Origin of the sequence: Sphingomonas sp. DC4900 (assembly GCF_049896485.1) — a bacterium.
In the GTDB taxonomy this organism is placed as follows: domain Bacteria; phylum Pseudomonadota; class Alphaproteobacteria; order Sphingomonadales; family Sphingomonadaceae; genus Sphingomonas; species Sphingomonas aquatilis.
Window position 1 is genome coordinate 1 of sequence record NZ_JAFCUK010000015.1, and the last position, 55,725, is coordinate 55,725.

Annotated in this window: 54 protein-coding genes and 1 pseudogene (1 of these 55 only partly in view); 21 read left to right on the forward strand and 34 right to left on the reverse strand. The window is 67.1% G+C overall.

Features of this window, described 5'->3' with window-relative positions:
- Window positions 1-112: 112 nt before the first annotated feature.
- Window positions 113-808: pseudogene (locus ACP690_RS14825) on the reverse strand (IS30 family transposase); the annotation flags it as partial.
- A 235-nt stretch (window positions 809-1,043) separates the two neighbouring features.
- Here ACP690_RS14825 and ACP690_RS14830 point away from each other — a divergent pair.
- The gene (locus tag ACP690_RS14830) at window positions 1,044-2,042 is read left to right on the forward strand and encodes an adenosine kinase (RefSeq protein ID WP_426261507.1); all 999 of its coding nucleotides are present in this window, start codon (window positions 1,044-1,046) and stop codon (window positions 2,040-2,042) included.
- A 143-nt stretch (window positions 2,043-2,185) separates the two neighbouring features.
- Entirely contained in the window at window positions 2,186-2,728 is a 543-nt protein-coding gene (locus ACP690_RS14835) for a pseudouridine synthase (RefSeq protein ID WP_426261506.1), read from the forward strand.
- Window positions 2,729-2,984: 256 nt separating this feature from the next.
- On the opposite strand, the gene ACP690_RS14840 is transcribed toward ACP690_RS14835, so the two are convergent.
- Entirely contained in the window at window positions 2,985-3,992 is a 1,008-nt protein-coding gene (locus tag ACP690_RS14840; protein WP_426261505.1) for a glycosyltransferase, read from the reverse strand.
- A gap of 101 nt (window positions 3,993-4,093) precedes the next feature.
- Window positions 4,094-4,426, reverse strand: coding sequence for a hypothetical protein (locus tag ACP690_RS14845; protein ID WP_426261504.1), 333 nt, complete (start codon window positions 4,424-4,426; stop codon window positions 4,094-4,096).
- A gap of 264 nt (window positions 4,427-4,690) precedes the next feature.
- On the opposite strand from ACP690_RS14845, the gene otsB reads away from it, so the two are divergent.
- The 3 genes from otsB to ACP690_RS14860 are packed head-to-tail and all read left to right on the forward strand — an operon-like array spanning window position 4,691 to window position 8,618.
- Window positions 4,691-5,437: a trehalose-phosphatase gene (gene otsB / locus ACP690_RS14850; protein ID WP_426261503.1), complete on the forward strand. Its 747-nt coding sequence runs from the start codon at window positions 4,691-4,693 to the stop codon at window positions 5,435-5,437.
- Window positions 5,434-7,215: a glycoside hydrolase family 15 protein gene (locus ACP690_RS14855; protein ID WP_426261502.1), complete on the forward strand. Its 1,782-nt coding sequence runs from the start codon at window positions 5,434-5,436 to the stop codon at window positions 7,213-7,215. The genes otsB and ACP690_RS14855 overlap by 4 nt, the downstream gene beginning before the upstream one ends.
- Window positions 7,212-8,618 (forward strand): alpha,alpha-trehalose-phosphate synthase (UDP-forming), encoded by a 1,407-nt coding sequence (locus tag ACP690_RS14860; protein ID WP_426261508.1) that lies wholly within the window; start codon window positions 7,212-7,214, stop codon window positions 8,616-8,618. The genes ACP690_RS14855 and ACP690_RS14860 overlap by 4 nt, the downstream gene beginning before the upstream one ends.
- Here the strand turns inward: ACP690_RS14860 and ACP690_RS14865 are convergent.
- The gene (locus ACP690_RS14865) at window positions 8,560-9,660 is read right to left on the reverse strand and encodes a mechanosensitive ion channel family protein (RefSeq protein ID WP_426261501.1); all 1,101 of its coding nucleotides are present in this window, start codon (window positions 9,658-9,660) and stop codon (window positions 8,560-8,562) included. The two genes, ACP690_RS14860 and ACP690_RS14865, sit on opposite strands and share 59 nt — an antisense overlap.
- A gap of 144 nt (window positions 9,661-9,804) precedes the next feature.
- Between ACP690_RS14865 and ACP690_RS14870 the strand changes: the two genes are divergently transcribed.
- The 3 genes from ACP690_RS14870 (at window position 9,805) to ACP690_RS14880 (ending at window position 13,433) form a co-directional block, all read left to right on the forward strand.
- Complete coding sequence (locus ACP690_RS14870) at window positions 9,805-11,445, forward strand: inorganic phosphate transporter (RefSeq protein WP_426261500.1); 1,641 nt, start codon at window positions 9,805-9,807, stop codon at window positions 11,443-11,445.
- Between the two features lie 96 nt (window positions 11,446-11,541).
- Entirely contained in the window at window positions 11,542-12,408 is an 867-nt protein-coding gene (locus ACP690_RS14875; protein WP_426261499.1) for a UDP-2,3-diacylglucosamine diphosphatase, read from the forward strand.
- Window positions 12,408-13,433, forward strand: coding sequence for a glycosyltransferase family 4 protein (locus ACP690_RS14880; protein ID WP_426261498.1), 1,026 nt, complete (start codon window positions 12,408-12,410; stop codon window positions 13,431-13,433). The genes ACP690_RS14875 and ACP690_RS14880 overlap by 1 nt, the downstream gene beginning before the upstream one ends.
- Before the next feature lie 109 nt (window positions 13,434-13,542).
- Here the strand turns inward: ACP690_RS14880 and ACP690_RS14885 are convergent, their stop codons facing one another.
- Genes ACP690_RS14885 through ACP690_RS14895 form a run of 3 tightly spaced genes read right to left on the reverse strand, consistent with a single transcriptional unit; the run spans window position 13,543 to window position 19,455 of the window.
- A complete protein-coding gene (locus ACP690_RS14885) occupies window positions 13,543-15,045 on the reverse strand; it encodes an efflux transporter outer membrane subunit (RefSeq protein ID WP_029720456.1) in 1,503 nt (500 codons plus the stop codon).
- A gap of 6 nt (window positions 15,046-15,051) precedes the next feature.
- Window positions 15,052-18,249, reverse strand: a complete 3,198-nt coding sequence (locus tag ACP690_RS14890; RefSeq protein WP_426261497.1) for an efflux RND transporter permease subunit — start codon at window positions 18,247-18,249, stop codon at window positions 15,052-15,054.
- 6 nt (window positions 18,250-18,255) lie between these two features.
- Entirely contained in the window at window positions 18,256-19,455 is a 1,200-nt protein-coding gene (locus tag ACP690_RS14895; protein ID WP_426261496.1) for an efflux RND transporter periplasmic adaptor subunit, read from the reverse strand.
- A gap of 100 nt (window positions 19,456-19,555) precedes the next feature.
- On the opposite strand from ACP690_RS14895, the gene ACP690_RS14900 reads away from it, so the two are divergent.
- Window positions 19,556-20,206, forward strand: a complete 651-nt coding sequence (locus ACP690_RS14900) for a TetR/AcrR family transcriptional regulator (protein WP_426261495.1) — start codon at window positions 19,556-19,558, stop codon at window positions 20,204-20,206.
- A 12-nt stretch (window positions 20,207-20,218) separates the two neighbouring features.
- Here the strand turns inward: ACP690_RS14900 and ACP690_RS14905 are convergent, their stop codons facing one another.
- Genes ACP690_RS14905 through ACP690_RS14920 form a run of 4 tightly spaced genes read right to left on the reverse strand, consistent with a single transcriptional unit; the run spans window position 20,219 to window position 23,479 of the window.
- On the reverse strand, window positions 20,219-20,842 hold the full coding sequence (locus ACP690_RS14905) for a TetR/AcrR family transcriptional regulator (protein WP_426261494.1): 624 nt from the start codon (window positions 20,840-20,842) through the stop codon (window positions 20,219-20,221).
- 55 nt (window positions 20,843-20,897) lie between these two features.
- Complete coding sequence (locus ACP690_RS14910) at window positions 20,898-22,565, reverse strand: NAD(P)/FAD-dependent oxidoreductase (RefSeq protein WP_426261493.1); 1,668 nt, start codon at window positions 22,563-22,565, stop codon at window positions 20,898-20,900.
- A 52-nt stretch (window positions 22,566-22,617) separates the two neighbouring features.
- The gene (locus ACP690_RS14915) at window positions 22,618-22,986 is read right to left on the reverse strand and encodes a nuclear transport factor 2 family protein (protein WP_426261492.1); all 369 of its coding nucleotides are present in this window, start codon (window positions 22,984-22,986) and stop codon (window positions 22,618-22,620) included.
- Between the two features lie 31 nt (window positions 22,987-23,017).
- On the reverse strand, window positions 23,018-23,479 hold the full coding sequence (locus tag ACP690_RS14920) for an NUDIX domain-containing protein (RefSeq protein ID WP_426261491.1): 462 nt from the start codon (window positions 23,477-23,479) through the stop codon (window positions 23,018-23,020).
- A gap of 91 nt (window positions 23,480-23,570) precedes the next feature.
- Here ACP690_RS14920 and dcd point away from each other — a divergent pair, with 91 nt between their 5' ends.
- On the forward strand, window positions 23,571-24,125 hold the full coding sequence (gene dcd / locus ACP690_RS14925) for a dCTP deaminase (RefSeq protein WP_017979400.1): 555 nt from the start codon (window positions 23,571-23,573) through the stop codon (window positions 24,123-24,125).
- 50 nt (window positions 24,126-24,175) lie between these two features.
- On the opposite strand, the gene ACP690_RS14930 is transcribed toward dcd, so the two are convergent.
- From ACP690_RS14930 to ACP690_RS14965, 8 genes are all read right to left on the reverse strand, one after another.
- Window positions 24,176-24,523 (reverse strand): tetratricopeptide repeat protein, encoded by a 348-nt coding sequence (locus ACP690_RS14930; protein WP_426261490.1) that lies wholly within the window; start codon window positions 24,521-24,523, stop codon window positions 24,176-24,178.
- 88 nt (window positions 24,524-24,611) lie between these two features.
- On the reverse strand, window positions 24,612-25,190 hold the full coding sequence (locus tag ACP690_RS14935; RefSeq protein ID WP_426261489.1) for a hypothetical protein: 579 nt from the start codon (window positions 25,188-25,190) through the stop codon (window positions 24,612-24,614).
- Window positions 25,187-25,390, reverse strand: a complete 204-nt coding sequence (locus tag ACP690_RS14940) for a hypothetical protein (RefSeq protein WP_017979403.1) — start codon at window positions 25,388-25,390, stop codon at window positions 25,187-25,189. Before ACP690_RS14940 ends, ACP690_RS14935 begins: the two co-directional genes overlap by 4 nt.
- Before the next feature lie 78 nt (window positions 25,391-25,468).
- Window positions 25,469-25,681 carry a cold-shock protein gene (locus tag ACP690_RS14945; protein ID WP_017979404.1) on the reverse strand — a complete coding sequence of 71 codons (213 nt, stop codon included), beginning with the start codon at window positions 25,679-25,681 and terminating at the stop codon, window positions 25,469-25,471.
- 905 nt (window positions 25,682-26,586) lie between these two features.
- Window positions 26,587-27,015 (reverse strand): ExbD/TolR family protein, encoded by a 429-nt coding sequence (locus ACP690_RS14950; protein ID WP_024310303.1) that lies wholly within the window; start codon window positions 27,013-27,015, stop codon window positions 26,587-26,589.
- Window positions 27,016-27,045: 30 nt separating this feature from the next.
- The gene (locus tag ACP690_RS14955; protein ID WP_024310304.1) at window positions 27,046-27,522 is read right to left on the reverse strand and encodes an ExbD/TolR family protein; all 477 of its coding nucleotides are present in this window, start codon (window positions 27,520-27,522) and stop codon (window positions 27,046-27,048) included.
- A 124-nt stretch (window positions 27,523-27,646) separates the two neighbouring features.
- Complete coding sequence (locus ACP690_RS14960) at window positions 27,647-28,438, reverse strand: MotA/TolQ/ExbB proton channel family protein (RefSeq protein WP_017979407.1); 792 nt, start codon at window positions 28,436-28,438, stop codon at window positions 27,647-27,649.
- 86 nt (window positions 28,439-28,524) lie between these two features.
- A complete protein-coding gene (locus tag ACP690_RS14965) occupies window positions 28,525-29,199 on the reverse strand; it encodes an energy transducer TonB (protein WP_017979408.1) in 675 nt (224 codons plus the stop codon).
- Window positions 29,200-29,500: 301 nt separating this feature from the next.
- Here ACP690_RS14965 and ACP690_RS14970 point away from each other — a divergent pair, with 301 nt between their 5' ends.
- Window positions 29,501-30,310 (forward strand): hypothetical protein, encoded by an 810-nt coding sequence (locus ACP690_RS14970; protein WP_147036371.1) that lies wholly within the window; start codon window positions 29,501-29,503, stop codon window positions 30,308-30,310.
- Window positions 30,311-30,328: 18 nt separating this feature from the next.
- On the opposite strand, the gene ACP690_RS14975 is transcribed toward ACP690_RS14970, so the two are convergent.
- A complete protein-coding gene (locus ACP690_RS14975) occupies window positions 30,329-30,700 on the reverse strand; it encodes a dihydroneopterin aldolase (protein ID WP_017979410.1) in 372 nt (123 codons plus the stop codon).
- A gap of 131 nt (window positions 30,701-30,831) precedes the next feature.
- Here ACP690_RS14975 and ACP690_RS14980 point away from each other — a divergent pair, with 131 nt between their 5' ends.
- The 4 genes from ACP690_RS14980 to ACP690_RS14995 are packed head-to-tail and all read left to right on the forward strand — an operon-like array spanning window position 30,832 to window position 33,752.
- On the forward strand, window positions 30,832-31,356 hold the full coding sequence (locus ACP690_RS14980; protein WP_426261488.1) for a GNAT family N-acetyltransferase: 525 nt from the start codon (window positions 30,832-30,834) through the stop codon (window positions 31,354-31,356).
- Between the two features lie 40 nt (window positions 31,357-31,396).
- Window positions 31,397-31,960: a DUF1285 domain-containing protein gene (locus ACP690_RS14985; protein WP_426261487.1), complete on the forward strand. Its 564-nt coding sequence runs from the start codon at window positions 31,397-31,399 to the stop codon at window positions 31,958-31,960.
- Window positions 31,957-32,547: a CoA pyrophosphatase gene (locus ACP690_RS14990; RefSeq protein ID WP_426261486.1), complete on the forward strand. Its 591-nt coding sequence runs from the start codon at window positions 31,957-31,959 to the stop codon at window positions 32,545-32,547. The genes ACP690_RS14985 and ACP690_RS14990 overlap by 4 nt, the downstream gene beginning before the upstream one ends.
- Complete coding sequence (locus tag ACP690_RS14995) at window positions 32,538-33,752, forward strand: CCA tRNA nucleotidyltransferase (protein WP_426261485.1); 1,215 nt, start codon at window positions 32,538-32,540, stop codon at window positions 33,750-33,752. Before ACP690_RS14990 ends, ACP690_RS14995 begins: the two co-directional genes overlap by 10 nt.
- Here ACP690_RS14995 and ACP690_RS15000 read toward each other — a convergent pair.
- From ACP690_RS15000 to parC, 3 genes are all read right to left on the reverse strand, one after another.
- Window positions 33,668-35,362: a putative bifunctional diguanylate cyclase/phosphodiesterase gene (locus ACP690_RS15000; RefSeq protein ID WP_426261484.1), complete on the reverse strand. Its 1,695-nt coding sequence runs from the start codon at window positions 35,360-35,362 to the stop codon at window positions 33,668-33,670. The genes ACP690_RS14995 and ACP690_RS15000 overlap by 85 nt on opposite strands.
- Window positions 35,363-35,458: 96 nt before the next feature.
- Window positions 35,459-38,578, reverse strand: a complete 3,120-nt coding sequence (locus ACP690_RS15005) for a TonB-dependent receptor domain-containing protein (protein ID WP_426261483.1) — start codon at window positions 38,576-38,578, stop codon at window positions 35,459-35,461.
- A 363-nt stretch (window positions 38,579-38,941) separates the two neighbouring features.
- Complete coding sequence (gene parC, locus ACP690_RS15010) at window positions 38,942-41,194, reverse strand: DNA topoisomerase IV subunit A (protein ID WP_043060652.1); 2,253 nt, start codon at window positions 41,192-41,194, stop codon at window positions 38,942-38,944.
- Between the two features lie 90 nt (window positions 41,195-41,284).
- On the opposite strand from parC, the gene ACP690_RS15015 reads away from it, so the two are divergent.
- Complete coding sequence (locus ACP690_RS15015; RefSeq protein WP_426261482.1) at window positions 41,285-42,130, forward strand: alpha/beta hydrolase; 846 nt, start codon at window positions 41,285-41,287, stop codon at window positions 42,128-42,130.
- Window positions 42,127-43,341, forward strand: coding sequence for a kynureninase (gene kynU, locus ACP690_RS15020; RefSeq protein WP_426261481.1), 1,215 nt, complete (start codon window positions 42,127-42,129; stop codon window positions 43,339-43,341). The genes ACP690_RS15015 and kynU overlap by 4 nt, the downstream gene beginning before the upstream one ends.
- Window positions 43,342-43,346: 5 nt before the next feature.
- Here kynU and ACP690_RS15025 read toward each other — a convergent pair whose 3' ends face one another.
- Together ACP690_RS15025 and ACP690_RS15030 are read right to left on the reverse strand one after the other, a co-directional pair.
- Window positions 43,347-45,086, reverse strand: coding sequence for a chloride channel protein (locus tag ACP690_RS15025; RefSeq protein ID WP_426261480.1), 1,740 nt, complete (start codon window positions 45,084-45,086; stop codon window positions 43,347-43,349).
- On the reverse strand, window positions 45,086-45,796 hold the full coding sequence (locus ACP690_RS15030; RefSeq protein ID WP_426261479.1) for a DUF2490 domain-containing protein: 711 nt from the start codon (window positions 45,794-45,796) through the stop codon (window positions 45,086-45,088). Before ACP690_RS15030 ends, ACP690_RS15025 begins: the two co-directional genes overlap by 1 nt.
- 101 nt (window positions 45,797-45,897) lie before the next feature.
- On the opposite strand from ACP690_RS15030, the gene ACP690_RS15035 reads away from it, so the two are divergent.
- From ACP690_RS15035 to purQ, 4 genes are all read left to right on the forward strand, one after another.
- Window positions 45,898-46,737, forward strand: coding sequence for a hypothetical protein (locus tag ACP690_RS15035; protein ID WP_426261478.1), 840 nt, complete (start codon window positions 45,898-45,900; stop codon window positions 46,735-46,737).
- A gap of 117 nt (window positions 46,738-46,854) precedes the next feature.
- On the forward strand, window positions 46,855-47,634 hold the full coding sequence (gene purC / locus ACP690_RS15040) for a phosphoribosylaminoimidazolesuccinocarboxamide synthase (protein WP_043060658.1): 780 nt from the start codon (window positions 46,855-46,857) through the stop codon (window positions 47,632-47,634).
- Window positions 47,635-47,637: 3 nt separating this feature from the next.
- Window positions 47,638-47,868, forward strand: coding sequence for a phosphoribosylformylglycinamidine synthase subunit PurS (purS, locus tag ACP690_RS15045; protein WP_426261477.1), 231 nt, complete (start codon window positions 47,638-47,640; stop codon window positions 47,866-47,868).
- Between the two features lies 1 nt (window position 47,869).
- The gene (gene purQ, locus ACP690_RS15050) at window positions 47,870-48,538 is read left to right on the forward strand and encodes a phosphoribosylformylglycinamidine synthase subunit PurQ (RefSeq protein WP_426261476.1); all 669 of its coding nucleotides are present in this window, start codon (window positions 47,870-47,872) and stop codon (window positions 48,536-48,538) included.
- 193 nt (window positions 48,539-48,731) lie between these two features.
- On the opposite strand, the gene ACP690_RS15055 is transcribed toward purQ, so the two are convergent.
- The 9 genes from ACP690_RS15055 to ACP690_RS15095 all read right to left on the reverse strand — a co-directional run.
- Entirely contained in the window at window positions 48,732-48,902 is a 171-nt protein-coding gene (locus ACP690_RS15055; RefSeq protein ID WP_017979425.1) for a metallothionein, read from the reverse strand.
- Window positions 48,903-48,906: 4 nt separating this feature from the next.
- A complete protein-coding gene (locus tag ACP690_RS15060; RefSeq protein ID WP_017979426.1) occupies window positions 48,907-49,212 on the reverse strand; it encodes an ArsR/SmtB family transcription factor in 306 nt (101 codons plus the stop codon).
- Window positions 49,213-49,263: 51 nt separating this feature from the next.
- The gene (locus tag ACP690_RS15065) at window positions 49,264-49,428 is read right to left on the reverse strand and encodes a hypothetical protein (RefSeq protein WP_426261475.1); all 165 of its coding nucleotides are present in this window, start codon (window positions 49,426-49,428) and stop codon (window positions 49,264-49,266) included.
- A gap of 97 nt (window positions 49,429-49,525) precedes the next feature.
- Entirely contained in the window at window positions 49,526-49,993 is a 468-nt protein-coding gene (locus ACP690_RS15070; protein ID WP_426261474.1) for a DUF6176 family protein, read from the reverse strand.
- Window positions 49,994-50,003: 10 nt separating this feature from the next.
- Window positions 50,004-51,986: a TonB-dependent receptor gene (locus ACP690_RS15075; RefSeq protein ID WP_426261473.1), complete on the reverse strand. Its 1,983-nt coding sequence runs from the start codon at window positions 51,984-51,986 to the stop codon at window positions 50,004-50,006.
- Window positions 51,983-52,750 carry an ABC transporter ATP-binding protein gene (locus tag ACP690_RS15080; RefSeq protein ID WP_426261472.1) on the reverse strand — a complete coding sequence of 256 codons (768 nt, stop codon included), beginning with the start codon at window positions 52,748-52,750 and terminating at the stop codon, window positions 51,983-51,985. Before ACP690_RS15080 ends, ACP690_RS15075 begins: the two co-directional genes overlap by 4 nt.
- Complete coding sequence (locus tag ACP690_RS15085) at window positions 52,750-53,775, reverse strand: FecCD family ABC transporter permease (RefSeq protein ID WP_426261471.1); 1,026 nt, start codon at window positions 53,773-53,775, stop codon at window positions 52,750-52,752. Before ACP690_RS15085 ends, ACP690_RS15080 begins: the two co-directional genes overlap by 1 nt.
- Window positions 53,765-54,955, reverse strand: coding sequence for an ABC transporter substrate-binding protein (locus ACP690_RS15090; protein WP_426261470.1), 1,191 nt, complete (start codon window positions 54,953-54,955; stop codon window positions 53,765-53,767). Before ACP690_RS15090 ends, ACP690_RS15085 begins: the two co-directional genes overlap by 11 nt.
- A protein-coding gene (locus ACP690_RS15095) for a TonB-dependent receptor (protein ID WP_426261469.1) crosses the window boundary here: on the reverse strand, window positions 54,955-55,725 show its end. Its footprint extends 1,419 nt past the window's final position; 771 of the gene's 2,190 nt are visible here — the last part of the coding sequence; its start codon lies off the right edge, out of view — the gene reads right to left on this strand; its stop codon occupies window positions 54,955-54,957. The genes ACP690_RS15090 and ACP690_RS15095 overlap by 1 nt, the downstream gene beginning before the upstream one ends.

A 55,725-nucleotide genomic window follows, 5' to 3' on the forward strand; every position in this document is an offset into this window, starting at 1 on the left:
GCGATCCCGTTGACGGTGGGAGCCATCTGGCTCAGATTGCATGCCGCGCCGACGGTTGTCGGCGCATGGATATCTGCTGGCCAAAACCCGCCGCTGCTTCCCGACATAGGACGTTGTCGAAGGTGAGGGACCTGCGAAATGCAGGCGGGACGGAGTGCAGCATGGTGACGAGCGCCCTGGCGACGGCGTCGGCCTTGAGGCTGTCCTGGCGCACCGCGATGGTGAGGCGTGAGGTACGTTCGTGTGCGACGATCACGGCGTGGCCGGGTCTGGAGAAGAGCATGGCGTCGGCTTCCCAGTGCCCGGCCTCGCAGCGGGAGGCGACCTGGCCGGGTCGCTCGTGGATCGACCGGCCGGTCGAGCGCGGCCAGCCCCCTTTGGTCCGCCAGCCGCGCTTGTACTTGGCGCGTGGCAAATAGTGGCGCCAGCGCCGGTCGTTGGTGCGTTTGAGCTGGGCGTGAACGAAGCGATAGATCGTCTCATGGCTGATGACCGGTTGCCCGACCTCGCGGCGCAGCCGGCCTGAAACCTGCTCGGGCGACCAGCCGGCGGCCAAGCGGTCGAGGATGGCTTCGCGCAACGCGTCCTCGCGCTCCAGGCGACTGCCATGCCAGCGGCGTGCGGCAGCCTGCGCCTGTGCGTAAGCGGGCCGATAGCCGACCTTCGCACCATTGCGCTTCAACTCGCGCGAGACGGTCGACGGCTCGCGATCCAGAGCTGCAGCGATCTGCCGGATCGATTGCCCGGCTTCATGAAGCCGGGCAATCGAACAGCGTTCCTCAAGCGTGAGCTGGTGGTAGGTCGACATGGCAGCACCTGTCTCAGGTGTTGCACTTCGTTTGTGAACTCAGCGGGGTCCACTCTGCGGCGAGGGGGACGGTCAGAGCCTCCAGCCACTCCCCCGCGGCCCGGTGGACCCCGGAACAAGTCCGGGGTGACGGTGGGAATGAGGCAAGCGCGCCCCACCCCACCCCGCCCCACCCGCGTTGCGCGAAACCGCGCTGCCCCCTAGGGAGCGACATCTGACTTTACCGGAGCTTCCCTTGTCCCAACCCACCTATGACGTCGTCGCGATCGGCAATGCGATCGTCGACATCCTCGCGCAGGCCGACGATGCGTTCATCGAGTCGATCGGCGTCGCCAAGGGCTCGATGCAGCTGATGTTTTCGCCCGAGGATGCCGACGCGCTCTACGATCGCATGGGTCCGGGGCGTGAGGTGTCGGGCGGGTCGGCGGCGAACACCGTCGCCGGCATCGCGGCGCTCGGCGGCCGCACCGGCTTCATCGGCCAGGTCGCCGACGATCAGCTCGGCGAAGTGTTCGCGCACGACATCCGCGCGGCGGGCGTCGCCTTCACCACCGACGTGCGCCCCGGCCAGCCGACCACGGCGCGCTGCCTGATCTTCGTGACGCCGGACGGCCAGCGCACGATGAACACCTATCTCGGTGCATCGCAGTTCCTGCCCGCCGCCGCGCTCGATCTCGGCATGATCGAAGACGCTGCGATCCTGTACCTCGAAGGCTATCTGTGGGACCCGGAAGAGCCGCGCGCCGCGATGCGCGTCGCGATCGAGGCCGCACGCAAGGCGGGTCGCAAGGTCGCCTTCACCCTGTCCGACGTCTTCTGCATCGGTCGCCACGGCGGCGACTTCCGCCAGCTCATCGCGGATGGCCTGATCGACATCCTGTTCGCCAATGAAGGCGAACTGGCCGCGCTCGCCGAAACCGAGGATTTCGAGGCCGCGGTCGCCAAGATCGCAGCGCAGGTGCCGACGCTGGTCGTGACGCGCGGTGCGCACGGCGCCTGCGCGCTGCAGAACGGCACGCGTGCCGAAGTCTCGGCGGAGCCGATCGAGCGCGTCGTCGACACGACCGGCGCGGGCGATCTGTTCGCCGCCGGCTTCCTGCACGGTCAGGCGCAGGGCAAGGGCCTGGAAGAGTCGCTGAAGCTCGGCGCGATCTGCGCCGCCGAGATTATCAGCCACTTCGGCGCGCGTCCGAACGTCGACATGAAGGCGTTGATGGCCGCCAAGCTCGGCTGATCGCGTCTTCTGGATGACGAACGGGGAGGTGCCGGCCGGCGCCTCCCTTGTCGTATGCGCGACGGACGGCCGTTCGGGCGGATCGCCATGGCCGGCATCGCCGCGCGCCGTTACATCGGGCGTGCCTCCCTGCACGAGCCGACATGAGCCGCCTGATCCTCTTCAACAAACCCTATGACGTGCTCAGCCAGTTCACCGATCGCGGCACGCCGGCGGAGCGCGTCACGCTGTCGCGCTTCATCGACGTACCCGGCGTCTATCCCGCCGGCCGGCTCGACCGCGACAGCGAAGGGCTGTTGCTGCTGACCGACGACGGCCGGCTCCAGGCGCGCATCGCCGATCCGAAGTTCAAGCTGCCCAAGACCTATCTCGTGCAGGTGGAAGGCGTGCCGGACGCCGCTGCCCTTGCCGCGCTGCGCGCCGGCGTGATGCTGAAGGATGGCCCCACCCGCCCCGCCGAGGTGGAGGCGATCGAGCCGCCAGACCTGTGGCCGCGCACGCCCCCCATCCGCGTGCGCCAGGCGATCCCCGACCGCTGGTTGCGCCTCACCATCCGCGAAGGACGTAACCGTCAAGTCCGCCGCATGACCGCCGCCGTCGGCCACCCGACGCTGCGCCTCGTGCGCTGGCGGATCGGCGACTGGACGCTGGGCGACCTCGCGCCGGGGGCATGGCGCGACGCCTGACGCCCCTGACGTGTGGGGTGATAAGTCCTCCCCCGCCAGGGGGAGGTGGCGCCGCCGAAAGGCGGTGACGGAGGGGGAGGACAGGGACGCTCCCCGTAACACAGCGCAACCCTGACCGCCCCCTCCGTCATGCCTGCGGCATGCCACCGCATCGGGTCGATCATGCCCCCGGCATGATCTTGAACGGCCGGGGGCCGTTCATCCCGATGCGCCCTGGCGGGGAGGAACGAGCGTACCGCCACATCGGCCGCCCCCGCTAACCGCGCAACATCGCCAGCTGCCCCCGCACCACGTCGAGATTATGCTGGGCGAGGTGACTGCCCCGCCCCGCGACGCTGCCCTCCAGGTCGGGCCGCTCGCCGATCGCGATCGCCCGCTCCCACGCCCCGCTCGCGAGCGGCAGCCATTGGTCGATAGCCCGCGCCGGATCGGCGATGGCGTGATGCAGCAACAGGTCGCCCAGCACGAAGAAGAAATCCGGCGACTCCGCCCAGCGCGGCATCTCCGCCTCCGCCAGCGCCATCGCATCGCCCAGCCGCCCCGCCTTCGCCAGCGCGGCGATCGCACACGTCACCAGCTCGTGCCGCCAGCCCGCGTCCGGCGGCGTCGCTGCCACCGCCTGCGCATAGCCCTCCGCCGACGCCGCGCCGTCGCCGCGCATGTCGGCATCCTTGGCGATCTGGTACAGCAGATACGCATCCCCCGGCCGCTCAGCGAGCTCCGGCAGCAACAGCCGATGGTTGCGATCGTGCTTGCGGGCAAGCTGCGCCGCGCGATAGCCGTCATGCCCGATATGCAGTCCGGTCCGCACGCGCGGCAAGGCGGAGGCGACCTGCTCATGCACCCGCCCCTCGAACCGCACGCCGCGCGGCAGCATCCGCGTGATCCAGCTCCGCGTCGTCGTCGCGCCCGTGCCATCGTCGCTCAGCACGCACGCCCGCCCCAGCCGCTCGCCCCCTGCGCACCAGTCGCGCAAGGTCTCGCCGCCGGACACGATCCATTCGTCCGCGTCGATGACGAGATGCCAGTCCGCATCGGCCAGTCCCAGCGCATGGTTACGCGCCGCCGCGAAATCGTCAGGCCAGTCGAGTCGATGCACCTCCGCCCCGCAACCGTCTGCGATCGCAACGGTATCGTCCAACGACCCGGTATCCACCACCACCATCCGGTCGACGAACGGCGCCACACTCTCCAGGCACCGCGCAATACACCGCGCCTCGTCCCGCACGATCAGCGTCGCGGCAATGATGGGGGCAGAGGGCATGAAAGTCTTTCACTGTCGGAATGGGCAGGCAGTTGCACGGGATGGTTAATGAACCACTCGCTACTACCGAAGCTCTCTGATCGGGCCGCCGCGAATACCCGTCATCTTCCTGGACCATCGATCGATGGTATCCTCCAATGCGCCTTGGCGAGAGCCACCGCCGACACAAGGGGAAACCCCGTCTTTACGATAACTTGCCCCGTCGTCAGAACCTTGAACACGATAACGACCGGAGCCGTAAACCCAAACAGGAAGAGCAGGTCGTTAGGGTGAGTCCAGTCAATTCCGAGACCGACGAATCCGATCAGGCATCCGGCCACCCACAACGGCTTCCAGCGGAAATCGGGCGAGCGTACGACGGTAATGATAGACCAGACGCTGACCGCGATCACGATCAGCGCAAAGACGACGACCGTTATCTGAAACCCGTTCATACCCAGCCCCTCTGCGTCGACCAGCCGACCTTATAAGCATCGCTGTATCAAGCCACCCCTGTCCTACACGCCGCCGATCCGCTATGATCCCGCCATGCTCCGCGCCCTCCGCTCGCCCGCCCATCCCACGGCGGCCCGGCGCAGGGGGCGTTTCCGAGCAAAACGTATCGTCCACTTCGTCCACTTCCGCAGCCCCCGACTCGAACGCCGACTCGGGCGCCGGACCCGCTTGACCCGCCCGCCCCGATCCCGGACAGCGACGCCGTGACGCACCTGCCCCCGCCCCCCGCCGACCTGTTGCGCGACGCCGCGCTGTTCCTCGATTTCGACGGAACGCTCGTCGAATTGCAGGAGCGGCCCGACGCCGTTCGCGTCGACGCGCGCCTCGCCACGCTGATCGAGCGGCTGTCGCACGCGCTCGACGGCCGCGTCGCGATCATTTCCGGCCGGCCGGTCGATGGCATCCGCGCGCTGTTCGGCGCCCCCGCCTTCGCCATCTCCGGCAGCCACGGGCTGGAGGTCGCCTGGCCCGACGGACGCGTCCACCAGGCGGAACGACCCGCCGCGCTCGACCGTATTGTCGCCGACATGCACGACTTCGCAACTGCAACACGGGGCGTCCTGGTCGAGGAAAAGCCGCTCGGCGCCGCGCTCCATTACCGCGCCGTTCCCACGGCCGAAACCGCAGCGACGCAGCTCGCTACCCGCCTCGCCGCCGGTGCCGGCCTCCATCTGCAAACCGGCAAGATGATGGTCGAGGTCCGCGTCGCCGGTGCCGACAAGGGCAGCGCGCTGCGGCAGATGATGCAGGCCCCCGCCCTCACCGGTTACAAACCCGTCTTCCTCGGCGACGACGATACCGACGAACCCGCCATGGCCGCCGCCGCGACGCTCGGCGGCGCCGGCATCCTGATCGGCGCGCCCCGCGCCACCGCCGCCGCCTGGCGCATCGACAGCGTCGCCGACACCCTCTCCTGGCTCGAAGCCGCAACCGAAAGCCTCAACGCATGACCAGCGTAGACCTCTGGCCGATCGGCAATTGTCAGGTCAGCGCGCTGATCGATCGCGCCGGCCGCTACGTCTGGGCGTGCGTGCCGCGCGTCGACGGCGACCCGCTCTTCTCCGCCCTCGTCGGCGGCGCGGAGCCGGAGAGCGGCTATTGGAGCGTCGAGATCGCCGATTCGGTGTCGGTCGAACAGCAGTACATCCGCAACACCCCGATCCTGGTCAGCACGCATACCGACAGCGCCGGCAACGCGCTGGAGGTGATCGACTTCTGCCCCCGCTTCGATCGCCTCGGCCGCACCTACCGCCCCGTCGCCTTCGCGCGCATCGTCCGTCCGGTGTCGGGCAGCCCACGCATGACGATGCGGCTGCGCACTACCTGTGGCTGGGGCGGTGCGTGCCGCGAGCAGATCGGCGGGTCGAACCACCTGCGCATCAACCTCGATACGATGCAGATGCGCCTCACCACCACCGCGCCGATCGGCATGATCCAGGAAGAGCGCATCTTCCGCCTCGAACGCCCGCTGCATTTCTTCCTCGGCCCCGATGAAAGCTTCAGCGGCGATCTGGCGGAATCGATGGAGGCGATGCTTACGCAGACGATCGCCGAATGGCAGGAATGGACGCGCGGCCTCGCCATCCCCTTGGACTGGCAGGACGTCGTCATCCGTTCGGCGATCACCCTCAAATTGTGCCAGCATGAGGAAACCGGCGCGATCGTCGCCGCGCTCACCACCTCGATCCCCGAACATGCGGGGTCGGAGCGGAACTGGGACTATCGCTACTGCTGGATCCGCGACGCTTATTACACCGTCCAGGCGCTGAACCGCCTCGGCGCGCTCGACGTGCTGGAGGGCTATCTCGGCTATCTGCGCAACATCGTCGACGATGCGCGCGGCGGCCATATCCAGCCTTTGTACGGCGTCCTCGGCGAAGCGACGCTGACCGAACGCTTCGCGCCCGATCTGGCCGGCTATCGCGGCATGGGCCCGGTGCGCGTCGGCAACGCCGCCTACGAACAGCATCAATATGATGCCTACGGCCAGATCGTGCTGTGCAGCGTCCACGCCTTCTTCGACCAGCGCCTGCTGCGCCTCAATACGGTCGAGGATTTCCACCGCCTCGAACAGGTCGGCGAACGCGCCTGGACGCATTACGACAAGCCCGACGCCGGCCTGTGGGAGCTGCGCACGCGGCAGAGCGTCCACACCTATTCGGTCGCGATGTGCTGGGCGGCGTGCGACAGGCTCGCCAATGCCGCCCATGCGCTGGGCATGGAGGATCGCTGCACCTTCTGGCAGGATCGCGCCGACCATATCCGCGGGGTGATCGAGGATAAGGCGTGGCGACCCGACACCAATCGCATGTCGGCGACCTTCTCGGGCGACGACCTCGACGCCAGCCTCATCCAGCTGCTCGACCTGCGCTTTTTTGAACCCACCGACCCGCGCTTCCTCGGGACGCTCGAGGCGGTCGAGCAGGGCCTGCGTCGCGGCAGCTTCATGCTGCGCTACGATACGGAGGATGATTTCGGCCTGCCCGAAACCGCCTTCAACGTCTGCACCTTCTGGCTGATCGAGGCGCTGCACGCCACCGGTCGCCACGACGATGCGCGGGCTCTCTTCGAAGAGATGCTGGCACGGCGTACCGCGTCAGGGTTGCTGTCCGAAGACATCGACCCTACGTCTCTGGAGCTGTGGGGCAACTACCCGCAGACCTATTCGCTGGTCGGCATGATCAACTGCGCCGTCCTGCTGTCCAAACCCTGGAGTTCGATCCGCTGAGCCGTCTGATCATCATTTCCAATCGTGTGTCCGCCCCGACGGGGTCCAAATCCGGGGGCGCACAGGGCGGCCTCGCCGTCGCCCTCGCCTCCGCGCTGCGCCAGTATAAGGGCATGTGGTTCGGCTGGTCGGGCGAGCGCACCGACGAATATACCGGCCAGATCACCTTTCAGCGCAACGAAGGCGTCACCACCGCGACCGTCGACCTCGAAGAGCAGGACATCGAGGAATATTACAACGGCTACGCCAACCGTACCCTGTGGCCGCTCTTTCACTATCGCGTCGATCTGGCGGAATATGAACGCGAATTTGCCGGCGGCTATCAGCGCGTCAACGAACGCTTCGCCGACACCGTCCAGCCGCTGATCGAAGAAGACGACGCGGTCTGGATTCAGGATTACCACCTGTTCCCGCTGGGGCAGGAACTGCGCAAGCGCGGCGCGAAGAACCGCCTGGGCTTCTTCCTCCATATCCCCTGGCCGCCGCGCCGCCTGCTCGCCATCCTGCCCGAAGCGCAAGCGCTGGTCCGCAGCCTGTTCGCCTATGACGTCATCGGCTTCCACACCGACGAATGGCTGTCGTCGTTCCGCGATTATTGCACCGCCGAACTGGGCGCGACCGTCGAGGGCGACGAGCTGGTGCTGGACGATCGCCGCGTGCGCGTCATGGCCTGCCCGATCGGCATCGATGCCAAGGAATTTGCCGGTCTCGCCGTCAGCACGCGGGGTCGCCTGTCCTATCGTCAGATGCGCGACGCCGCGGTGGGGCGCGACATGATCGTCGGCGTCGACCGGCTCGATTATTCGAAGGGGCTGGAAGAACGCTTCCTCGGCTACGAACGCTTCCTCGTCGAGCATCCCGAGGAGCGCAAGGAAGTCACCTTGCTCCAGATCGCGCCGCCCAGCCGCGCGACGGTGGGCAGCTATCAGAAGATCCGCAGCAACCTCGAAGGCCTCGCGGGCCGGATCAACGGCGCGTACGCCGATATCGACTGGGTGCCGATCCGCTACGTCAACCAGGGCTATCCTCGCGACGTGCTGGCGGGCATCTATCGCGCCGCCAAGATCGGGCTCGTGACGCCGCTGCGCGACGGCATGAACCTCGTCGCCAAGGAATATGTCGCCGCGCAGAACCCGGAGGACCCCGGCGTCCTCATCCTGTCGCGTTTCGCCGGTGCCGCCTGCCAGCTGACCGACGCCGTTCTCATCAATCCCTATTCGGCCGAGGAAATGTCCGACGCGATCATGCTCGCGCTCCGCATGCCGCGCGAAGAACGCATCGAACGCTGGCAGCGGATGATGGACGTCATCATGCGCGAAGATATCGGCTGGTGGCGCAAGACCTTCACCGAGGCGCTGATGGAAGCCCCGTTGGAGATGGAGACGGAGGCGGAGCCGGCATGATTCGCGTCCGCGGCAGGGCTTCAGGCATCTCGTCGCGGATGAACGCATAGATCGCCTCGCGCACCTCACACCGCAGATCGAACGCAGTGGAGGCGTCCTTGGCGGTCATCAGCCCGCGCACCTCCATCAGGCCATCCTGTTTTGAATCAGTAACTTGGCAGTTGAAGAACCGCTGGTCCCAGCGAGGGCTGGCCCGAACGACCTCCTCCAGCTTCGCCCTGATCCGGGCGACATCGGCGGCGGGATCGAGATACCAGAAGACGCTGCCGAGCAGGGCACTCGTCTCCCGGGTCCAGTTCTGGAAGCTGTTCTCGAGGAACTTCGACACCGGCACCACCAGCCGCCGGTCGTCCCAGATCCGGACCACGACATAGGTCAGCCGGATATCCTCGATCCGCCCCCATTCGTTGTCGATGATGACCACGTCGTCGATCCGGATCGGCTCGGTAAAGGCCATCTGGATGCCGGCGATCAGGTTCTTCAGCGCCGGCTGCGCCGCGGCGCCGATGGCAAGACCGGCCACGCCGGCAGAGGCGGCCAGCGTCACCCCGATCGTCCGCACTGACGGGATGCTCATCAACATCATCATCGCCGTGATCAGGATCAGCACGAACACCCCGATCCGGTGCAGGATGCCGATCCGCGTCCGCCGCCGCCGCGCCCTCAGATTGTCGGCGGCGGTGATGTCGAACCGCACCTCGCTGATGTCCCGATAGGCCGTCAGCCCGGCGAGCAGCATCCAGCCGAAGATGCCCGGCGTCAGCAGCCCCAGCACCCGCTGCCAGATCGTCTCCCAATAGCGCGGCAAGTCCAGCCCCGGCCCCGATGCGGCGAGGGCGATGACGATCACCAGCCAGAAACTCGGCCGATCGAGCCGGGCGATCAGGATATCGTCGGTCTTCGTCGCGGTGCGTCCCGCCAGCCGGCGCAGCGCCGCGAACAGGATGCGATGGACCAGCGACAGCAGCAGGACGAACGCCAGCACGCCGCCAAGCTTCCCCGCCCAGTCCGGCAGGTCGATATCGAGATAGGGGATATGCATCGCCGCTTACACGCACCACGCCGGCAAAGGCTCCCCGCCCCCTGCTCCGCCATCCCGAACACAACTAGCTATCGGTGCGTTGTCGGCACGGTTCGAATCCGCTGCTGTCACGAACTCGTCACATACAGGGTCCACCGCGGACATATGGCTACGACGCTCACCGCCGCTTCCCCCCAATCGGCTGCACGCGGCCCGCGGCTCGACGGGCACCTGCATCCCGCCGGCCGGTGGATCTTCCTCGCCGTCCTGATCGGCGCGCTGGGCTATGCCGGCGCCAGCATCCTGACGGACACGGCAGAGGTCGGCGAAACGCTGGCGACGGGCGTCTTCCTGTTCCTCGGCCTCGCGCTGCTGATCGCGCTCGGCTTCGAATTCGTGAACGGCTTCCACGACACCGCCAACGCCGTCGCCACCGTGATCTACACCCACGCCATGCCCGCGCCGCTCGCCGTCGTCTGGTCGGGCGTGTTCAATTTCCTCGGCGTGCTCGCCTCGTCGGGCGCGGTCGCCTATTCGATCATCACGTTGCTGCCCGTGGATCTGGTGATCAACACCGGCTCGGCGGGCGGGTTCGCGATGATCTTTGCGCTGCTGCTCGCGGCGGTGCTGTGGAACCTCGCAACCTGGTATGTCGGCCTGCCCAATTCGTCGAGCCACGCGCTGATCGGCTCGATCCTCGGCGTCGGCCTCGCTAATCAGCTGCTCGCCCGGGGTTTGAACGGCACGTCGGGCGTCGACTGGCATCAGGCGGAGAAGGTCTTTTCCGCGCTGTTCTTCAGCCCGCTGATCGGCTTCACCGCCGCCCTCGTGCTGCTGCTGGTGATGAAGCGCTTCCTTCGCGATCCCAAGCTCTATCGCGAGCCCGACACGCAGTCCCCGCCGCCCAGGGGCATTCGCGCGACGCTGATCGCCACCTGCACCGCGGTCAGCTTCGCGCACGGCAGCAACGACGGGCAGAAGGGCATGGGGCTGATCATGCTGATCCTGATCGGCTGCGCGCCCACCGCCTATGCGCTGAACCGCACCGTCCCCGAAAGCGCGACGCCCGCCTTCGTCGCACAGGCGCGCTCCGCCGCGGAAATCTATGCGCGCCAGCCGGGGCCGGAACCGACGGTCGACATCGCCCGCGCCACCGTGACGCGCGGCCTCGCCGAACGCCGGGTCGATACGCCCGCCATGTACGGCGCACTCGCCTCGCTGTCGCGCGATGTCGGCGACAAGCTCGAAAGCTACGGATCGCTCGGCAAGGTGCCCGCCGCTGCCACGCCCAATTTGCGTGGCGACATGTACCTCGTCCTCGATGCTGGCAAGCTCATCGTCGCCGATGAAGGCGCCCGCACCCACTTCACCGCCGCCGAGATCGACGGGATCAAGGCCTATGGCAGCCGGTTGGAACAGGGCACGCGCTACATTCCGCTCTGGGTGAAGATCACGGTCGCGATCGCGCTGGGCCTCGGCACGATGGTCGGCTGGCGGCGGATCGTCGTCACCGTCGGCGAACGGATCGGCAAGACCCACCTCACTTATGGCATGGGCATGTCGGCCGAGCTGGTGACCGCGGCGACGATCCTGCTCGCGGATCGCTTCGCCATGCCGGTGTCGACGACGCACATCCTGTCGTCGGGCGTCGCCGGCGCGTCGGTCGCGAACGGTGCAGGCCTGCAATGGCGTACCGTGCGCAACATGGCGCTCGCCTGGTTCATGACCTTGCCCGCCGCGATGCTGTTGTCGGGCGTGCTGTACTGGATCCTGCTCACCGTGCTGCGCACGACGATGGCCGCGTAAGCGCAACACTTCCGTAACCTCGCCGTGACCGCGGCGTCACATCGGCAGGCTATGCATCGCCCATAAGGGAACAGCGGGTTCCCGAGGGGGCCACGCATGACCACCGACACGACCACCGCCGATATCCTCGCCTTCGTGCCGCAGCGGCCGACCGTGCCGGAGGCTGCGGGCGTCACGCGCCGCCGCTACCGCACGATCTGGATTTCGGACGTCCATCTCGGCACCCGCGGCTGCAATGCCGACATGCTGATCGACTTCCTCGACCATGTCGACAGCGACCAGCTCTATCTCGTCGGCGACATCATCGACGGCTGGCGCCTCAAGAAGCGCTTCTACTGGCCGGCGAGCCACAACGACGTCGTCTGGCGCCTGATGAAGCGCGCCAAGCGCGGCACCCGCGTCACCTATATCCCCGGCAACCATGACGAGGTGTTCCGCCAGTTCGCCGGCATGGACTTCGGCGGCGTCAAGATCCGCCGCAAGGCGATCCACACCACCGCCGACGGCCGCCGCCTGCTGGTGCTGCACGGCGACGAATTCGACGCGATCACGCTCGCGCACCGCTGGGTCGCGTTCATCGGCGACAGCGCCTACACCGCGCTGATGGTGGTGAACCAGTGGCTCAACGTCGCGCGCCGCCGCCTCGGCATGCCCTATTGGTCGCTGTCGAAGCATGCCAAGGCGAAGGTGAAGAACGCCGTCGCCTTCATCTCGCACTTCGAAGAGGTCGTCGCCCATGCCGCGGGATCACGCGGCGTCGATGGCGTCGTATGCGGGCACATCCACACCGCCGAAATCCGCGATATCCAGGGCGTCGCTTATTACAACGACGGCGATTGGGTGGAGGGCTGCACCGCCCTGGTCGAACATTTCGACGGCCGCATGGAGTTGCTCCATTGGGCGGACGAGATTGCGACACGCAATGCGCCGGCCAGCACCGATAGCGTGATCCGCGCCGCCTGATGCGCATCGCCCTCGTCACCGACGCCTGGGCGCCCCAGGTCAACGGCGTGGTCCGCACGCTCACCGCCGTCCGCGACGAGCTGGAGGCGCAGGGCCATCACTTGCTGGTGATCTCGCCCGATCGCTTCGCCAGCCTGCCCTGCCCCAGCTATCCCGAAATCCGGCTGGCGCTGGCACGCAGCGGCACGATCGGGCGGCTGATCCGCGACTTCGACGCGGATGCCGTGCATATCGCCACCGAAGGTCCCCTGGGCCTGGCCGCCCGGCGCTGGTGCGTCGGCGACGGCGTGCGCTTCACCACCGCCTATCACACGCAATTTCCCGATTATGTCGCGGCACGCACCGGCGTGAATGCCGAGTGGATCTGGCGCTATATCCGCTGGTTCCACGCACCCGCCGACGCCATCCTCACCTCGACCCCGTCGGTCGATGCGGTGCTGCGCGCCCATGGCCTGCCGCATTTGCGCCGTTGGGGCCGCGGCGTCGACCTCGCCACCTTTACCGCCGATGGGCCGCGCGATCCCGTCATCACGGCATTGCCAGGCCCGATCCAGCTCTACGTCGGCCGCGTCGCGGTCGAAAAGAATATCGAGGGGTTCCTCCAGTCGACGACGCCCGGCAGCAAGGTGGTCGTGGGTGACGGTCCGGCGCTGGCGATGCTGGCGGCACGCTACCCGCAGGCGCATTTCCTGGGACCGCGCTTTGGCGCGGACCTCGCCGCGGCCTATCGCAGCGCCGACGTGCTGGTCTTCCCCAGCCGCACCGACACGTTCGGACTGGTGATGATCGAGGCGCTCGCCTGTGGCACCCCCGTCGCGGCACTGCCCGCGCCAGGGCCGGTCGACGTGCTGGACGACAGCGTCGGCGCGATCGACGCCGACCTCGACGTCGCCATCCCACGCGCGCTGACCCGCGAACGGGCGACCTGCACGGCCTATGCCGCCCGCTTCACCTGGGCGAGCAGCGCGGCCCAGTTCCTCGACAGCCTCGCCCCGTTGCGCGCGCCGGAAAGCCGCGCCGCCTAGCTGTCGGTCCGCTTGAAACGCAGGCGCGCTATCCCCGCCTGGCGGGGTTCACCGTGCCGCGCCTTCGATTGCTGTCCGCTCTTGCGGCACGGTGAACGGGTTAAATGGTTTACTCGAGTCCACCACCCAGCGAGCGGTATAGTTCGACAAGGTTGCTGATGCGTGTCAGTCGGGTCGTGACCAACTGCTGCTGTGCCGCATAAGCGGACCGCTGCGAATCCAGCGTGTTGAGGAACGATTCCACCCCCGCCCGATAACGCGCGTCGGAAATGCGCAGCGCCACGTTCGCCGCCCCGACACGGGCGGTCTGCGCCGCAATCTGTTCGTCGATCGTGCCGCGCTGTGCCAGCGCATCCGCGACCTCGCGAAACGCGGTCTGCACCGTCTTCTCATAGGTCGACACCGCCGCCTGCTGCGAAGCGCGGGCATAATCGACATTGCCCCGCAGCCGTCCGCCATCGAACAGCGGCAGCGATACTGACGGCGCGCCGGTATAGGTAAAGCTGCCCCCTGCGAAGAGCCCGCTCAGCGCGGTGCTGATCGTCCCCAGCGTCGCGGTCAGCGAGATGCGCGGAAACAAAGCCGCCCGCGCCGCGCCGATATTGGCATTCTGTGCGATCAGCTGATGCTCGGCCTGCAACACGTCTGGCCGACGCAGCAGGACCTCGGACGACAGGCCCGCGGGCAGCACTTGCAACGCCGCATCGCCATTGCCCAGCCCTTGCGGCAGCAGGTCCGCCGTCACCGGCGTGCCGACCAACAGGTCGAGCGCATTCTTGTCCTGCGCCACCCGCGTCTTCAGCACGGCGATATCGTTGCGCGCGCTCTGATAGCTCGTTTCCGCCTGCCGCGCTTCCAGTTCGGAGGCGACACCGATGCGGAACTGCGCCCGCGTCAGCTCCAGCGATTGCTCGAACGCCTTCAGCGTCTCCTGCGAGATGCGCAGTTGATCCTGATCCGACCCCAGGGTCGCCCAGGCCGTCGCAATCTCGGCGATCAGGCTGATCCGCGCGGCGCGCTGCGCCTCTTCCGACGCGAAATACTGTTCCAGCGCGGCGCGGTTGAGGTTGCGGACGCGGCCGAACAGGTCGAGCTCGAAGGCCGAGAAGCCAGCATTGACCGAGTAAAATTCCAGGTTCGACGAATTGGACCCGACCGCCGCGCCGCCGGCCCCGGCACCCACGCCGCCACCGGTTCCTGCGCCCGCTCCGGCACCCGCGCCGCTACCCGCGCCAGCGCCCGCCCCGGCGGAGGCGCCGCCGAAGATGTTGTTGGTGTACGTCCCCGACCCCGACACCGTCGTCGACGGCACCAGATCGGCCCGCTGGATGCGATATTGCGCCCGTGCTTGCAGAACGTTGGCTGCGGCGACACGCAGGTCACGATTGTTCTCCAGCCCCAGCGCGATCGTCTTGCGCAGCCGGTCGTCGGTGAAGAACGTCTGCCAGCCGATCTTGCTGACGTCGGGCGCATCGGTCGCGGCGGCCGGATACACGCCGCCCTGCGGCAGGGCCGCGGGCACCGCGCCTTCGGGCCGGACGTATTTCGGTGCGAGATTGCACCCCGCGAGCGCGCTGGCGCCCAGCAGCGCGAGGACGATTTTGCGTGTCATCACCACTCAGGCTCCCTGCGGACGGGGCGCATCGCCCTCGCCGTCCGCGTCATTGCTGTCATGCAGCCTGTCCTCGACGGGCCGCTTGCCGTCATGGCCGTGCCCGAACAGACGCAGCACCACGACGAAGAACATCGGCACGAAGAAGATCGCGAGCAGCGTCGCCGACAGCATGCCGCCGACCACCGCACGACCGATCGCATTCTGCCCGCCCGCACCTGCGCCGGTCGAGATCGCCAGCGGCAACACGCCGAAGATGAAGGCGAGGCTGGTCATCAGGATCGGGCGCAGACGCAGCTTGGCCGCCTCCACCGCCGCGTCGAACGGCCGCATGCCTTCGTTGATCCGCTCTTCGGCAAATTCCACGATCAGGATCGCGTTCTTCGCCGACACGCCGATCGTCGTGATCAGGCCGACCTGCAGATAGATGTCGTTGTTGAGGCCGGTCAGCCACGCCGCCAACACCGCACCCAGCACGCCGAGCGGCACCACCAGCATCACCGAAATCGGCACCGACCAGCTCTCGTACAGCGCAGCGAGGCACAGGAACACGATCAGCAGCGACAGACCGTACAGCGCGGGCGCCTGACCGCCGGACAGCCGTTCTTCGAACGACAGGCCCGTCCATTCGAGCGCTGTGCCCGGTGGCAGCTTGGCGTGGATTTCCTCCATCGCCTGCATCGCCGCACCCGTGCTGAGACCCGCACCCGGCGAGCCCTGCAACTGCATCGCGGGCTGCCCATTGTAGCGGGTCAGCTGCACCGGCGCATTGGCCCATTCCAGCGTTGCGAAGGCGGTGAACGGCACCATCTGACCCGTGCCGTTCCGCACATACAGATCGCCGACATCCTCCGGGCTGAGGCGATAGGGCGCATCGGCCTGGACGTAGACGCGCTTCACGCGGCCACGATCGATGAAGTCGTTGATATAACCCCCGCCCCACGCCGTCGCGATCGTCGAATTGACGTCGGCAAGGTCGAGGCCCAGCGCGCGCGCCTTGTCCTCGTCGATCTTCACCTTCAGCTGCGGTGCGTCGTCGAGGCTCAGCGGGCGAACCTGCGCCAGGCGCTTGTCCTGCATCGCCATGCCCAGCATCATGTTGCGGGCCTGCACCAGCTTTTCGTGACCGATGCCGCCGGTGTCGACCAACTGCGCATCGAAGCCGGTCGCGTTACCCAGTTCCTGCACGGCCGGCGGCACCAGCGCGAAGATCAGCCCGTCCTTATACTGGCTGAACGCACCCATCGCCCGTCCGACGATCGCCTGCGCCTTATTGTCGGCCCCGCTACGCTCGTCCCACGGCTTCAGGTTCACGAAGACCAGACCGGCATTCTGCCCTTGCCCCGCAAAGCTGAACCCGTTGATCGTGAACACGCCGGCGACGTTAGCACCTTCGGCGTTCATGAAGTGATCGCGGACGAGGGTAAGCCCCTTGTCGGTCCGCGCGCTCGTCGCGCCGGCCGGTCCCTGCACCAGCGCCAGCACCGTGCCCTGATCCTCGTCGGGCAGGAAGCCCGAGGGCAGGCGCGTGAACACCAGCACCATGCCGCCGACGATCAGCGCATAGACCAACAGCGACCGCTTCCAGCTCCGCGCGGTGCGCTTCACGCCACCTTCGTACTTCTGCTGGCCGCGTTCGAACCGATCGTTGAACCAGCGGAAGAAGCGCGCGAACGGCCCGTTGCCCTCCGCCTTGTTCGGGTCGTGCGGTTTCAGGATCGTCGCGCACAGCGCCGGCGTCAGGATCAGCGCGACCATGACCGACAGCACCATCGCCGACACGATCGTGATCGAGAACTGGCGATAGATCACGCCGGTCGATCCGCCGAAGAACGCCATCGGCAGGAACACCGCCGACAGGACCAGGCCGATGCCGATCAGCGCGCCGCTGATCTCATCCATCGACTTGCGCGCTGCATCCTTGGGGCTGAGATGTTCCGTGACGATCAAACGCTCGACGTTCTCGACCACGACGATCGCGTCGTCGACCAGCAGGCCGATGGCGAGCACCATGCCGAACAAGGTCAGCGTGTTGATCGTGAAGCCCGCCACCGCCATCACCGCGAAGGTGCCGAGCAGCACCACCGGCACCGCGATCGTCGGGATCAGCGTCGCCCGCCAGTTCTGGAGGAACAGGAACATCACCAGGAAGACGAGGACGACCGCCTCGATCAACGTGTGGATCACCTGCTCCACCGACAGCCGCACGAACGGCGTGGTGTCATAGGGGTAGATGACCTTGACGTCGGCGGGCAGCGTCTTGCCGATCTCCTGCGCGCGCGCCTTGACCAGCTCCACCGTGTCGAGCGCATTGGCACCCGCGGCAAGGCGCACGCCGAAACCGGACGCGGGCTTGCCGTTATACTGGACGTCGAAGCCGTAATTCTCGGCGCCCAGCTCGACCCGCGCCACGTCGCGCAACCGTACGACGGCGCCCGCGGTGGTGGTCTTCAACCGGATCGCGCCGAACTGTTCGGGCGTCTGGAGGCGCGACTGTACGCTGACGGTCGCGTTCAGCATCTGCGACTTGGGAGCGGGCTGCGCGCCGATCTGACCGGCGGACACCTGCGCGTTTTGCGCCTGCACCGCGGACGTCACGTCGGCGACGGTCAGCGCATAGCTGTTGAGCTTGATCGGATCGAGCCAGATGCGCATCGCATATTGCGCGCCGAACACCTGCAACTCGCCGACGCCCGACACGCGGCTGATCGGATCCTGGAACTTCGACACGACCATGTCGGACAGGTCGGTGTTGCTGTGCGATCCGTCGGTGGAGACGAGACCGACCACCAGCAGGAAGCTGGCAGAGGACTTCGTGACCTGAATGCCCTGGCGCTGCACCTCCTGCGGCAACAGCGGGGTCGCCGCCTGCAGCTTGTTCTGCACCTGCACCTGGGCAATGTCGGGGTTGGTGCCCTGTTCGAAGGTCAGCGTGATCGTCACCGTCCCCGCCGAGGAGGACGAGGACGAGAAATAGCGCAGGTTGTCGATACCCTTCAGCTGCTGCTCGATGATCTGCGTCGTCGTGCGTTCCAGCGTTTCGGCATCGGCGCCCGGATAGCTCGCGGTGATCGCGACCGCGGGCGGCGCGATTTCCGGAAACTGCGCCACGGGCAGGCTGCGGATCGCGATCGCGCCCGCCAGCATCATGACGATGGCGATGACCCATGCGAAGATGGGTCGATCGATGAAATAGCGTGCCATGGTTCGTTACTTCGCCTGGCCCTGCGCCTGCGGCTGCCCTTGCGGGGCGCCGGCAGGCTTGGCGTTCGGGTTCCACGGCTCGCCCTTCACCGGCATGCCCGGCCGCAGCATCATGCCGCCTTCGACGATCACCTTGTCGCCAGGCTTCAGCCCGCCGGTGACGAGCCAGTTGTCGCCAATCGTCCGCGTCGTCTGCAAGCTGCGCGGCTGCACCTTGCCGTCGGCGCCGATCACCATCGCCGTCGCCTGACCCTTTTCGTCGCGCGTCACCGCGCGCTGCGGCACCAGCATGCCATTCTGCTTGATGCCCTGCACCAGCGACGCGCGCACGAACATGCCCGGCAGCAGCAACCCGTTGGGATTGGGGAAGAGTGCGCGGATCACCTGCGATCCGGTCGTCGGATCGACGGTGACGTCGGCAAAGCGCAACGTCCCCTGCGGACCGTAAGCGGTGCCGTCCTCCAGCGTCAGCTTCACGGGCGCATTGCCGTCGCGCAGCAGCTGACCGTCCATGATCTGCTGGCGCAGCTTCAGCAGGTCGGCACTCGACTGCTGGATATCGACGTACACGGGATCGAGCCGCTGAATCGTCGCCAGCGCCTCGGTCTGCGATGCGGAGACGAGCGCACCGGTCGTGAACACCGACCGGCCGATCCGGCCGCTGATCGGCGCGCGGATCGTGGTACGCGCCAGATCGATCTGTGCGGTACGCAGCGCCGCCTGCTGCGCCGCAACGTCGGCGCGCGCCTGCTGCGCGCTCGTCTGGGCGTTTTCATACTCCTGACGCGCGATGGCGTTGATCTTGACCAGCTCGCCGTAGCGGCGCGCGAGCGCCTCGCTCGACGCGATCGCAGCGCGCGCGCGGGCCAGCGCCGCACGGGCACTGGCGACCTGCGCCTGATAGGGCGCGGAATCGATGCGATACAGCGGCTGGCCTGCGCGGACCATGTCACCTTCGGTGAACAGGCGCGCCCGGATCAGGCCGTTGACCTGCGGCCGCACCTCGGAGGTTTCGAAGGCGGTGGTGCGTCCCGGCAATTCGGTGGTCAGCGTCACCGGCTGTTCGCGCACGACGACATAGCCAACCGTGGGCGGACCCTGCGGCGCCTGTTGCTGCTGTTGCCCCTTGCCGCCGCAGGCCGTGAGCGTTCCGCCCAGAACCAGTGCCAACGCTAGCGTCGCCGCGCCGTGTCGCTTATCCGCCATGCCGAAATGTCCGATTTTGATTTTTGTGAGTGATCGATCACTCACGCTCTGGTACAACCGGATTCGAACGGGCGTCAACCCGTGCCGGGACGAGGATGGAATGAACGACGCGAATTTTTGTTGCACCGCACCCAGGAAGAAAGCGGACGCGCGTCGTGAACGTGTGATCGAGGCTGCTCGCAAGCTCTTTATCGACAAGGGTTTTCACAGCACCGGCATCGCGCAGATCGCAAAAGAATCGGGCATTGCGGTCGGCCAGCTGTATCGCGACTTTTCTGCGAAAGAGGACATCGTTGCCGCGATCGTCGACGCCGATTGCTGCGCGTTCATGGCGGGCGACTCGCTGCGCGCCGCCATTGAAAACAATGACGCGGCCTTGGTGCGCGACTGGTTGCACCAGTTTATCACCGCCGAGGACGCCGAGGAGGACGTCGAAAATTCGCGCCTGTTCGCGGAAATCGTCGCGGAGGCGGGACGCAATGAACGGATTGCGGCGATCTTTCGCAGAATCAACGACGACGTCCGCGGCCTGATGCTCAACGCGTTGGAAATGCTCGCCCCCTCGCCGCGGATGGCGGAACGGCGTGCGGTCTTGTCGGACATGATTTCAACGATGGCGCTCGGCATGCTGCATCAGGAGTTGATCCGCCGCGATTTCGATCGCGGTCCGCTTGCACGGGCGTTCATCGTCACGGTCGACCGGGAGATCGACGCGATGCGCGCCGAGGGGACCACGGATCAGACTATATGAGCCGACGCTCTCCTAGCGGCTCGGCCACATCGCCAGGCTGGTGTCGACCATCCGCTCCAGCTCGTCGCGCTTGGCGCCCGATCCCGCCTGCACCGCCATCCCCTGCAACAGCGCGTAAAGATAGCTGGTAAGACCACCGATATCGACTGCCGCGGGCAGATCTCCATCCGCCTTCGCCCGCTCGAACCGTTCGACCAGCGCCGCCTGCGACGAGGCACGGCGCGCGATCATCTCGCCACGGACCGAGTCGGCTTCCGATCCGCAGGGCATCGTGGCGATCACGCCCAGGCACCCCTTAGGCTCACCGGGGCTCGTCTGCATCGCCAAGGCGCCGCGCAGGATCGTCTCGGCGACGCCACGCGCGGTCGGCTGCTCCAGCGCCGCGCGCATATATTCCAGCTTTTCCTGCTCGTAGAGGTCGAGCGCCTTGTGAAACAGCGCCTCCTTATTGCCGAAGGCCGCGTACAGGCTGGGGCGCGTGATCCCCATCGCCTGGGTCAAATCGGCAAGCGACGTGCCTTCATACCCCTTGCTCCAGAAGACGCGTAGCGCCGCGGCGAGGGCCGTATCCGTGCAGAATTCCCGCGGACGCCCCTTTGCACACGGGCCGGGTGACGCGGTAAGAACGCTTTCCATATCGCTCAGTATAGAAAGTCTGGCCCGCCGAACAACACCGTATCGGCACTACCGCTTACGCGGCACGCTTTCCGGGCTGGCGTTGCCGCGGAGCCGCGCCGTTCGTTCCCATGATCTGCCGCGCGACCGCCTCGGCAATCTTGATACCATCGACCGCTGCCGACAGGATGCCGCCGGCATAGCCTGCCCCCTCGCCCGCCGGAAACAGGCCGATCGTATTGAGGCTCTGCAAATCCTCGCCCCGCGTGATGCGGATCGGCGACGAGGTGCGCGTTTCCACCCCCGTCATCACCACATCGGGGTGATCGTAGCCCGCAATCTGCCGTCCGAAGACCGGCAGCGCCTCGCGCATCGCCGCGATGACGAAATCGGGCAGGCAGGCCGCAAGGTCGGTCGGCGTCACGCCCGGTCGATATGACGGCGCGATCGATCCCAGTGCGGTCGATGGCCGCCCGGCCAGGAAATCTCCCACCCGCTGCGCCGGCGCCTTGTAGCTCGATCCGCCTGCAACGAACGCCAGTTTCTCGATCTGGCGCTGCAGCGCGATGCCGGCGAGCGGATCGCCCGGATAGTCGCGCGCCGGATCGATCGCGACCACGAACCCCGAATTGGCGTTGCGCTCGTTGCGCGAATATTGGCTCATGCCGTTGGTGGCGACCTGCCCTTCCTCGGACGTCGCCGCCACCACCGTGCCGCCCGGGCACATGCAGAAGCTGTAGACCGTTCGCCCGTTCGAACAGTGATGCGAAATATGATATTCCGCCGCGCCCAGAATGGGATGGCCGGCGTTGGGGCCGAAGCGCGCCTGATCGATCCAGGATTGCGGATGCTCGATCCGCACGCCGATCGAAAAGGGCTTGGCCTCGATATAGACGCCCGCCTCGTGCAGCATCGCGAACGTGTCGCGCGCGCTGTGCCCGACGGCGAGCACCACCTGCTCCGCCTCCAGATAGTCGCCGTTGTGCAGGTGCAGCCCGCGCATCCGGCGCGTGCCATCCGCGTCGATCGCGACGTCGATGCCGTCGACGCGGCGTTCGAAGCGATATTCGCCGCCCAACGCCTCGATCGACGCGCGCATGCTTTCGACCATCGTGACCAGCCGGAACGTGCCGATATGCGGGTGCGCTTCGGTCAGGATTTCTTCGGGCGCGCCCGCTTTCACGAACTCGGTCAGTACCTTGCGGTCGAGATGCCGCGGATCCTTGATCCGGCTGTAGAGCTTGCCGTCCGAAAACGTGCCCGCCCCGCCCTCACCGAACTGAACGTTCGATTCGGGGTTCAGCTCGCTACGCCGCCACAAGCCCCAGGTATCCTTGGTCCGCTCGCGCACCACCTTGCCGCGATCGACGATGATCGGGCGAAATCCCATCTGGGCGAGGATCAGGCCCGCGAACAGGCCACACGGCCCCGTCCCGATCACCACCGGCCGCGGCCCGGTGTAATCGGCAGGCGCCTTTGCAACGAAGCGATAGCCGGTGTCCGGCGTCGGCCCGACGTTGCGGTCGCGGCGGCAGCGGGCCAGCACCGTGCCCTCGTTCTTTACCGTCACGTCGACGGAATAGACGAGCTGGATGTCCATCTTGTCGCGCGCGTCATTGGCCCGCCGCGCCACCGTATAGCGCACCAGATCGCGCGGCCCGATCCGCAACCGATCCCGGATCGCCGCCGCCAGCGCCTCCTCGGGATGATTGAGGGGGAGTTTCAGCTCGTTGATGCGCAGCATGCCGCCCGGATAGCCGATGCGATGAGCGCTCGCCAGTCCGCGCCGGGATCGCCTAGCCGATGCGCGCCGCCTGCCCCGCCACGACGGCCCAGCCGACGCCGGTATTTCGCCAGAGGCGGGTGTAGGCATAAAGCCCGTCGATCACGGCATCTGCGAACCGACCGACAAGCGTCGCCTTCGTCGTCACGAGCACCATGTCGCCGATGACGGTATAGCGGGTGTCGGACAGGTCGAGGCGGCTCAGGTTCAGCAGGCCCTCGGCATGCGCGGCCAGATCCTGCTCCCGGTTCAGCACACTGCCGTCCGGCCCGGTGAAGACCAGCGCCGCATCGATCAGCATCGACAAGGTCGCAACGTCCCCCGCCACCATCGCCGATCGCAACCGTGCCTCGCAGCGTTCGACCTCTGCTACAGCATCCATGCCACCCTCCTGCGCAACGGCGGCAGCATCGCTACCACCGTCCATCGGATACGCTGCGGCCCAGCAGCTCGTCCACCCGCCGCCGCGTTGCGGGAGACGCCGCCGCGGGCAAGGCATCGGGTAGGAAGAAGCACGCCTCGGCGAGTTCGACGCCGTCGATCTGTGGCGTGTCGGTGGTCGTGCCACGGACGAGCCATACCGTATCGCGCCGTCCCTCGGCGCGTGCTTCCCATCGTCCCACGACCTCGGCCGCATCCAGCCGGCATCCGGTTTCTTCCATCAGCTCGCGCAACGCCGCCGCGATTGGCGCCTCACCGCGCCCGATGCCGCCGCCCGGCAGCATCCACAGATCGGACCGGCCATAGCGATGCCGCACCAGCATCACCCGGCCCGACCCGTCGAACGCCATCACCTTCACCCCGCGCGTCCGCCACCCGACCAGCGCCATCGCGCGGCGACGCAGGCGATAGGCGAGATCGATCAGCGGACGCATCCCGTATGTTCTATCGGTTCGCGCGGGCGTCCGAAAGCTTGCCCTTGCCCGCCGAACCGGCGATGACGCGCGGGTTCAAGGGGAGCCGTTCATGTCCATCCTGTCCGACCGCTGGATTCGCGAGGCCGCGCAGACGCAGGCGATGATCGAGCCCTTCGTCGAAAGCCAGCGCCGCGACGGCTGCATCAGCTATGGCCTCTCGTCCTATGGCTATGACGCGCGCGTGGCGGACGAATTCAAGATCTTCACCAACGTCGACAGCGCGGTGGTGGACCCCAAGGACTTTGCGTCGAACAGCTTCGTCGATCGCAAGACCGACGTATGCATTATCCCGCCCAACAGCTTCGCGCTGGCGCGCACCGTCGAATATTTCCGCGTGCCGCGCGACGTGCTCGTCATCTGCCTCGGCAAATCCACCTACGCCCGGTGCGGGATCATCGTGAACGTCACGCCGCTGGAGCCCGGCTGGGAAGGCCATGTCACATTGGAATTCTCCAACACGACACCGCTGCCCGCCAAGATCTACGCCAATGAAGGCGCCTGCCAGTTCCTGTTCCTGAAGGGCAACGAGCCCTGCGAAACCAGCTACGCCGACCGGGCCGGCAAATATATGGGCCAGCGCGGGGTCACACTGCCCCGCCTGTAATCCCCACGGGCCCGCCCCCCAGCCGCCCGGCTGCGGGGCTACCCCGCGGCTCAGCGCGTCGCGAGCGTCGTCGATGTCAGCCGTGACAGGCCTCGCGTCGCCACGTCATGCGACGAGAGAACGGCGCCGTTCGGCATGTCCATCGCCACCGCCGGCCGCTCCAGGACGCCGCGATATAGCGCGCGGGCATCCGCCGTCCGACCGGTGCGCAGATAGGCCGCCGCAAGGTTGAGCATCAGTTCGGGGCGATCCGGAAAAATTCGGCGCTCGGCCTCGATCTGCTTCGCGGCCGTGGCGAAATCGCCGGCCGCGATCGCCTGATAGCCGGTGCGGTCCGCCGCCAGAGCCGGCGTCGCCAGACATGCACCCGCGAGCGTTGCTGCCACCATCACACGCATAGCACCATCTCCTTCCCTGCATGACGTGCAGGTTTCACTTTTATGACACTAACGTGTCACTTCGGAGACAGAGTCGCAAGCGATTTGATCAGCTGTCGGGCGCACCGCTGACGATGCGGTCCCCCAAGCCTGCGTAGAAACCGGCAATATCGTGCAAGTGCAGCGCACTCGGGCGCAATCGCGCGCCGATCGCATAACGGCGCAGGTCCCGCGATCCGGCATCCCGCCACCCCGATGTCAGCCAGCGGGCCTGCGGTACATCCCCGCAGCCCACCCGTCCCGCGTCATGAAACAGGCACAGGCGCGACCGTTCGAGGGCGCGCAGTCGCCGCTGAGCCGGGCGTACGTCCCACCCATCCGTTTCGTAAACGGCGATGCGGGTTGCGGTATCGGGCTTCAACGTCAGCAGCCGCGGCCGTGGGGCGAGGCATGAGACGTCCAGCAAGACACCCAGAAACCTGTCGAGCTCGCGCAGACAATTGCCCACGTAACGGGCGCGGACCACCGCCTGTGGCCCCTCCACCATGGGATCGGCCCAGGGCGCGAGTCCCGCGATATGGCGCGCGCCCTGCCGCAGCGTCGCATGGGCAAGCGCGACCGACGTTTCCGGAAGGTCGGGATGACGGGGCGTTAAGCGTGCGGCGACAGCCGACGCTCGGCCCGTCACGACAGGCTGGTCGGGGGGATCGCTTCGCGTGCCAGCCGGTCGGCACGCAGGCGCTCGGTCCGCTCGGCGCGGCTGGCCATCGCATCCCAGCTCGCGGCAGCGCGCTCCGACTGGAGACGGACATTGTCCAGCGTCGCTGCATCGGCGACACCACGCTGGATCATCGCCTGACGGCGGCAGAAGGCGGCATCGTTCGACATGGCTTAACCCCGGACGAGAAACGAGATGCCGACGCCGCCCCTATCGGACGGCGTCGGATCGATGTCAGGCGGCGAGGATCAGTCGACGCTGTGCAAGTTGACCGCGGCCATCTTGCCGCGGCGATCCTCTTCCAAGTCATAGCCGACGCGCTGGTTCTGGGTCAGCGTCGCAAAGCCGGCGCGCTCGACCGCCGAGATATGGACGAACGCATCCGTGCCGCCGCTCTCAGGCGCGATGAAGCCATACCCCTTGTCAGCGTTGAAGAATTTGACGGTGCCGATCGTGCTCATGGGAAATCCCTTCTTTCGTGACAGGCGGAACGCGTGTCGCTGCGCCTGATGCCGGGCTGCAGGGAAAGAGGGAGAAAGGGTCGCAGAGCGCCGATAAACCGTCGATATGCGACTATAGCGAAAGGGATATGGGTGCGGGGTGCTCGTCCTACAAGGGGTGCCGAGACCGGGGGCACGTTTGCCTCTCCATCGGGGACCGGCACGTCGGGCTTCAGAGGCTCTTGCGGCGTTGGGGGCGCCTGCTAGGTAGCGAACGCTCAATAAGGTGCTCTGGCCAAGGCCGGGGGATATTTGGCAAGGCGACAGCTTCTCCGGGCCTGCGCCAACCGTCAGGATGGGCGTACGGACGCCCGTTGCTCGGCCTCAAGCCCGTCGGGTGCCTACGCTCAACAAGAGAGGCTCCTGACGGTCTTCGAAAACCATCGCCGCAGCGCAGATTGGGGTGACGCGCGGCTGTCGCCTAGCGCTTGTCTGGAAATGCCAACCGTGGAGGAGACATCACAACAGCGGCTTCGCGCGGCCCTTCCTGACCGCCCCCCCAGACATATTCAAGCGGCCACCGCACCATGAGAACAACAGTGTCTGGATGTGCGGGCCAGTGAATGCCGGACCAAGTCCGGCATGACGTAGCGGCCCTTTGCAACCGCCTCCACGAAGGCTGGAATAGTGCCCGGCCACGCGTGATCGGCCGACCACTCGCTCAGCATATCCAGCCATCCGTTACAGTGGCTCAGTGGCTCAGCGGCTCAGCGGCTCAGCGGCTCAGCGGCTCGGCGGCTCGGCGGCTCGGCGGCTCGGCGGCTCGGCAATCCCGCACGAGCCGACCGACGCAACCCCCGCCGCCCTGACACAAAAAAAGGCGGCCCCGGATGGGACCGCCCTGTCATCGTACCGTTCGGCGTCGATCAGAAATCGTTGCGATACTGTTCGTTGCCAATGAAGCCGAGCTTCGTAACCGCCGAGCGCTTGATCACCGCCAGCGTCTGGTCGACCTTGTCGTACTTCGCCTGCGGGTCCGGCTGGAAGTGCAATTCCGGCTCCGGATTGATCGCCGCAGCGGTGTCCAGATACTGACGCAGCGTCACCTCGTCGACCGGCTGACCATTCCACGAGACCGTGCCGGCCGCGTCGATGATGATCTTGTTCTTCTGCGGATCGACCGGCGGCTTCTGGTTACGCGGATCGTTGACCGGAAGGTCGACCTTCACCGCGTGCGTCGGGATCGGAAGGGTAATGATGAACATGATGAGGAGCACGAGCATGACGTCGATCAACGGCGTCGTGTTCATGTCCATCATCGGCTCGCCGTCGTCCGAGCCACCACTCATTGCCATGTCAAATACTCCTGGGTCGGGCGGGGCAGATCAGCCACCCGCGGGTGGCGGCTGCGAGATGAAGCCGACCTTGGCGAAGCCTGCCTGCTGCATCGTGTAGATGGTGCCGCCGATGCACTTGTAGGGCGTGTTGACGTCGCCGCGGATATGGACTTCGGGCAGTTCGAGGTTCGGGTTGCCCGCGCCGCCCTGGCGTTCGATCTCCAGCTTCAGCTTGTCGACCGCGCGGGTCAGCAGATCCTTGCTGGTGATCGGCGACGTGCCCCAATAGACGAGGCAGTTGCCGTCCGGGCCGCTCGTCACCGACAGCAGCACGTTTTCGGGCTTCGTCGTCGTCGGATCGAAACGGACCTTGGGCAGAACGATGCCCTTGACCGTCTGGATCGCCACCGGAACGGCGATCAGGAAGATGATGAGGAGCACCAGCATCACGTCCACGAGTGGCGTGGTGTTGATGTCCGACATCGGTTTCTCGGAGGAGCCTCCTCCTCCAGTGCTCATCGCCATGTGCGAGCTATCCTATCCATTCCTTATGGCCGGACGCCATCTGCCGCAGTGGACGAAGCCACGGGCACCGGCGCCGGCGGGTTGCGGGATGCGCCGATGCCGGCACATCCCGCAGCCTCGTCGCTTACGGGCGCGTCTGCACGCCACCGGCCTGGCCGGCGGTCGTGGTCGCGGCAACCGGCTTCACCGGCGCCTTCGAAGCGGCACCTGCGATCGTCGGCTTCACGGCGCCGTTCGAAGCGAGGAAGCCCAGCACGTCGTTCGAGAAGGCCGACAGGTCTTCCGCGATCGACTTGTTGCGGCGCTGCAGCCAGTTGTAGGCGAGCACGGCCGGAACCGCGACGACCAGGCCGAGCGCGGTCATGATGAGCGCCTCACCGACCGGGCCTGCGACCTTGTCGATCGAGGGATCGCCCGACGCGCCGATCTTGATGAGCGCGCGGTAGATGCCGACCACGGTGCCGAACAGACCGATGAACGGTGCGGTCGCGCCGACGGTCGCGAGGAAGGCGAGACCGCCACCCAGCTTCGAGTTGATCGCCGCTTCCGAGCGGGCGAGCGAACCGTGCAGCCAGTCGTGCGCTTCGACCGGATCGGTCAGCTTGGCGTGCTGGTCCTGCGCCTGCAGGCCATCGTCGACGAGCTGCTTGTAGGCCGAGTTCTTCTCGAGCTTGGCCGCGCCTTCACGCAGGTTGCTCGACTGCCAGAAGCCCTGACGGACGCGCTTCGCCTGGTTCATGATCTTCTGCTGCTCGAACAGCTTCGAGAACAGGATGTAGAAGGAGACGATCGACATCAGCACGAGGATCGTGAAGACCGACTGCGAGATGAGGCCGCCTTCCTTCAGAGCGGCCTGCAGACCGAACTGGTTTTCGGCTGCCGCGGTGCCGCCGGCCGCGAGAATGGTGGTGAGCATTTGGGTTAAATCCTTGTCAAACGGTGTAGAAGTTCGGGGAGGATCCGCCCGTCGTCCGGCCTATTCCGGATAACGGGCGGGCCGCATCATTCCTTCGGGATCTTCCAGACCACGCGCCGGGTCTGCGTCGTGGCGATCGGGTTACCGCTGGCGTCCTGCGCCGGGGTATAGCGTCCCCGCCGCGTGATCGCCGCACAGGCTGCACGATCGAGAGCCGACGAGCCGCTGGACGAGGTCGTCCGGCAATTCTCCACCCGGCCAGCGGTGCTGATCGTCCAGGCGATCACGCTGGTGCCCTCTTCGTTGTTGCGAAGCGAGCTGGGCGGATAGTCGTCGTTCGTGATCCACGCCGACGGGTCACCCTTCGCACCCGCAGCCTTGCTGACGACCGGCGGAGCCGGCGGCGCAGGGGGAGCAGGCGGGGCCGGCGGCGCTGCGATCGGCGTCAGATTGACGGCCGGCGGCGGCGTCGTGACCGTCTGGATCACCACGGGCGGCGGATTCGGATTCTGCACGATCGGCGGCGGCGACACCACGGGTGGCGGCGTCATCGGCGTATCGGGCGGAGGGGGCGGCGGTTCGTCCGGCGGCGGGGGCGGCGGCTCCTCGACGTCGAACGTATTAAGCTTTTCTTGGGCCTTCTTCACGTATTGGTACGCGAGCCCGGTGACGAAGGCATAGCCCAGCGCCGCATGGATGAGCACGACGATGAAAATCGCGACCATCTTGCCACCGGACATCTTCTGGTCAGCATAGGCCATTCAGCAACGACACTCCCTAATCTCGTGGTCCTCGCGGCGCCTGGGGGAAGGACACGCGTAGGCCACTGCCCCGGCTGCGCCGGATATGGCAGTGCCGTCAGTCCTATCGCCCCGTTCCCCGCCGCGCAAACGCTTTGTCGGACGCAACAAACGTACAATCGCTTCGCGACAGAATTATTTCTGTATCGTTCAGGCGCGCTGGGCTAGCGCTACCGCCATGATCAGCGCCTTTCACCGTCGGCCGGCCATCCTGCTCGCCTGCCTCGCCTCGGCCGTATCCAGCCCCCTTATTGCCGCACAAATGCCGCAGAATTCCGCGGTTTCGGCCACAAGCGCCTCACCCGGCATCGGCGCGCAAGCCGCGCCGCCCTATGCCGACATCGCCGATTTGGTGATCGCGTCGCCGATCATCGCGGACGCCACGATCCGCTCGGCCCTGAAGCTGAAGGGCGCCGATTCGGCTGGCGTCGCGCCGGGCATGACACGCTATTATGTCGAGGCCGATCTGGTCGCGCTGGTGCGCGGCGCGGGCGGATTGCCACCGCGAATCGGCTATCTGCTTGATGTCGCGCCCGATTCGGCAGGTCGTCAGCCAAAGCTCAAGAAACTGCGCGTCCTGCTGTTCGGGCGGAGCGTGCCGGGCACGCCGAATCAGATCCAGCTCGTCGCGCCCGATGCGCAGATTCCTTGGTCCCCGACCGAAGACCAGCGCGTCCGCGCGATCGCGCAGAGCCTCGTCGCCGCCGATGCCCCGCCCGTCGTCACCGGCATCGGCAACGCCTTCCACGTACCCGGCGCGCTGCCCGGCGAAGGCGAGACGCAGGTGTTCCTGACCACTGCGAACGGTGCGCCCGTCTCGCTGACGGTGCTCCGCCGGCCCGGCGAGCAGCCGCGCTGGGCGGTCGCGCTGTCGGAGATCGTCGACGAGGCCGCTGCACCGCCGGCACGCGATACGTTGCTCTGGTATCGTCTGGCCTGCGCCCTGCCCGCTGCGCTACCCGATCGCAGCACCGCCTCGCTCGATCCCGCCAATGCGGAGCTTGCGCGGCAGGACTATCGTTTCGTCTTGGAACAGCTCGGTCCCTGCGGCCGGACGCGCACGCTGCGCTGATCCGGCCCGCGCCGCCGTTTACCGACGGTGACGGACCAGCGTGACCCCGATCGATTCGCCAGCTTCGGCAATGGCGAGCTTTACGATCTTCACCTCGACGCGCAGCACACGCTCGTCCGCGAGGAACAGCGTCTCGCAGATATGGTCCGCGACCGCCTCGATCAGCGTGAAGTGCAACCCCTCGGGCAGTGCGGTGGTCGCCGCATGCTTCAGATCGAGATAGTTTTTCGACGCTGACAGCGGCGTATCGGGCGCGAAATGATCCGGGCAGCGCAGGTCGACGGTCAGGTCGATGCGCAACGGCTGCGGCAGGTGCGTTTCTTCCGAATAGATGCCGGTGAGCACCTGGACTTCGAGGTCGTGGACCTGCAGCTGAAGACGGTCTTGCATGGGCGGCGCCTCTAGCAAGCCTGCTTGCCGGACGCGAGTGGGGTGCGATCCTTGCGCATTCCGCTTGCCATCCGCCCCCGCGCGCGTCATGCGCGCCGCCGCCCGCTGTCGGACGTGAAGGACCCCTGCCCGTGATCGCTTTCGTGCCGCTGGCTGATATCGATGGCGCCGCCGTCGAGGCGCTGCTCGACCGTGCGTTCGGCACGGACCGTCACGGACGTACCGCGTATAAGGTGCGTGGCGCCGCCGCCGCAGTGCCCGCGCTCAGCGTCGCTGCGGTGGAAGACGGCATGCTGATCGGTTCGATCCAATGCTGGCCCGTCCTGCTGACCGGTGACGACGGCGTCGGTCACCGTCTGACCATGATCGGTCCGGTCGCGGTCGAGCCGGGGCGGCAGCGCGATGGGATCGGCCGCCGCCTCATGACGCAGGCGCTCGACGCGGCGGCGGAGCATGGCCTCGATCGCGCGCTGATGCTGATCGGCGACCCGGAATATTATGCGCGCTTCTTCGGCTTCGACGCATCGCGCACCGCCGGCTGGCGCCTGCCCGGCCCGGTCGAACGCCACCGCCTGCTCGCGCGCGGTGCCGATGTGCCTGCCATCGATGGCATGCTGGGACCGATCACCTCGCCAGCGGCGCACGCAAACGCCTGACCCGCTTTACGTCGCGCCTGCCAGCCCCTACCTCGCCCCCATGCCGATGGAGGAGCTTCCCGATCTCGCCGGTCTCAGCCTAGCCGAGATCGCCACCCTGGTCGAACAACGGCGCCTGCCGCCGGTCGAACAGTGGAACCCCGCGCATTGCGGCGACAGCGAGATGCGCATCGCGCGCGACGGCACCTGGTTTCATCAGGGGTCGCCGATCGGCCGCCAGACGATGGTGCGCCTGTTTTCCACCATCCTGCGCCGCGAAGAGGATGGCCGCTACGTGCTCGTCACGCCGGTCGAGAAGCTCGACATCGCGGTCGAGGACGCCCCCTTCGTCGCGGTCGAGATGAAAGCGGAGGGCAAGGGCCCCGAAAGCCGCCTCGCCTTCCGGCTGAACACCGGCGATCTCGTGAAGGCCGGCCCGGACCATCCGCTGCGCTTCGCCACGAGCGAGGATGGTCCGCGCCCCTACCTCCACGTCCGCGGCGGGCTGGAGGCGCTCGTCGCGCGGCCGGTCTATTACGACCTCGCCGAGCGCGCGCTTGCCGACCCCGAACGCCCTGGCGTGTGGAGCGATGGCGCCTTCTTCCCGCTGGACATGACCGCGTGAGCCTCGCCGCGCGGCTGGCTGCCGCCCTCGATACGCGACGGGCCGCGCAGCCTGCGCTGCTGACGAGCGATGATCGCGAAACGCGCAGCGACGCCGATCTCACGCCCGCCGCGGTCCTGATCGCGGTGACCGACCGCCCCCGCCCCGGCGTGATCCTCACCCAGCGCACCGACACGCTCCGCAATCACGCAGGCCAGGTCGCCTTCCCCGGCGGTCGCCTCGATCCCGGCGAAGATCCGGTGACCGCCGCGCTGCGCGAGGCGGAAGAGGAGGTCGCGCTGCCCCGCGCCCTCGTTCATGTGGTCGGCAGCATCGCGCCCTATCGCACCGTCACCGGCTTTGCCGTCACGCCGGTGCTCGGCGTCGTCCCCGCCGACATACCGCTGGTGCCGAGCGAGGCGGAGGTCGCCAGCGTCTTCGAAGTCCCGCTCGATCATCTGCTCGACCCGGCGCAGCAGGTGGAGGCGAGCGCTGAATGGCGCGGGCAGACGCGGCATTTCTACGAAATCCGCTGGCAGGATCGCCGGATCTGGGGCGCAACCGCAGCGATGCTCGTCAATCTGTCACGGCAACTCGCATGGGCGTGACCCTGAGCCTCGACCGCCTGAGCGCGCGCGAAGGCTTTGCGGCGCTGATCGAGGCGCTTGGCGGTCCGGACCAGACCCGGCTCGTCGGCGGCGTGGTGCGCGATACGCTATTGGGGCTCGACCCTGCCGACGTCGACCTCGCGACGCGCCTGTTGCCCGACGATGTGCTCGCTCGCCTGAAAGCCGCCGGTATCCGCGCCGTCCCCACCGGCATCGCCCATGGCACCGTCACCGCCGTCCTCCCGTCCGGCCCGATCGAGGTGACGACGCTGCGTCATGACGTCAGCACCGACGGACGCCACGCGGTCGTCGCGTTCACGGACGCATGGGACGAGGACGCCGCCCGCCGCGACTTCACGATGAACGCGCTCTACGCCGATCCCGTCACGGGCGCGGTGTACGACTCGGTCGGCGGCCTCGCCGATCTGGAGGAACGGGTGGTGCGCTTCATCGGCGATCCGTATCGCCGCATCGCCGAGGATCATCTGCGCATCCTGCGCTTCTTCCGCTTCCATGCCCGCTTCGGCGACACGCCCGACGCGGAGGGCCTTGCGGCCTGCAGCGCCCGCGCCAACGACCTGATGGCCCTGTCGCGCGAACGGATCGCATCCGAACTGCTCAAGCTGCTCGTCGCGGCGCAGGCGGTGCGCGTCGTCGCGCTCATGATCGACCACGGCATCTTCCGCGCCGTCCTGCCCGAAATCGTCGATGCCACGCCGCTTGCCGAACTGGTGGCGCGCGAGGCGGCGGCTGGCATCGCTCCGGATGCGATCCGCCGGCTGGCAACGCTGATCCCGCCCGCCGCGGCGGAAAGCGTCGGCGCGCGCCTCAAGCTGTCGAACGCCGACCGCAAGCGCCTTTGCGCGGCGACGCAGGGTCCGGGCGACGAGGGACCGCGCGCGCTCGCCTATCGCGTCGGCATGGCGAGCGCGATCGACCGCCTGTTGCTCGCCGGCGAAGACGTGTCGGCGTTGCAGGGGTGGGCACCACCCGCTTTGCCGATCGGTGGCGGCGCGCTGGTGGCGCGGGGGCTGTCGAAAGGACCGCAGGTCGCCGCAGTCTTGCGCGCCATCGAAACGCGCTGGATCGCCGAGGGTTTTCCTCCAGCGGATCGCGTCGATCAGATCGCCGATGCGGCGGTCGAGGATGCCCTCGCCGCCCGGATCGTCGAGAGCGCATCGACGGCCTCGAGCGGGCGCGCGTAAAGATAGCCCTGGCCATAGGTGCAACCCAGCGCCGCGAGTGTCTGCGCCAGATCGTTGCTCTCGATGCCCTCCGCGGTCGTGCGCATGCCGAGCGCCTGCGCCAGGCTGAGCACAGCGCGCACGATCGCGATCTTGTCGCGGTCGGTCAGCATGCCCGTCACGAAGCTGCGGTCGATCTTCAAAATATCGATCGGCAGTTTCTGAAGGTAGGCGAGGTTCGAATAGCCGGTGCCGAAATCGTCCATCGCCAGCGTACACCCCAGCGATTTCAGCGCGTGCATGATCCCCGCGATACGGTCGGGATCGCTGACGATCGCGCTTTCGGTCAGCTCCAGCACGAGGCGGTCGCCCGTCAGATCGTGGCGGATCAGCGCCGCCTCGACGACCGGAGCGATATCGTCGCGCTGCATCTGGATCGCCGACAGGTTGACCGCGAGGCGCATGCCGCACGAGCCGCCGCATTCCTCATCCCACCAGCGCAGCGTGCGCGCCGCTTCCTCGATCGCCCAGCGGCCCAGCGGCACGATCAGCCCCGATTCCTCGGCGACCGGGATGAAGGCCCCCGGATCATGCTCGACGCCGTGCGGATCGCGCCAGCGCGCCAGCGCCTCGAACGAGACGATCGTACCGCTCGACAGGTCGCAGATCGGCTGGAAGGCGAGGCGCAGCTGGCGCTCCTCGATCGCGCGACGCAGCGCGGTCTCCATCGCGAACTGCTCGCGCGCCTGCGTAAAGGCCTGCGTCTGATAGCTTTCGACCTGCAACCCCGATTTCGCGCGCTTCGCGGCGAATTGCGCGTTGCGGATCAGCTCCTCGGCATCCTCGACGCTGTCGTCGGCATGCGCGATGCCGACCGAACATTCGATGCCGATCTCGTAATCGCTCAGGCGGAACGGCGCCGTCAGCACGCGCTGGATGCGCTCGGCGAGCCAGGTCGCCTCCGCCTGATCGTCGTCGATCCCCATCAGGATCCCGAATTCGTCGCCACCGATTCGCGCCAGCACGTCACGCGCGCGCAGCGCCCCCTTGATCCGGCGCGCAACGGTAATGAGCAGCTCATCACCGGCAAGGCCGCCAAGGCACGCATTCAGCCGCCCGAATCGGTCCAGGTCGATGACCAGCACCGCACACCGCCCCTGATCCTTCTGCGCCGTCTCGATCGCATCGCCGAACCCTTCGCGATTGGGCAGGCCGGTCAGGCTGTCCGTGGTCATCTCACGGCGTAGCGAGCGTTCGGTGTGGACCTGTGCGGTCAGGTCGATGAAGGAAATCTGGCAGCGATCTCGCAGCGCCGGCGTCGGCCGTGCGAAGGTCACGCGATAATAACGCGAATCGATCACCTGGCCGATCGACCAGTCGAAATCGGTGCGCATCTCGGTCGACCGAAGGAAGGCGTCGATGCGACTCGCCAGCAGCGCGAGCATCGGCGACCGGTCCGCCACCACGCCCAGTCCCGCGAGTCGGTAGGCCCGATTCATCGAGAGGAAGCCAAAGGCATCGCCCTCGCGCGCCACCTGCACCGCGGGGATCGGGATCAGCTCGAGATCCCGCTCGAGCATCTCCTGCGCGGCGGAAAACGGGGGCACCAGATCGGACGAGGCGGTAGCCATAGTCCCGTCCATAACCGGCGTTCGTTAAAGCGATCTGAAAGTCGGCCAGACGTTTACGCGGCCCCCGCCTGATCAGGCGAGGGCCGCGCAAGCCGTTTACAGGTGGATCGCCGCGCCGAACAGGAACGAGCGTCCCGCCAGCGCGTCATAATAGACGTTCGCCGCCGAAGACCCGCCCGTCGTTGCCGCCGCCGCATAGGGAATATTGCGATCGGTGACGTTGTTGACGTTAATGCGGAAATCGAAGCGCGGCGTGGCGTGGATCACGACGCCCGTGTTCCACATCACATAGCTGCCCACCCCCATCACGTCGCGCGTTCCGGGCTGCTCGGTCGGATCGAACACGGCCGGTCCGGTGTACAGGATCTGGTTGAACCAGGACACGTTGCCGCTGTCGAGCGTCGCGTTCAGGTTGGCCCGGTCGACGAAATTGCCGAGGCCCAGCTGCCCGCGTTCGTTCTGGATACCGCTGTCGGCGCTGATGACGGCATATTGCTTGATGACGTGCTGATAGCTCGCCTGCACCGTCAGCCGGCCGATCGAACCCGGCAGCGTCATCGGATAGGCCAGGGTCGCCTCGATCGCCCGGAACACCAGCGCGCCCTGGTTGACGTACGGCTCCTGCAGCGCGGTCACCTGCCCCAGATTATCCGGACCGGTGCCGCGGGTGATCAGCCCACAGTAGAAGTTGTTCGGATAGCTGGTCGAGTCGTAGCACCCCTTCAGCACCGATGTCGCCGAGGAGGCGGTGATGACGTTGCGCAGGTCGATGCTGATATAATCCGCCGACAGCGTCAGCCCATGCAGGAAAGCGGGATCGAAGACGCCGCCGACGGTCCAGGACGACGACTTTTCGTTCTGCAGGTTGCGGTTGCCGATAATCGTGACCGGCACGGTCGCCGAATTGATCAGCGAGCTGAAGTTCGCCGGAACGCCCGCCGCCGCGCAATTCTTTGCCCGCACCGCCGGATTGGGTCCGGCGCTCACGTTGCTCTGATCGCACGGATCGTAGCCGCCGTCATAGGCAGGCTGGTTCGCCGCGAACAGCTCGGTGATCGACGGTGCCCGGATCGCACGGGTATAATTGCCGCGGATTGCGAAGCCCGCCACCGGCGCCCAGCGTCCGCCCGCCGTCCAGGTGAAGGCACCACCATTGGCCGAATTGTGGACGTAGCGGCCCGCCGCATTCACCTCCAATTCGTGGACCAGCGGGATATGCTGGTTCGGCCCGATCAGCGGCGCGCGCATTTCCCCGAACACCTCGTTGGTGACGTAGCTGCCTTCGACACCCAGGATCGGGATCGAACGACCCAGCGCCTGCGTGTAATAGGCATCCGGCGAGAAGCGCGAATATTCGCGCCGGTTTTCATAGCCTACCGACACGCCCAGATCGCCCCCGGGCAGCGTCGCCAGCGCCCCCGTCAGCGTCGCCAGGAAGTCGCGCTGGCTGGTGATCGATTGCGTCCGTGCCATCGTCGTCACGTAATCGCGGGCGGCCTGCGTCGGCGCTCCGTTACCGAACAAATTGAGCGGTGCGCAGGTCTGCGAGATCGTGCCGTTATATTGCGGCGTGTTGGGCGGCGCCGTGGGATCGTTGGGATCGGGATTGAACGCCGCGCAGACGATATTGCCATTGGCATCGGTGCCCACGTTCAGCGCGCGGCGCAGGTTCGGCTCGACCAGGCTGGGGATCAGCGACGTGCCGCTCGTCCGCCCGTAATTGGCCGAGGCATCCCAGGTCCATTTGTGGCCCAGCGCCTGGAAGTCGCCGGTGAAGCCGCCGACGAAGCGGTACATGTCCTGCTCCAGCCGCGACACGCCGGTGACGAGGTCCGTATTCGCCCGGCCCAGATAGAAGACGTCGTTGTCGCTCGCCGGCAGGCCGTTCGCCAGCAGGTTCTGGACGATGATCGCCTTGGCCTGCGGGTTCAGGAAGGGGTTGCCCACCTTCATGATGTAGTTGCCGTTGATGTCGAACGCGCCCGGTGCCGCCTGGCGGAAGAAGGCGGTGTTATAGACCGGCTGGCCGGCGAGGTTGGTCGCGTTGCTGCGCGAATACCATGCCTCACCATAGGCTTTCACCGAGTCGGTCAGCTGATAATTGAGCAGCGCCGTCGCGTTGAAGCGATTGTCGTTGACGCGCAGGTTGGTGATGTTCGCCATGTCGAGCGCATCGCCGCCGAGGAACGTCGTCGGATCGGTCGTCACCTGCCCGGTGTTGAACGGCACCAGCGTGCCGTCGGGCGCGAAGCGCAGCAGGTTGCCGTTGGCGTCTGTGATGCTGCGCGTCTTCCCCAGCGTACCGCGATCGAGGAAATAGGGATTGCCGCCCGGCTCACCCAGGAAGGTGCGCACGTTCTGCACGAGCACCTTCTGATAGGGCGCATTCGCCAGCGGCTGTGTCGGATTACTCGGATCGAACGGCGTAATGAAGCCCGACTGCTGGGCGATCACGCTGCGCTGGCTGCCAAGCAGGCCGTCGTCGTGGTTATATTCCGCATCGACGGTGATGTTGCCGCGACCACCCGCGAAGTTCTTGCCGACCAGCGCACGGACGCGCTGGTTGCCTAGGTCACCGCGCTGGCTGATCCCCGCCTGCCCGTCGAGGTCGATGCCCTCATAATCATGCTTCAGGATGATGTTGACCGTGCCGGCGATCGCGTCCGAGCCGTAGATGGGGGCGCCGCCGATCGACACGGTGTCGACGCGCTCGATCAGCTTGGTCGGGATCGTATTCAGATCGACCTGCCCGCCGCCGCCCGCCGACGAAAAGACGGTCGAGGCATTGGCACCGACGAAGCGCCGGCCGTTGACCAGCGTCAGCGTGCGCTGCGAGCCCAGGCCGTACAGGTTGACGAAGCTCTGGCCGACGCCGAACCCGTTGCCTTGGTTGCCCAGCGACGAGCTGTCCGGCACCGCAAAGCCCGGCAGCTGATTGATCGCATCGGCGACATTGGCATAGCCGCGATCGTCGAGCAGCTTCGAATCGATGACGTTGGTCGGCTGGGCATTGTCGATCGAGGGGCGCCGAATGCGCGATCCGGTGACGACGATGTCGTCGCTTTTCGCGCCGGAGGACGTCGGCGTCGGCGCCGCCTGCGTAGGCGTGGAGGCGGTGGCATCGATGGTCTGGGCCAGGGCCGGCGTGGCGATCATCGCAGCGGAGATCAGGCACGCCGACAAGCTCGTGGTGGAGAGCAGGGTTTTGGTAAACACGACAGGATCCCTTTTGTTTTCCTGACGCGAGCGCTGTCACAGCGCTGTAACATCACTCAAATTACAAATTTTTCACTAGATGACGAGCAGATTACGTCAGTGTTGCAGTCCATTATTGCACCTGAAAAACCCACCGACTTTCAATGTCTTACCTTGTTAGGATGGAAGTGCTATTTTTAGCACAGTCCTTTTATTTGCCGGCAAGGACAGCAGCGCTTCCGCTGTTCATCGATCATTCAGCGGGATGAGAGGGTTCGACCATCACCTCCGTCATTGCGGGCACGGCGAAGCCATCATAGCCGGACCGGGACGCCCAAGAGGGCGTCGCGCCGCTCGCAATGACGATACTGGGGAACGCCCCCGTCACCCCCCGAAGCGATTGTCGCGGGGGAAGCCGGTCGGCGGTGTCCGCCCCGCGGCACCGCGCGCAGTGCGCCACAGTGACAGGTCGCTCTCCGTCCGGGTGCGTCCCGTATCGCCCCCCATCGGCCAGCTCATGCCCTCGGCGAAGACGAAGGTCGTCGCGTCGGACAAACTGCCTTCGCGGAAGCGCTGGATCTGCACCCCCTGCCCGCGCGTCATCACCGGCAGCTCGGCGATCGGGAAGACCAGGAATTTGCGGTTGTCGCCGATCGCCGCGATGTAATCCGCGTTCGGCACCACCGGCCGCACGACCAACAGTTTCTGCCCGACGCGCGGCGTCATCACCGTCTTGCCTTTGCGGGTCTCTGCGATCACGTCCGCCACCGGCACGCGGAAGCCGCGCCCGTCAGTCGCCGCGATCAGCAATTGCTCCTGCGCGCGCGCATTGAGGAAGGCCGCCACGCCGACCGACCCGTCGAGGTCGATCATCGCGCGCACCGGCTCGCCGAAGCCGCGACCGCCCGGCAATTTGTCGGCCGCCAGCGTGTAGAAGCGCCCATTCTCCGCCGCGAGCAGCAATTTGTCCGTCGTCTGCGCGTGGAAGGCGAAGGCCGGGCCATCGCCTTCCTTGAACTTCAGCGTATCCGACGCGGCAAGGTCGACATGCCCCTTCATCGCGCGAATCCAGCCGCGCTGCGACAGGATGACGGTGATCGGCTCACGCTCGATCATCGCTTCCAGCGGGATGTCACGCGTCGGCGCCGCTTCCTCGATCCCCGTCCGCCGCGCGCCCAGCGCAGTCTCCGGCCCGTAGCGATCGCGGATCTTCTTCAGGTCGCGCTTCATCCGCCGCTTCTGCTTGGCGGGATCGGCGAGCAGTCCTTCCAGCTCGGCCCGCTCCTTGTCGAGCTTGTCGCGCTCGCCGCGGATTTCGAACTCCTCCAGCCGCCGCAAACTGCGCAGCCGCATGTTGAGGATCGCTTCGGCCTGCCGGTCGGTCAGGCTGAATTCCGCGATCATCACCTGTTTCGGTTCGTCCTCGGTGCGGATGATCTCGATCACCCGATCGAGATTGAGATAGGCGATCAGATAGCCATCGAGCAGCTCGATCCGGTCGGCGATCTTGCCGAGGCGATGCCGCGTGCGCCGGTCGAGCACGACGAACTGATGCTCCACCCACGCCTTCAGCGCCCCGCCCAGCGACATGACGCGCGGCGTCCGCTCCTTGTCGAGCACGTTGAGGTTGAGGCTGATCCGCGTTTCGAGGTCCGAAAAGCGGAACAGCCCATCCATCAGCACCTGCGGGTCGACGGTGCGGCTGCGCGGCTCGAGCACGACGCGGATCTCGGCATCCGATTCGTCGCGCACGTCGGCCAGGATCGGGAATTTCTTGTCGTTGATCAGGCCGGCGATCTGTTCGATCAGCTTGCCCTTCTGCACGCCGTAAGGGATTTGGCTGACGACGATCTGCCAGCCGCCGCCCTTTTCGCGCTCGATGTCCCAGCGCGCCCGGACACGGAAACTGCCGCGCCCCGTGGCGTAGCTTTCCGCGATCACCGCCGCCGGATCGACGACGATGCCGCCGGTCGGAAAGTCCGGCCCCTTAACATAGTCGAGCACCGCGGCGTCGGGGCAATCGGGCTTGTCGACCAGCATCATCGCCGCATCCAGCAACTCGGCGGCATTGTGCGGCGGAATGCTCGTCGCCATGCCGACCGCGATCCCGGCTGCACCATTGGCGAGCAGATTGGGGAACAGGCCCGGGAACAGCTCCGGCTCCTGCTCCTCGCCATTATAGGTCGGGCGATAGGCGACGGCGTCCTCGTCCAGCCCATCCATCAGGTCGATCGCGACCTGCGTCAGCCGCGCCTCGGTGTAGCGATACGCCGCGGCATTATCGCCGTCGATGTTCCCGAAATTGCCCTGCCCGTCGACCAACGGATACCGCAGCGCGAAGTCCTGCGCGAGGCGGACCATCGCGTCATAGACCGACTGATCGCCGTGCGGGTGATACTTACCGATCACGTCGCCGACGACGCGCGCGCATTTCTTGTAGCCTTGCGCGGGATCGAGCTTCAGCAGCCGCATCGCCCACAGCAACCGCCGATGCACCGGCTTCAGGCCGTCGCGCACGTCGGGCAGCGAGCGCGCGGTGATCGTCGACAGCGCATAGACGAGGTAGCGGTCCGACAGCGCGGTATCGAAGGGCGCGTCGAGCACGCCCACCGTCGGTTCCTGAAAATCGGTGGCCATATCGGGAACGATAGCAGGGGACGGCCCACGATCCAACCGGATCGGCAGGGCGGGTGGCGCGAAGGCAGGCGATGCGGTAGCGCCCGGTCGATGCCAGCTTCCTACGATGCCGCCCTCACCTGGCCCGACCTGACCAACCGCCCGCGCCAGACGCCTGATGCGACAATCCCTTACGGCCCGGATTCGCTGCAGGTGATCGACCTGTGGCGCCCCGCCGCGGACGGTCCACATCCCGTCGTCCTGATGGTCCATGGCGGCTGCTGGCAGACGGAGATCGCCGACCGCCGCCTGATGGACTGGGTCGCCGCCGACCTGCGCGAGGCGGGCGTCGCGGTGTGGAACATCGACTATCGCGGCGTCGATCGCGAGGGCGGCGGTTATCCCGGCACGTTCCGCGACGTCGCCGCCGCCGCCGACCGGCTGCGCGAGGAGGCGCGGGCCCATGCGCTCGACCTCACCCGCATGATCGCGGTCGGCCATTCGGCGGGCGGGCACCTCGCGCTCTGGCTCGCCGCGCGGCACCGCCTGCCCGCGGACAGCCCGCTCGCCACCGCCGATCCGCTGCCCATCGCACAGGTCGTCAGCCTTGGCGGCCTGCCCGACCTCGCAGCCGTCGCCGCCAGCCCCGATAACGGCTGCGGCACGGACGTCATCGCGCAACTGGTCGGTGACCGGCCCACACCCTTCGCCGATACGTCCATCCCCCCGCTGCTGCCGATCGGCGTGCGGCAGATCCTCGTCAACGGGCGCGAGGACGTGATCGTCCCCTATCGCCTCGCCACCGATTATGTCGCGCAGGCGCACGCCGCCGGCGATCCTGTCGATCTCCATACCATCCCCGACACCGGGCATGTCGCGCTCATCGCCCCCGGCACCGCCGCCTGGGCCGCCACCCGCGCGCTCATCCTCGCCGCCCTCGCAAAGGAACCCGCATGACCCGAGACCAGGCCCGCGCCCTCGACGCCGCCGATCCGCTCGCCCGCTACCGCGACGCCTTCGCGCTGCCGGAGGGCGTGATTTACCTCGACGGCAATTCGCTTGGGGTTCTGCCCCGCGCCGTCACCCCCGCGCTCGCCGACACGGTGCAGCGGCAATGGGGCGAACGCCTGATCCGCAGCTGGAACGAAGGCTGGATCGACGCGCCGCAGCGCCTCGGCGGTTTGATCGCCCCGCTGATTGGTGCGCACCCGCACGAGGTAATCGTCGGCGACACCACCTCCACCCACCTGTTCAAGGCGATCGTCGCCGCCCTGCGCCACGATCCCAAGCGCCGCACCGTGGTGAGCGAAGCCGGCAACTTCCCCACCGACCTCCATATCGCCGAAGGCGCTGTCGGCTGCGTCCCCGGCGCGGAGCTAAAAGTGGTGGCGCGCGACCAGCTTGCCGACGCGCTCGACGACGATACCGCGCTGCTCCTCCTCACCCACGTCCATTACAAGACCGCCGATCGCTTCGACCTCGCCGACTGGACCGCGCGCGCCCATGCCGCTGGCGCGCTCATGCTGTGGGACTTCAGCCACAGCGTCGGCGCTGTCCCGCTCGACGTCACCGCCGCGCATGTCGACCTCGCGGTCGGCTGCACCTACAAATATCTCAACGGCGGTCCGGGCGCCCCGGCCTTCCTCTACGTCGCCGAGCGCCTGCAGGCCGCGCTCGCCAACCCGGTCAGCGGCTGGATGGGCCATGCCGAGCCCTTCGCCTTCCAGGACGCCTACCGCCCGGCCGAGGGGATGCGCCGCTGGCTGGTCGGCACGCCCTCGATCCTCGCCATGGCCAGCCTGGAGGCCGCGCTCAGCCTATGGGCGGACATCGACCAGCAGGCGGTCGCCGCGAAGAGCGCCGCGCTGTTCGACATCCTCCACGCCGCCGGCACCACCGCGGGCCTGGAATGCGTCAGCCCCACCCACCCGGCAGAGCGCGGCAGTCACATCAGCTTCCGCGCGCCCCACGCCTACGAACTGACGCAGGCGCTGATCGCGCGCAGCGTCATCGGCGACTTCCGCGCGCCCGACGTCCTGCGCCTCGGCCTCACCCCGCTCTACCTCAGCCATGAGGACGTGTGGCAGGCGGGCGAGACGATCCGACAGGTCATCGCCGACAAAAGCTGGCGCGATCCCGCTTATGCCATCCGCAACGCGGTGACCTGAACCGTTCAGTCCTCGCCAAACAGCTCGCGCTGCGCCTTGTCGAGCTCCTCGGCATAGCGGCGGCGCACATACGGTTCGGAGAGGATGCCGAGCACCCGCGCCTCCTCGCCCACCACCGCCAGCTCGTCCGCGCCTGCCGCGTCGAACGCCGCCATCACCGCCTTGATATCCGCGTCGGGTGGCAAGGCGAGGTCGCGATGGATCGCGAGGCTCCCGACGGGTGCGTCGACCGCCGCCTCCTCGCCATAGGCGCGCGCGGTCTGCACGATCCCGGCGTAGCGATCGTCGGAATCGGCCAGCACGACGCGGCTGGTCGACCCAAGCGGAAACGCCCGCCGGAACTCGGCGACGCTGATATCGGCCGGCGTCGCCCGCTCTACCCGGCGCATCATCCGCCCCGCGGTCAGCGTCCGCATCCAGCCGACATCGCGCGCGCTCTTGATCGTCTCGCCACGCAAATGCAGTCGCCAGGTCGAGAAGGAATAGCCGAACGTCTCGCGCACGATCGTCGAGGCGACGAGCACCGCGGCCAGGCTCGCCGCGGCGAGCGGGACGTCATGCGTTGCCTCCAGCACCAGCATCGCCATCGTCATCGGCCCGCCCACCACGGCGACGGCGAGCGCCGCCATGCCGACGAGCGCGGCATTCTGCGGATCGACCACCGCCTGTCCCGCCGCGAGCGCCAGCAGCCCGGCAAACAGATGCCCCAGCAGACTGCCGAGGAACAGCGAGGCGAAGAACAACCCGCCGCGAAAGCCGAAGCCCAGCGACACGATCGAGCCTGCGCATTTCATCACGAACACCGCCGCGATGAAGGTCAGCGGCAAACCATATTCCAGGTCGAGGTGGAGCGCGCCATGCCCTGCCGACAGCACCTGCGGCGTCAGCAGCGCGAGCGGGATCAGCAGCACGCCGCCCAGCACCGGCCGCCACGCCGACGGGATCGGCAACCGCCGGGTCAGCGCCTCCATCTCGGCGACGCTGCGCATCAGCGCGACGCCGACCAGCGCGGCGATCGCGCCCAGCCCGGCGTAGATCAGGTAATGATGCGTCGCCACCGCCTCGCCCGCGCTGGCGCTGACCAGATAGGGTTGCGCGCCGAACGCCTGCGCCACGAGCACGCCCGACAGCGAGGCCGCCGCGACCGGCGCAATGGCGGCGGGGGTATAGGCGCCGATCACGATCTCGAACGCATAGAAGGCGCCCGCCAGCGGTGCCCCGAACGCGCCGGCGATCGCGGCGCCCGTCCCCGCACCCACCAGCACGCGCAGGTCGCCACGCCGCAACCGCAGCCGCATGCCCGCGATCGATGCCATCACCGCGCCCAGTTGCGCATAGGCCGCCTCCAGTCCCACCGAGGCGCCGAAGCCGTTGGACAGGATCGTCTGTCCCGAGATGACCAGGCTATCGGTCAACGACATCCGCCCGCCATGCAGCGCATTCGCCTCGACCGCGTCGATCATCCGCCGGTTGCGCGCGCGCGTCATCCAGGAAAAGCCGACGAGCGCTAGGCCGCCCAGCGGCAGCGCCAGCAGCGCGAGCGGCGCCAGATGATCCGCCGCGCTCAGCCGACCGCCGTTCGGCAGCGCGAACAGCCAATGCTGCAACGTCCGCGCGATTGCGCCCTGCACGACGCTGAGCAGCCCGGCGACGCCACCGACCACGACCGCCAGCCCGATCAGCACCGCCTCGCTCGCGCGCGCCCGCCGCCGCACCCAGGACGACACGCTGCGCACCAGCGTCATCAGTCGTTGACGTTCGGAAAGGCGAAGCCGCGCAGATTGATCGTCAGTTGCATCGTCAGCGCATGGTCCATCTGCGCCGGCGCGTTGGTGCGTCCGGGGCGAAACTGGTTGAGATAGCCGACGTCCATACTCATCCGCTTGCCGATCGGCACCACGACGCCGGCGATATTGCGCATGCGTTCATACCCGCTGCGCTGTCCCCAGCCGGTGGAATTGGGCAGGTAGAAGCTTTCGTGGCTGACGAACAGCGCCCAGCCCTTGAGGCGCAGCTTGTGATTGTAGCGCACCAGCGGCCGGATGCGGATGCCGACGCCGGGCCCGCGCGGGTTGAAGCGTTCGTCGACCCGGAACCGCGTCACCACCGGCCCGAACGTGCCCACCACCTGCTGACGGATGCGATCCTCGTTCGCGCCGGTGTTGCCGTTATGCGCCCCCACCTTGCGGTATCCGAAGCCGAGTTCGAGCTGCTTCGTCACTTTCAGCCCCAGCAGCGCCCCGAATTCGGTCTGATAAAATCCAACCTGACGATCGCTGAACCGGGCAATCTGCTCCAGCGTCACGCGCAGATCGTCGGTCAGCGGCACGTTCGTGTTCACCTGCGTCCACAGCTGTCCATCCTGCTGCTGCGCGGCCGCGGGACTGGCGGCGGCCAGGCACGCACAGGCCGTCACGACATACAATGATCGGAAGCGGACGCGCTGCGGCAACATCGGCGGCGCTTAGGCGATGATGGGGCCGATGTCATGACCATCTTGACGGCAAATCCTACCAGGCAGATGGTGTATCGCATCAGAGGGGGAGGATCGCCGCTATGCGCGCATCTGGTACAGCCGTGTGTATCGCCATCGCCATGCTCGCGGGGTGCAGCAAGGCCCCGGACGGCACTGACGCTCCCGCCGCGTCCGACACCGCGGGTGCCCCCGGCATTGCCGTCACCGCAGCGCCGGGTGTCGCATTCAATTATCGCTACGGTTTCCGTTTGCCGCCCCGCGCCATTGCCGCCGTGCAGGAAGCGCATGCCAGCACCTGTGAAAAGCTGGGGATCGCACGCTGCCGCATCACCGGCATGGACTATCGCGTCGTCGGCGAGAACGACATTCGCGGCAGCCTTCGCTTCAAACTCGACCCTGCGATCGCCCGTGCCTTCGGCAAGCGTGGCATCGACATCGTACAGGACGCGAAGGGTACGCTCGTCAGCGCCGAGATTACCGGCACCGACGCCGCCGAAGCGATCGAACGCGCCGGCGGCACCCAGGCCGAAGCCGCCGCGGCGGTCGCCCGCGCGGATGCGGCACTGGCCCGCAGCGGCGCCAGCGCGGAAGAACGCGCCGAGCTGCAACGCCAGCGCGCCGCCGCGGCGACCGCCGCGCGCGATGCCGCCGCGACCGCTGCGGACAATCGCGCCAGCCTCGCCCGCACGCCCATGACCTTCGACTATGAATCGGGTGATGCCGTCCGCGGCTTCGACACCAGCGCGCCGCTTACCAGTGCCCTCGACACGATGGTCGCGTCGGGTCAGGTCACGCTCGCCGTGTTGCTCGGAATCGTTGCGATCTTCGGACCACCGGCGATCGTCTTCGTCATCGGCCTGCTGCTGTGGCGGCGGATGCGCAGGCCCGTCGCGCGCTGGCGGCGGCAGGCGGACGACTGAGGCGTCCCCTCCACGATTGCACCTCCCGCCCCCTTCCCCTATAGGCCCGCCCATTCCGGCCCCGGCGCGCGGCTCACCCGCGCCGCCGGGGCTGCCTACTTTCAGGGGAAGTCGCGCATGGCTCGCCGCCGCCAGATCTACGAGGGCAAGGCCAAGATCCTGTACGAGGGCCCCGAGCCCGGCACGCTGATCCAGTATTTCAAGGACGATGCGACCGCGTTCAACGCCCAGAAAAAGGGCACGATCAGCGGCAAGGGCGTGCTCAACAACCGCATTTCCGAGCATGTCTTCACGCTGCTCGACGCGATCGGCGTGCCGACGCACTTCATCCGCCGCCTCAACATGCGCGAGCAGCTGATCCGTCAGGTCGAGATCGTCCCGATCGAGGTCGTGGTGCGCAACGTAGCCGCGGGCTCGCTGTCGAAGCGCCTCGGGATCGAAGAGGGCACCAAGCTGCCCCGCACGATCATCGAATATTATTACAAGGACGATGCGCTCGGCGATCCGATGATCTCCGACGAACACATCGCCGCCTTCGGCTGGGCCAGCCAGGACGAGATGCACGACATCGCCGATCTCGCGATCCGGGTGAACGACTTCCTGACCGGCCTGTTCGCCGGGATCGGCATCCGCCTGGTCGACTTCAAGCTCGAATTCGGCCGCATCTGGGACAATGACTACGGCCGCATCATCCTGGCGGACGAGATCAGCCCCGATGGTTGCCGCCTGTGGGACATGGAATCGAACGAAAAGCTCGACAAGGATCGCTTCCGCCGCGACCTGGGCGGCGAGGCCGAGGCCTATCAGGAGGTCGCGCGTCGTCTGGGCCTGATGCCCGAAGGCGAAGACAGCGCCGTGCTCGACCTCGATTCCCACCGCAAGCGCCGGGGCAAGTAACCGATGAAACTCCGCATTTTCGTGACCCTCAAGCCCGGTGTTCTCGATCCGCAGGGCCGCGCCATCCATCACGCTCTGGGCAGCCTCGGCTTCGAGGGTGTCGAGGACGTCCGCGCCGGCAAGATGTTCGAACTCGAAGTCGCCGATGCGACGACCGACGAGGCGATCGACGGCATGTGTCGCCAGCTGCTCGCCAACACCGTGATCGAGAACTTCCGGGTGGAGCGCGTTTGAGATGAAGACCGCCGTCATCGTCTTTCCGGGATCGAACTGCGACCGCGACCTCGCCGTCGCGCTGGAGGCGGTGACCGGCACCAAGCCCGCGATGGTCTGGCACGCCGACACGGCACTGCCCGACGGCGTCGGCCTGGTCGCTGTGCCCGGCGGTTTTTCGTACGGCGATTATCTTCGCTCGGGCGCGATCGCCGCACGGTCGCCGATCATGCAGGCTGTCGTCGAACAGGCGGGCAAGGGCCTGCCCGTGCTCGGCGTGTGCAACGGCTTTCAGGTTCTGACCGAAGCCGGCCTGCTGCCCGGCGCGCTGATGCGGAACGCCGGCCTCAACTTCGTCTGCCGCGATGTCGCATTGACCGTTGAGAATGCGCAATCGGCCTTCACCAGCCGTTATGACGCCGGCGAGACGATCCGCGTGCCCGTCGCGCATCACGATGGCAATTACTTCGCCGACGCCGACACGCTCGACCGCCTCGAAGGCGAAGGCCGCGTCGCCTTCCGCTATGGCGAGGCCGTCAACGGCTCCGCGCGCAACATCGCCGGCATCCTCAACGCCGCCGGTAACGTGCTCGGCATGATGCCCCACCCCGAACGCAAGATTGAATCGGCGCACGGCGGCACCGACGGCCGCCGCCTGTTCGAAGGCGTGCTGGAAACGATCGGCGCGTAATTACGGTACGCACTCACCACCGCCCAAATGCACACGAGCAGCGTCGTCCTGTGAGCGCGACGCTCGTCAGCCGTCCGGATTGCGGACTGTTTCCTTGAATGATCGAATTTTTGGGACTCTAACGCTGGTCCCAAGCCTGCGCCGATCACCGCAGGAAGAGGTCAAGGGGGCGGCCACCCGCCCCCTCTCCCCATCAGCCGTGGCAGGGGCAACCGGCGTGGTCGCAGCCGGCCGACTGCGCGTGGTGGTTGGCGCAATTGTCGCTGCAATAGGCGCGGCCTTCGGCCTGCACGGCGCCCTCCGGGCTGACGATGCAAACGCAGTCCGTGCAGGCGCACTTCACCATGTCGACGTTGACGCTCATGATCCTATTCCTCGTGAATGTGGTCTTCGGGTTCCAATACGTGGTCCATCATGTTGGTGAGCATGGTGCGCACGTGGCAGTCGGGCAGATCGTAGAAGACATTCCGCCCGCTACGCTCCTGCTTCAGCAATCGCCCTGCGCGCAGCAGCCGAAGATGCTGCGACACCAGGCTCTGACTGATGCCGACCTCTGCCGTCAGATCGCCGACCGTACGCGGCCCGTCGAGGCAAGCCGCGACCAGCCGCAGCCGGTTCGGTTCGCCCAACAGTCGGAATAATTCGGCTAGCTGTGTGCTCTCGTCCGCTGTCATACATCCTTCAACACATGAACACATCCTAATATGTTCATGTGTTGATCTATGTCAAGCCGCAATGCGGATGGCCGGAGCGTCGGCGGGTTTTTTGCTGGCACCGCTGCAGATGAGGGCCGCATCGAGCGGTGCGCCGCCGGTTCGGCGCAACACGCAATCGGGCACGCACGGCGCATCATGCGGAGGATCGTGTCGGTCGGCGACGATGGACGACATCGGCGGACGTCTGCGCGCGTACGCCGCTTCAATCAGGGATCGAGAGCGAACGGGATCGGTGCCCGCCTCTATTCAACTCCGCCGGTAACGCTCCGCATCATCGCTCTTCGCGCTGCTCGGCCGCAACCGCGCGGACGATGAAGTCAGGCACCAGCACGTTCTCGGTCTGCAACCGCGCATGCGGCCCCTTGATGAGCACAGCGTCCATATAGGCAATGTGACGGCGATCGAGCTCATGATTGGAGCTCTCGACCGGCTTGCCACCGGCCCCTTTCACCTCCAGCCAATACAGACGGCGCGGCTCGTCCGGCGCGATGAACATCGCCTCGAAATAGGTCCGCTCCCGCCCCAGCGTCGCCACCGCCTCGCGGTGATGACTGCGCAGATAGTCGATCCACTCGCGGAAGGTGGCTTCGCTTCCCGGCTTACGATCGAAGCGATGCAGCGTCACCTCAACCGGGCGCAACGGTTCCGGCGGCGACTGCGGCACTGCCGCGCCGAGGCAGAAGGAAACGCCGATGCCCGCGACCATGCCAAGCGCAAAGGATCGATACCGTATCGTCATGCCCCGCACCTCAGAAGTCGACAGCGATATAGGCGGTAGCCATCCTCTGCGGGACGTAGTCGAAGGTCGACGGGCCATAATAATCCCACGCATAGACGTTGAAGACATTGCTGACCGACACCCGTAGCGTCGCGCGATTCTTGCCGATCGCGAAGCGATAGCGGCTGCCGATGTCCACCAGCGTGCGCGCAGGAATGAACAGGTCATTGTTCACCGTGGACGCGACACGGCCCTGATGCGTAACGGCCCCATCGAGGGACAGCGCCTCGAAGCCGGGCAGGCGCCAGTCGAGATTGAGATCGACGGAGCGCAGCGGCACGCCGACCGGGCGCTTGCCGGTCTGCCCCGATCGTCTCGCTTCGCCCGTCACCTGCGGATCGAGGAAGACACCACCCAGCGCCACGCTGAGCCCGTGAACGGGCGTGCCGGAAAGCGACGCCTCGATCCCTCGATTCCGTATGTCGCCGAGCCGCGTGAACAACTCCGTCGGATCGAGACTGAGATAGGGTTTGCGCACGTCGAACACGCCGGCCACCAGCTTCACGTCACCCGCGATGGTCCAGCGCACACCTGCATCGCGCTGGCTGGTCAGGATGCCGGGCAGAGGCTGGTTGCGGTTGGTGGCGTTCTGCGGCGGCAGACCGGCCTCCTCCAGCCCCCTCGTATAGCCGGCGTAGAAAGCGACGCGCTCACCGGCGTACATCGCGCCGGCCACGTTGAAGAGCCAGGGCCGGTCCCGCGTCTGGAGCGCGGGCTGGTTGGGGCGTTGAAAACGCTTGGCGTAGTCCGTCCTCGACAGGCCGGCGCTCACCTCGCCGACGCCGCGCCACCGCCCGGTATAAGCGATGCCGCCGAACCACTGCCGCACCCGATCCCGGCTGTAGGCACCATAAGCGATCGATGGCTTGGCGAAGTCCAGCGGATCACCCAGCCGCACATCGCCGAAATCGAGGAAGGCGGAGCCGCCGACGCGCTCGTCGCGAGCGCGACCGCGGGCCGACACGCTGATATTGTGGACACGGGGGCCATCGGCGATCGTGCGCGTCACCCGCACTTCGCCCGACACCGAAACCCGGCGATAGGGCGGGTCCGAAAAGGCGATGTAGCGGGCGCGGCCGTCAGGCGTAATCTGGTCGAGAAAGGTGAAAATGTCCGCCCGGCTTGCGGACAGCGCTCGGAATACGCCGGCTTCGATCTTCCACCCGCCCGCGAACGCCGCGCTGCCGGTGAGCCCCGCCGTCTCTGACGGGCCGGAATATACCGCCCAGGCGGGGCCGTAGAACACGCCACGCCGGATCGGTGGCGGCAGGTAAGGGCCGGCCGTCGTCAGAAGCGGACCGATCTTGCTGTCGTCGATGTCGGACCGTCCCCAGAAGGGAAGCAGTTCGATACCCGGGCGCGGTCGCCACCGCAGGGTCAGGCCTTCGACATGCTGCCGGCTGGTCGCCCCGTTGTTGAAGACGTGGTCGTACAGGCCAAGCCCGGCACCGAGCGACAAGGCATCACCGGCAAGCGGCAGCTCTGCGTCGAACTCCAGGCTCTTGTCGCCCAGATTGTTGAGACCGACGGTGGTCGACAGCAGCGCCTCGTTGCCCGGGCGGCGCAACGCGTAGTCCACGACGCCGGTCGGCGCGGGAAAGAGGTATCCCTGGGCGGACAATCCCACCTTGATGCTGGTGGACCGGCGGATGCGCTCGTTGGGCGCAGCGGTCGCATCGAAGTAGAGTCCGTCGATCCGCGCATTGCCGGCAGCGATGGGCGAGAAGCCGCGCACGCTGCCGCTGTTGTAGATGCCGATCGTCTCGCGACCGATGGTGGTCCCGAACGCATCCTGCGCCTGTCGCACGGCATTCTCGTCCGCGCGGCCCTGCGGCACCGTCGGGGCTGACGGCGTGACCTGGGCGGAGGGCTGCGGCGCCGCAGGCGGCGGCGTGGCCTCTTGCGGCGCCGTGGCTTGGGCAAGCAACCACCAACCGACGGAAAGTGCGGTCATCCGATCAGCTCGAACCGTCCGCGCTCGGGCGAAAAGCGAACGGCGTCCGTGTCGAACGCTCGTCCGACATGGCCCGCCGCGATGAGATCGGCGGCCGGTCCGACGACCAGTCCTCCCGTGCCGTCGAGCAGCCATACGGCGTCGGCGAGCTGCAACGACAGGTCCAGATCGTGACTGGACAACAACACCGTTGTGCCGGTGGCGCGTGCATGCGCGCGCAGCAGCGCCATCGCCTCGACCCGCCCGGGCAGGTCGAGAAAGGCGGTGATCTCATCGAGCACCATGAGCCGTGGCGCCTGCGCGATGGCGCGTGCAATCATGACCCGCTGTCGCTCGCCATCGGACAGGCCGTCGAAGGGGCGAGCGGCGAAGGACGTGGCACCCGCCTGTTCAAGCGCCTCGACCACCCGCGCATCGTCCTCCGCTGACAGCCGCCCCTGCCAGCCGGTGAACGGCTGGCGTCCCATCGATACGACGTCGGTAACGGTCAGCCCCGGGCTCGACACGCGCTCGGTCAGGACCACCGCGATCGCCCGCGCGCGGGTTTGCGGCCGCATCGCGGCAATATCCTCGTTGCCGAGCAGTGCGCGACCGCCCCTCGCAGCCTGTAGGCCGGCGATCGTCCGCATCAGCGTCGACTTGCCGGCACCGTTGCGGCCGAGCACGCAGACGAAGCTGCCGGCCGGCGCCTCCAAAGTAAGATCGGCAAGCACGGTGCCGCGCGGGCCGACGTACCCGACGCTCAGCTTATCCAGATACAGCATCAGTCGCTGCTCCGCATGGCCGGGGCGAACACGAGAAGCGCGATCACCACCGGCGCGCCCACCAGCGCCAGCACCGCATTGAGGTGCAGGAAATGCTGTTCCCAAGGCAGATGCACGATGAAGTCGGCGCCGAGCGCCAGCAGCGCGCCGGCAAGTCCCGCCAGGGGTATCAGCGGCAGGATACGCGCGGTGCGCGCCAGCCGGCGGGCGAGGTGCGGGACGATGAGCCCCACGAAGGTGACCGGGCCGCACAAGGCTGTCACCGGTGCTGCGAGCAGGACCGTCGCGGCCAGGATCGATCGGCGCAGGCGCGGCACGTTGGTGCCGAGGCTCGCGGCATAGGTTTCGCCCAGCAGCAATGCCGTCAGTCCCTTCGCGTTCGCGACCGCTAACGCCAGTCCGCACGCGACCGGCATCACCAGCCATGGCAGGTCGGCGGTGGTCGCCGCCGAGAAGGTGCCGTCATCCCAACCCGAGAACACGCGTCCCCCGACGCGGCTCGCGAAGTGTAGGATGACGCTCACCAGTCCCTGTGCGGTGAAGCCGAGCATCAGACCGACGACGAGGAGCGTGATGTTGCCGACCCGGCGCGCCAGCGCGGCCATCGCGGCGGCGGTGGCCGCGACACCGATCACGGCGCCAAGCGTAAGGCTCAATCCAGCAAAGGACGTCAGGAAGAGGAGGACGGTCGGGCCGGCGAACGCCGCGCCTGCGACGGCAAGGCCAACGCCCAGCTGTCCGCCCGCGACAAGCCCCAGCGACCAGGCGTCCGCCATCGGATTGCGGAACAGCGCCTGCATCAACGTACCCGCGACCCCCAGCGCGCCGCCCGCGACGACCGCGGTGAGCACGCGGGGCAGGCGGATCGCCCAGACGATCTCGGACAGGGTGGGATCCCCGGATCCCGTCATCGCGCCAACGACGTCCAGCGGCGAGAGGATGACCTGGCCATAGCAGAGCGACGCCGCGGCAAGGACGAGGATCGCGACGAACAGCGCACCGGCGCCCGCCAGGCTACGATCCATGACCGACCCCCGCGCCGCCCCCTGCCCGCTGGTCCTGCCGCACCCACGTCGCGGGCCAACTGCGCAGTTCGGGGTGCAGCATCCGCGCGTAATCGCGGAGCAGCAGGTCAGGTCGAATCGCGCCCCGCTCGAAGAGGTCGAACGCATCCACCCCCGGCTTTTCCCCGCCATCCGCGGCGAACACGCATCCGTCCCGCCAGGCGCGCATATGCGCGAGGAACCGTTGGTCTCCGAACCGCTTCGAAATCGGATCGCGCCACAGCCAGCAGTCGGCCTTGCCACCGTCCGTCAGCACCGTTTCGGATGGCATTTGCATCGTATCGTCCAGGCGCGGGTCGTCGGGTCGGCGCATGACGTTGATGCCACCGGCATCTTCCAACAGGCGATTGGCGGCGCCGCGAACGGTCACCATCCATGTGTCGCCGTTCATCCACCACGCGGACAGCACGCTGCGCCGGGGCAAGGCGGCGACGGCCCGCTTGACCTGATCGACGCCACTCTCGACCATGGCGACGAACCGCTCGCCCTGCCGCTCGCGGCCGGTCAGCATGCCGAACAGTCGCGCATATTGCACGGGACCCAGATAGTCCGACTCGTTCGCCATGAAGACGGGCATGACGGGTATGCCCATCGCGATCGCGCGACGCATGGCGTCCGCATGGGCCGGATCGCCGATCGTCATGAGGAAGACATCGGGCTTGGCCGCGAGCAGCACATCAAGGTTGGGAGGCGAGTGCCACCCATAGCCGATCTGGCCGATTTCCCCCTTCTTCACCCGCTCGCGGATGGTATCGTCGTACGACTTCGTGCCGCCCACCGCGACCAGTCGATCCGCCGCGCCGATCGCCGTCAGCAGCGCCTCGCTGCCCCCGTAATTGACGGCGATACGCTTCACCGGCGTGCGCACCATGACCGCACCGGCAAGATCGCCGGTCAGCGCGGGCGCCTTGATGCTTCGCGGCACCAGCACGACGCGCACCCGCTGCTCCGGGCCATTCGCGGCGCCGCCCCAGGTGACGATATTGGCGTGCAGATCGACGATCCGATACCCGTTCCGCTCGACCACGCTGAACGTGCGGGTGTGGGGGATCGGGATCGGACGACCGACGGCCGGTGTCTCGGTCGCTTGCTTGCCGCAACCCGCAAGCAGAGCGATCAGCAACGTAAACAACCAACGCATCAGAAGCTCGCCCTTACGGTTGCCCGGACCTGCCGCGGGGTGGATGGGGTCGCGAAGGTCGGCTGCGTGTCCGTCCCGAAATAGGAGTCAATCTCGCGATCCACGACGTTCGTCACCGCCAGATCCAGTTCCAGCGGCAGCCGCGTCGGCAAGGCGATCGTCGCGCTGAGATTGAGCAGTGCGTAGCCGCCATTCGCGACGCGATTGTCTCCGGTGATCGGGTAATCGCCATAAACGTAAAGGTCGGCGCGACCATTCAGCCATGACGCGAAACGCCGCTGTGCGCTGACGTTGACGATATGGGTCGGAACGCCCGCCGGACGCTTCCCCGTCAGGTCGACCTCGCTGGTCGCACCGGGCACCCGATATTCCCGCCAGACCGCATCCACATACGAATAATTGGCGGAAATGCTGGTGCCGCGGTCCGGCCGCACGACGGCGGACAGCTCGATCCCCTGGCTACGATAGCGCTGCCCGGTCGTCAGGAGGGTCGATGGACCGTTTGCGTCGGGGTTCGTGGTCGTGACGAGCCGGTTGCGCTGGTCATAGCGGAACAGCGCCGCTTCCCAAGCCAGGATGCCGGAGCCCGTCCTGCCCTTGTAGCCGACCTCGTAGCTGTCGATCGTCATCGGCTTGAGATCGAGCTGATATAACGCCGGATCGAAGTAGAAGAGCGGCCCGAAGTTGGAGTTGAAGCCCCGCCCATAGGAGGCATAGACCATGCCGCGTGTTCCGGCATCGCGCTCGCCCAGTCGATAGGCGACGCTCGC

Excerpts from the sequence above, each read along its gene's own strand:
- ACP690_RS15080 (WP_426261472.1), bottom strand. The coding sequence starts at position 52,750 with ATGCTGTATCTGGATAAGCTGAGCGTCGGGTACGTCGGCCCGCGCGGC.
- ACP690_RS14855 (WP_426261502.1), top strand. The coding sequence starts at position 5,434 with ATGACCAGCGTAGACCTCTGGCCGATCGGCAATTGTCAGGTCAGCGCG.
- ACP690_RS14890 (WP_426261497.1), bottom strand. The coding sequence starts at position 18,249 with ATGGCACGCTATTTCATCGATCGACCCATCTTCGCATGGGTCATCGCC.
- ACP690_RS14895 (WP_426261496.1), bottom strand. The coding sequence starts at position 19,455 with ATGGCGGATAAGCGACACGGCGCGGCGACGCTAGCGTTGGCACTGGTT.
- ACP690_RS14965 (WP_017979408.1), bottom strand. The coding sequence starts at position 29,199 with ATGGCCTATGCTGACCAGAAGATGTCCGGTGGCAAGATGGTCGCGATT.
- ACP690_RS14840 (WP_426261505.1), bottom strand. The coding sequence starts at position 3,992 with ATGCCCTCTGCCCCCATCATTGCCGCGACGCTGATCGTGCGGGACGAG.
- ACP690_RS15075 (WP_426261473.1), bottom strand. The coding sequence starts at position 51,986 with ATGACCGCACTTTCCGTCGGTTGGTGGTTGCTTGCCCAAGCCACGGCG.
- ACP690_RS14905 (WP_426261494.1), bottom strand. The coding sequence starts at position 20,842 with ATGGAAAGCGTTCTTACCGCGTCACCCGGCCCGTGTGCAAAGGGGCGT.
- ACP690_RS14985 (WP_426261487.1), top strand. The coding sequence starts at position 31,397 with ATGCCGATGGAGGAGCTTCCCGATCTCGCCGGTCTCAGCCTAGCCGAG.
- ACP690_RS14870 (WP_426261500.1), top strand. The coding sequence starts at position 9,805 with ATGGCTACGACGCTCACCGCCGCTTCCCCCCAATCGGCTGCACGCGGC.
- ACP690_RS14970 (WP_147036371.1), top strand. The coding sequence starts at position 29,501 with ATGCCGCAGAATTCCGCGGTTTCGGCCACAAGCGCCTCACCCGGCATC.
- kynU (WP_426261481.1), top strand. The coding sequence starts at position 42,127 with ATGACCCGAGACCAGGCCCGCGCCCTCGACGCCGCCGATCCGCTCGCC.
- ACP690_RS14875 (WP_426261499.1), top strand. The coding sequence starts at position 11,542 with ATGACCACCGACACGACCACCGCCGATATCCTCGCCTTCGTGCCGCAG.
- ACP690_RS15055 (WP_017979425.1), bottom strand. The coding sequence starts at position 48,902 with ATGAGCGTCAACGTCGACATGGTGAAGTGCGCCTGCACGGACTGCGTT.
- ACP690_RS14880 (WP_426261498.1), top strand. The coding sequence starts at position 12,408 with ATGCGCATCGCCCTCGTCACCGACGCCTGGGCGCCCCAGGTCAACGGC.
- ACP690_RS14930 (WP_426261490.1), bottom strand. The coding sequence starts at position 24,523 with ATGCGTGTGATGGTGGCAGCAACGCTCGCGGGTGCATGTCTGGCGACG.
- dcd (WP_017979400.1), top strand. The coding sequence starts at position 23,571 with ATGTCCATCCTGTCCGACCGCTGGATTCGCGAGGCCGCGCAGACGCAG.
- ACP690_RS14960 (WP_017979407.1), bottom strand. The coding sequence starts at position 28,438 with ATGCTCACCACCATTCTCGCGGCCGGCGGCACCGCGGCAGCCGAAAAC.
- ACP690_RS14900 (WP_426261495.1), top strand. The coding sequence starts at position 19,556 with ATGAACGACGCGAATTTTTGTTGCACCGCACCCAGGAAGAAAGCGGAC.
- ACP690_RS14955 (WP_024310304.1), bottom strand. The coding sequence starts at position 27,522 with ATGGCGATGAGCACTGGAGGAGGAGGCTCCTCCGAGAAACCGATGTCG.
- ACP690_RS15030 (WP_426261479.1), bottom strand. The coding sequence starts at position 45,796 with ATGTTGCCGCAGCGCGTCCGCTTCCGATCATTGTATGTCGTGACGGCC.
- ACP690_RS15015 (WP_426261482.1), top strand. The coding sequence starts at position 41,285 with ATGCCAGCTTCCTACGATGCCGCCCTCACCTGGCCCGACCTGACCAAC.
- ACP690_RS14915 (WP_426261492.1), bottom strand. The coding sequence starts at position 22,986 with ATGGATGCTGTAGCAGAGGTCGAACGCTGCGAGGCACGGTTGCGATCG.
- ACP690_RS15035 (WP_426261478.1), top strand. The coding sequence starts at position 45,898 with ATGCGCGCATCTGGTACAGCCGTGTGTATCGCCATCGCCATGCTCGCG.
- ACP690_RS14910 (WP_426261493.1), bottom strand. The coding sequence starts at position 22,565 with ATGCTGCGCATCAACGAGCTGAAACTCCCCCTCAATCATCCCGAGGAG.
- purQ (WP_426261476.1), top strand. The coding sequence starts at position 47,870 with ATGAAGACCGCCGTCATCGTCTTTCCGGGATCGAACTGCGACCGCGAC.
- ACP690_RS14865 (WP_426261501.1), bottom strand. The coding sequence starts at position 9,660 with ATGCATATCCCCTATCTCGATATCGACCTGCCGGACTGGGCGGGGAAG.
- ACP690_RS15090 (WP_426261470.1), bottom strand. The coding sequence starts at position 54,955 with ATGCGTTGGTTGTTTACGTTGCTGATCGCTCTGCTTGCGGGTTGCGGC.
- purS (WP_426261477.1), top strand. The coding sequence starts at position 47,638 with ATGAAACTCCGCATTTTCGTGACCCTCAAGCCCGGTGTTCTCGATCCG.
- ACP690_RS14835 (WP_426261506.1), top strand. The coding sequence starts at position 2,186 with ATGAGCCGCCTGATCCTCTTCAACAAACCCTATGACGTGCTCAGCCAG.
- ACP690_RS15070 (WP_426261474.1), bottom strand. The coding sequence starts at position 49,993 with ATGACGATACGGTATCGATCCTTTGCGCTTGGCATGGTCGCGGGCATC.
- ACP690_RS14885 (WP_029720456.1), bottom strand. The coding sequence starts at position 15,045 with ATGACACGCAAAATCGTCCTCGCGCTGCTGGGCGCCAGCGCGCTCGCG.
- ACP690_RS14940 (WP_017979403.1), bottom strand. The coding sequence starts at position 25,390 with ATGTCGAACGATGCCGCCTTCTGCCGCCGTCAGGCGATGATCCAGCGT.
- ACP690_RS15085 (WP_426261471.1), bottom strand. The coding sequence starts at position 53,775 with ATGGATCGTAGCCTGGCGGGCGCCGGTGCGCTGTTCGTCGCGATCCTC.
- ACP690_RS14945 (WP_017979404.1), bottom strand. The coding sequence starts at position 25,681 with ATGAGCACGATCGGCACCGTCAAATTCTTCAACGCTGACAAGGGGTAT.
- ACP690_RS15025 (WP_426261480.1), bottom strand. The coding sequence starts at position 45,086 with ATGACGCTGGTGCGCAGCGTGTCGTCCTGGGTGCGGCGGCGGGCGCGC.
- ACP690_RS14975 (WP_017979410.1), bottom strand. The coding sequence starts at position 30,700 with ATGCAAGACCGTCTTCAGCTGCAGGTCCACGACCTCGAAGTCCAGGTG.
- ACP690_RS15000 (WP_426261484.1), bottom strand. The coding sequence starts at position 35,362 with ATGGCTACCGCCTCGTCCGATCTGGTGCCCCCGTTTTCCGCCGCGCAG.
- parC (WP_043060652.1), bottom strand. The coding sequence starts at position 41,194 with ATGGCCACCGATTTTCAGGAACCGACGGTGGGCGTGCTCGACGCGCCC.
- ACP690_RS15065 (WP_426261475.1), bottom strand. The coding sequence starts at position 49,428 with ATGTCGTCCATCGTCGCCGACCGACACGATCCTCCGCATGATGCGCCG.
- ACP690_RS14920 (WP_426261491.1), bottom strand. The coding sequence starts at position 23,479 with ATGCGTCCGCTGATCGATCTCGCCTATCGCCTGCGTCGCCGCGCGATG.
- purC (WP_043060658.1), top strand. The coding sequence starts at position 46,855 with ATGGCTCGCCGCCGCCAGATCTACGAGGGCAAGGCCAAGATCCTGTAC.
- ACP690_RS15060 (WP_017979426.1), bottom strand. The coding sequence starts at position 49,212 with ATGACAGCGGACGAGAGCACACAGCTAGCCGAATTATTCCGACTGTTG.
- ACP690_RS14950 (WP_024310303.1), bottom strand. The coding sequence starts at position 27,015 with ATGGCAATGAGTGGTGGCTCGGACGACGGCGAGCCGATGATGGACATG.
- ACP690_RS14845 (WP_426261504.1), bottom strand. The coding sequence starts at position 4,426 with ATGAACGGGTTTCAGATAACGGTCGTCGTCTTTGCGCTGATCGTGATC.
- ACP690_RS14995 (WP_426261485.1), top strand. The coding sequence starts at position 32,538 with ATGGGCGTGACCCTGAGCCTCGACCGCCTGAGCGCGCGCGAAGGCTTT.